Raw genomic sequence first — 57,472 nt, 5'->3', positions numbered from 1 at the left:
GGGCGCGCCAGGTGCCCTCCACCGGCAGCCCGTCGACCTCGCGCGGGCCCGTCCAGCCCTTCGGCGTGCGCAGCACGATCATCGGCAGCCTGCGGTCCGCGCCCTCCCGGTAGGCGGCGATCTCCTCGAACGCCTCGTCCAGGGTGGCCGCCATCTCGCCGTGGTCCGGGCCCACGACGTGCGGGCGGTACCCGTACCCCTCCAGGAGTTTGAGCAGATCGGCCTCCGGGATGCGGGCCAGCAGCGTCGGGTTGGCGATCTTGTAGCCGTTCAGGTGGAGGATCGGCAGCACGACGCCGTCACGCTCGTGGTCCAGCAGCTTGTTGGAGTGCCAGCTCGCGGCGAGAGGGCCCGTCTCGGCCTCGCCGTCGCCGATGACGCACGCCACCACCAGGTCCGGGTTGTCGAACGCGGCCCCGTAGGCGTGCGCCAGCGCGTAGCCGAGCTCGCCGCCCTCGTGGATGGACCCCGGCGTCTCCGGCGCCACGTGGCTGGGCACCCCGCCGGGGAAGGAGAACTGCCGGAACAGCCGCCGCATCCCCTCCGCGTCCCGCGTGACGTCCGGGTAGCGCTCGGTGTAGGAGCCCTCCAGCCACGCGTGCGCCACCGCCGCCGGGCCGCCGTGGCCGGGACCGGCGATGTAGATCATGTCCTGGTCCCGCTCCCGGATCACCCGGTTCAGGTGGGCGAAGCAGAAGTTCAGGCCCGGCGTCGTGCCCCAGTGGCCGAGCAGGCGCGGCTTGATGTGCTCGGGCCGCAGCGGCTCGCTCAGCAGCGGGTTGTCCAGCAGGTAGATCTGGCCGACCGACAGGTAGTTGGCCGCGCGCCAGTATGCGTCGACATGGTCCATGCCGTGGCCCCTGCCCCGGCGGGCCGGGGCGTAAGCGGCGGGCCGCGAGCGGGTACGGGACCGGAGCCGGACGCTCGGCTACAGTGCCGGCATGGCGCTGAGAAGCTCACGGTGGTATTCGGGCGACGACAGGAACTCCTACATCCACCGGGCCTGGATGCGCAGAGGCTTACCGCGCGAGGCCTTCGACGGCGAGCGGCCGCACATCGCCATCGCCAACACCGCCTCCGACCTGACCCCCTGCAACTCCCACCTCGGCGAGGTGGCCCGCAGCGTCTCCGACGGCGTCTGGGCCGCCGGCGGCGTCCCGCTCAACCTGCCGGTGATGTCGCTCGGCGAGACGAACGTCCGCCCCACCGCCATGCTCTGGCGCAACCTGGCCGCCATGTCCGTCGAGGAAATGCTGCGCGCCAACCCGATCGACGGCGTCGTGCTCCTCGGCGGCTGCGACAAGACGATCCCGTCGCTGCTCATGGCCGCCTCCTCGGTCGACCTGCCGGCCGTCGTCATGCCCGGCGGGCCGATGCTCACCGGCCACTTCCGCGGCGTCCCGCTCGGCTGCGGCACCGACGTGTGGCGGCTCAGCGAGGAGGTGCGCGCCGGCACGCTGTCGCGCGAGGCGTTCCTCGACTCCGAATCCTCCATGATCCGCAGCCGGGGCCACTGCAACACGATGGGCACCGCCTCCACCATGGCCTGCATGGCCGAGGCGCTCGGCATGACGATCCCCGGCACCGCCGGCATCCCCGCCGCCGACAGCCGCCTGCTCGAACGCTCCCACGAGACCGGCCGCCTGGCCGTCAGCCTGGTCCGCGAGGGACGCCGGCCGAGCGACGTCATGACGCGCGGCGCGTTCCTCAACGCGATCGTCACGCTCGCCGCCATCGGCGGCTCCACCAACGCCGTCATCCACCTGCTGGCCATCGCCGGCCGCCTCGGCGTCGAGCTCGACCTCGACGACTTCGACCGCACCGGGTCGGGCGTGCCTCTGCTGGCCGACCTGCAGCCCGCCGGACGCCACCTCATGGACGACCTCTACCGGGCGGGCGGGCTGCGCGCCCTCCTCAAGGAGGTCGCCGACCTGCTCCACGACGAGCCCACCGTCACCGGCGCGCCGCTGTCCGCCTGCCTGGACGACGCCCGCATCTGGGACGAGACCGTCATCAGGCGGCGCGCCGACCCGCTCCTGCCCGACGCCGGCATCGCCGTGCTGCGCGGCAACCTGGCGCCGTCGGGCGCCGTCATCAAGCCCGCCGCCGCCTCGCCCGAGCTGCTGCGCCACCGCGGCCGCGCCGTCGTCTTCGACAGCGTCGAGGACGTCCACGCCCGGCTCGACTCGCCCGACCTGGACGTGGACGAGACCTCCGTGCTGGTGCTGCGCGGCTGCGGCCCCAAGGGCTACCCCGGCATGCCCGAGGTCGGCAACCTGCCGCTGCCCGCCAAGCTGCTGGCCAAGGGCGTGCGCGACATGGTCCGCGTCAGCGACGCCCGGATGAGCGGCACCGCCTACGGCACCGTCGTGCTGCACGCCTCGCCCGAGGCCGCAGCCGGCGGGCCGCTGGCCCGGGTCCGCACCGGCGACCCGATCGTGCTCGACGTGGCCGCCCGGCGGCTCGACGTCGACATCCCCGACGCCGAGCTGAACTCCAGGCCGCCCGTCGCCGACGGCCACGCCAGGCCCGCCCGCGGCTGGGAACGCCTCTACATCGACCACGTGAACCAGGCCCACCAGGGCGCCGACCTGGACTTCCTGCGCGGGTCGAGCGGCGACGCCGTGGGCCGCGATTCCCACTGACCGGCAAACCGGCCGGCAAAGAGTCCGCTCCGCCATGCGCGGAATGAGGACCGGGGGGTACGGGGTTGCGGGACGATGTGACCGGCCGGCGGTGATCGGCCGGATGAGATCGGATTGACGGTGCCAGGAGGAAACGTGAGCGGCGACATCACCCGGAGCCAGGAGTGGGCGGCCCTGGAGAAGCATCATGAGGAGCTGGCGGGCAGGCATCTGCGCGAGCTGTTCGCGGACGATCCCGGCCGGGCCGCCCGCATGACGGTGACCGCCGGCGACCTCTACCTCGACTACGCCAAGCACCGCGCCACCGAGGAGACCATCGGCCTGCTGGTGCGCCTGGCCGAGCGGGCCGGGCTGCGTGAGCGCGTCGAGGCGATGTTCACCGGTGAGCACATCAACGTCAGCGAGGACCGCGCCGTGCTGCACACCGCGCTGCGCGCCCCCGCCGGGGACAAGCTGGTCGTGGACGGCCAGGACGTGACGGGCGACGTGCACGCGGTGCTCGACCGGATGAGCGAGTTCGCCGGCCGGGTCCGGTCCCAGGAATGGCGCGGCGCCACCGGGCAGCCCATCACCACCGTGGTCAACATCGGCATCGGCGGCTCCGACCTGGGCCCGGCGATGGCCTACGAGGCGCTGCGCGACTACGCCGACGCCGGCATCGAGGCCCGGTTCGTCTCCAACGTCGACCCGGCCGACATCTCGGGCAACCTGCGCGGCCTCGACCCGGCCACGACGCTGTTCGTGGTCAGCTCCAAGACCTTCACCACCCTGGAGACGCTCACCAACGCCAAGGTGGCCCGCGACTGGCTGGTGGGCGCGCTCGGCGAGGACGCCGTCTCCCGCCACTTCGTCGCCGTCTCCACCAACGCCGCCAAGGTCGCCGAGTTCGGCATCGACACCGGCAACATGTTCGGCTTCTGGGACTGGGTCGGCGGACGCTACTCCTACGACGGCGCCATCGGCCTGTCCCTCATGATCGCGATCGGGGCCGACCGGTTCCGCGAGATGCTGGCCGGCTTCCACGCCATCGACCGCCACTTCCGCACCGCCCCGTTCGAGGCCAACATGCCGGTGCTGCTCGGCCTCCTCGGGGTGTGGTACACCGACTTCTTCGGCGCCCAGACGCGCGCCGTGCTGCCCTACAGCCAGCGGCTGCACCGCTTCCCCGCCTACCTGCAGCAGCTCACGATGGAGTCCAACGGCAAGTCGGTGCGCGCCGACGGCACCCCCGTCACCGTCGACACCGGAGAGATCTTCTGGGGCGAGCCCGGCACCAACGGCCAGCACGCCTTCTACCAGCTCCTGCACCAGGGCACCCGGCTCGTCCCGGCCGACTTCATCGGCTTCGCCGAGCCGTACGAGGACCACGAGGGCATGCACGACCTGCTGACCGCCAACCTGCTGGCGCAGACCTCGGCGCTGGCGTTCGGCAAGACCGCCGAGGAGATCGCCGCCGAGGGCACCGCGCCCGAGGTCGTGCCGCACAAGGTGATGCCGGGCAACCGGCCCACCTCCACCATCCTGGCGCCCAAGCTGACGCCCTCCACGCTCGGCCAGCTCGTCGCCCTCTACGAGCACGCCGTGTTCGTCGAGGGCACGATCTGGGGCGTCGACTCCTTCGACCAGTGGGGCGTCGAGCTGGGCAAGAAGATGGCGCTCGACCTGGCTCCCGCGCTCACCTCCGCCGAGCCGCCCGCCGAGTTCCCCGACCCGTCGACCGAGCTGCTCGTGCGCCGCTACCGCGAGCTGCGCGGACGGCGCGTCTGACCCTGAGGGCGCTGGCGCCCGGGCCGTCGCGGGGAGAGCATGGCCGCATGGACATCATGCGACTGGTGGATCAGGCCAAGGACGCCGCGACGGTCGGGCGCGTGTTCGGCGAGCCCGTCGAGCGCGACGGCGTGACGATCATCCCGGTCGCCCGGGTCGCCCACGGCGGCGGGGGCGGCCAGGGCACCGGCGGGCAGGGTGAGCAGGGCAGCGGCTCCGGCTACGGCGTCGCCGCCGCCCCGGCCGGCGTCTTCGTCGTCAAGGACGGCGACGTCCGCTGGCAGCCCGCCGTCGACGTCAACCGCATCGTGCTCGGCGGCCAGGCCGTCGCCGTCGTGCTGCTGCTGACGCTGCGCGCGATCCTCAAACGCCGGGGCCGCCGCAAGCGGTGATCGCCTCTACGCTGGGGGCCATGACCTCTCTGACGCAGATCGTGGCCTTCGGCGGCGTGGTGATGCTCGGCGCGATGTCGCCCGGCCCGGACTTCGCGGTCGTGGTGCGCCGCTCGGCGCTGTCGGGGCGCGGCCACGGCATGGCCGCCGCCGCGGGCATCTCCCTCGGCGTGTTCGTGTGGGTCGTCGCCGCCGCGACCGGCGTGGCCGCGCTGCTGGCCGCCTCGGCGGTGGCGTTCACCGTGGTCAAGATCGTCGGCGCCGCCTACCTGCTCTACCTGGGCGCCAAGGCGCTGCGCGCGGCGGTCAAGGGCGGCGGCGGGCTCGCCCTCGACGCGCCCGCCACGGGTGGCAGGGGGCCGTGGGCGGCCTTCGCCGAAGGGCTGCTCACTAACGTGCTCAACCCCAAGGCGGCGCTGTTCTTCGTCGCGCTGGTGCCGCAGTTCCTCTCCGCGGGGGCCTCGCTCGCCGACACGCTGCTGCTGTCGCTGATCGCGCTCGCCGGGACCGTGCTGTGGTTCCTCACCGTGGCCAACGTCGTCAGCGCGCTGCGCCGCGCGTTCGCCCGGCCCGCCGTCCGCCGCACGCTCGACGGCCTCACGGGCGCCGCGCTCGTCGCCCTCGGCGTCAACCTCGCCACCGCCGCCCGCCCCTGACCCCCTTCCCGGTACGGGGCGCGTACCGGGAACGGGGGCGGGGCGCGTACCGGCTCGGGCGCGGGCCGGTCAGGCGATGGTCACGCCCAGCAGGTGGCCCAGCCCGAACGTGACCGTGGCCGCGCCCACGCCGAGCGCGAGCTGGCGCAGGCCGCCCAGCCACCACGGGCGGGCCGTCATCACCGCCACCACCGCCCCGAACCCGAACAGCCCCAGCACGCTCAGCACCACGGCCAGCGTCAGCCCCGACGCCCCGAACAGGAACGGCGCCAGCGGCACCAGCGCGCCCAGCGCGAACGCGCCGAACGACGCGGCGGCGGCCAGGCGCGGCGACGGCAGGTCGTCCGGGTCCACGCCCAGCTCCTCCCGCACGTGCACGCGCAGCGCCTGCTCCGGGTCGGCCGACAGGCCCGCCGCCACCCGGTCGGCCAGCTCGGCGTCCAGGCCCCGCGAACGGTAGAGCGCGGCCAGCTCGGCCCGCTCGCCCTCCGGGTTCCTGGCCAGCTCCTGGCGCTCCACGGCGATCTCGGCGCGCATCAGCTCGGTCTGCGACTTCACCGACGTGTACTCGCCCGCCGCCATCGAGCACGCCCCGGCCACCAGCCCGGCGAACCCCGCCAGCACGGCCCCCCGCCCGGCCCCGGCGGCTCCCACCACCCCGGCGATCAGCGCGAAGTTGGACACCAGGCCGTCCATGGCGCCGAACACCGCCGGCCGCAGCCAGCCGCCGGTCACGTCACGGTGGCTGTGGTGCTTCTCGGGCGAGTACGTCCGCTCCAGCTCAATAGTCATGACATTCCCTCCCATAAGACCAACTCGTCCGACATTTAGACATATGTCGGCATGATCCGCAACGAAGGGGAGGCTTGCCTGACCTGCGGTTCCGCCCTCGGGCGGAACCGCTTCCCGAACGTTTTGACGAGAAAAGGCGCAGGTCGGGGCGGAGGTCTCAGAGGCCCCAGAACGGGCCGTCCAGCCCGGCGGCGGCGAAGTGCGCGGCGGCCTCGGACGGCTCCCGGCGGGTGTAGCCGCGCTCCAGGCGGCCGTCGTACCAGCCCCGGGCCAGCCGCCACAGCGCCGGCACGTCCATCACGTAACCGCGCGGCAGCCCCGTACGCGCCAGCCACCCGTCCACGCAGCCCGCCGAGCAGAACAGCCGCTGGTTCGAGCACGTCCGCACCACGTCGTCCCACATGCGGGCCACCGGGACCAGGAAGTGCGCCACCTGCTCACCCGGGGGAGGCGCGGCGCGCCCCACCGACCAGGCGTGCGGCGTCCCGCACCCGGGGCACCGGGTGGCGACCAGCACCTCGGGCTCGTCCTTGAGCAGGTGCGGCACGGCGAACGCGTCCCACGCGCAGCCGCCCCACCACAGCGTCTCCCGGCCCATGACCGAGAACCCCAGCGGCACCGACGAGAACGGGTGCGCCATGACGATCGCGCCGCCCTGGCCCTGGCCCTCGCCTTTGCCCTCGTCGCTGTCGCTGTCGCTGTCGCTGTCGCTGTCGCCCAGCACCAGTGCCCGGGCCCCGTGCAGCCGCCGCAACGCCCGCCGCACCTCGCCGGGCCCGGCGCCGGTGGTCGCGGCCAGCTCCTCGACCCCGGGGGCCCGTCCCGTACGGGCGAACCCGGCGTACACGGCCACCCGCACGTCCTCGTCGTCCATCCCCACCCCCATCCAGAGGGTCAAGGGTACGGCCCGGTCCGCTCAGGACAGGGGGACCGGGAGAGGGTTCGTGACGGCCTGCCGGGTTTCTCCTGCCTGGATGAGGGCGGCGCAGTCGGCGATCGCCCCCGCCAGCAGGTCACGCAGCAGCGGGTCCGGGTCCGGGACGCACGCCTGGACGATGCCCACCACGGCGAGCTGGACCGCGTTGGGCGCGGCGTAGCGGCGGAAGCCCTTCTCGGTGATCCGCGCCGCCCGGCTGAACTTGCGCGCCTGCGCGGCGGCCTGCGGCACCTGCTCCATCGCCGCCCGGCTCCGCTCGCTCAGCCGCCCCGGCGGCCGGCCGTCGAGCCTGGCCAGCATCTCCTCGGCCGCCAGCACCGAAACCGCCAGCGCGAGCTGCCGCTCGGCCGCCGCTACGGGCAGCGCCGTCGTGGCGCAGCGCAGCGCGATGTGGGCGTCCACCCGCAGGTCGTCGGAGGTCAGGCCGATGATCGACGGGACGAGCTCCACGAGCCGGCCGCGCTGCGCGTCGCCGATGTTGTCGTTGACCAGCCGGGCGAGGGCCGCCAGCAGCGGATGGGTGCAGGCGGGGTGGTCGCTCCACCGCTCTCCGGCCAGGTAGGAGGCCAGCTCCATGAAGCAGGCGCCCCGCTTGGGGTTGCGATGCCTGCCTCGGGACAGAACCGGCATGTGATCAAGGTGGTTGTCCACGGGTGCTCCACTGTTTCGCGGGATCGCCGTCCTTCCAGTCTGCGCTCCCGGCCGCGGCAAAGCCAGTCTTCTCCAGCTCGGGGATCATATAACCCGTGTGGGGTTATAGTGGGGGCATAGTCGAAGGAGGAGGTCGCGTGCCGAAGATCAACGTTTATCTGCCCGACGAGCTCGCGGAGGCCGTCAAGGAGGCGGGGGTGCCCGTGTCGGCCATCTGCCAGCGGGCGCTGGAGCAGGCGGTGCGCCGGGTGACGGCGATCCGCGCCAGCGTCCCCGCCGACCTCGACCCGGACCGGCCGTCCGGGGCGCTCAGCCACCTCACCGCCCGCACCCGCACGGTCCTCAAACGCGCCGCCGACCTCGCCGCCGCCGGCCGCGCCCCCGCCGTGGGCACCGAGCACCTGCTCGCCGCCATGCTCGACGAGGGCACCAACCTCGCCCTGCACGTCCTGCGCGCCATGGACATCGACCCCGCCCACGCCCGCCCTCACCTCCCGCCCGCCCCAACCCCGGAAGGCGCCTCCCGCCTCCCGGGGGTTCCGCCCCCGGAGGGCGCCGCCAGGGCCGCTGCCGCCCCTGGCACGGAAGGCGCCCACGGCCTCCCCGGGGCCCCGGAGGGTGCCGACCGACGGCCCGGCGGGACGGACCCCGAGGGCGCCGGCGCGCTCGCCTCCGGCGGGTCGGCCGCCGAGGGGGTCGGTCTCCGGGCCTCCGGGGGGCCGGCCGCCCGGTCCGCCGATGCGCCGTCTCCCGAAGGCGCCGCGCCGGAAGGCGCTGCCTCTGCCGAACGGGCCGGTCCCCGAGCTGCTGGGGTGCCAGCCGCCGAGGGGGTCGGTCTCCGGGCCTCCGAGGGGCCGGCCGCCGGGGGTGCGGCCCCCCGGTCCGCCGATGCGCCGTCTCCCGAAGGTGCCGCCCCGGAAGGTGTCGCCCCCGAAGGCGCTGCCTCCGAAGGCGCTGCCTCCGGGGTGGCTTCCTCTGGGGAGCAGGGTGGGGGGCGGTTCAGTGGGGCGGCGGCCAATGCGCTGGAGTTCGCCGTGAACGAGGCCGCCTCGCTCGGGCACAACTACATCGGCTGCGAGCACCTCCTGCTCGGCCTGGTGAACGAGCCGGACGGGACGGCCGGGCAGGTGCTGCGCGGCCTGGGCGCGGAGCCGAGGCTGACCCGCCGGGCGGTGGTCGCCGCGCTCGCGGGCTACGTCCACCTGCGCGCCCAGGCCCAGCAGGCCCCGACGGCGAGCGCCCCCGCGGCGGGCGGGCCCGTGGCGGGCGCCCCCGCGGGCGGAACGCAGGACCCAGCGCAGATGCTGGCCGCCGTGATGCGGGACCAGTTGCAGCCCGTGATCCGGCGGCTGGAGCGCCTGGAGGAGCGGGCGGGCCTCACCCCGGACGCCTCGCCGTGACGATCGCCCGTGCCGTCGTGCTCACCGCGGCGGCCCTGATCGTCGCCGGGATCGTCGTGGCCGCCTTCCTGTGAGCCGCGCCCCGGGAGCCTGTGCCGCACCCGGTCCCGGGGCGTGAAAAGGATCACCTCCGCGGCTGCTCCCGTGCTAGGTTGCCTGCGTTCCATGACATGAGTGGCGCGGGGCGGCCCCGCCGCACTCCCTTCCTTCTCCGCATGGGGGCCAACGGTGAGGTGGGCGCTTTTCCTGCTGGTCGCTTCGACGCTGTGGTGGGCGGCGCCCGCCGTGGCGGCGACCGACGACGCCGCTCCCGGCCGGGTGGCCTTCATCGGCGTGCCGGGCCTGCACTGGGACGACGTCACCCCCGAGTCGGCCCCGAACCTGTGGCGGCTGGCCGGGCAGAGCGATCTCGGCTCGGTGTCGGTCAAGACCCTGGGCACCGTGGCGTGCCCGTACGACGGCTGGCTGACCGTCTCGGCGGGCGTGCGGTCGGCGTTCGGGCAGCGCTGCGGCCTGCCGCCGGAGCCGGAGCGGCGGGGCGAGGGCGCGGTGGTGCCGGGGTTCGCCGGCATCCTGGCCAAGCGTGACGGCGGTTACGTGGGCACGCTCGGCGCGGCCGTGCAGGCGGCGGGGGAGTGCACGACGGCGGTCGGCCGGGGCGCGGCGCTGGCGCTGGGCGACCGTGAGGGCCGCGTCGACGTGTACGCGCCCGACCCGGCCTCGCTGGCCGACTGGTCGCGCTGCAAGGTCGTCGCCGTGGACGTGGACGAGCTGATCAGGCCCTATCTCGGCGCCGACGGCAAGCTGTCGAGGGAGCCGGAGGCGATCACGCCGGAGGCGCGGCGCGCGGCGGTGCGGGCGGCGGACGCGGAGGTCGGCGCGGCGCTGGCCAAGCTGCCCGCCGGGACCCAGGTGGTGCTGGCCGGCAACGGCGACCACGGCTCGGTGCCGCACCTGCGCGTGGCCATGTGGAAGCACGACCAGGCGCGCGGGGCGATCCTCGGCACCAGCTCCACCCGGCGCGAGGACATCGTGATCCTCACCGACATCACGACGACGGTGCTGACCGCCGCCGGCATCCCGGTGCCGCCCACGGTCATCGGCATCGCCTGGACCCCCGGCGACGTCGCCGGCCGGGACGCGGGCGTGGAGCGGCTGCGGGAGGCCGACCTCAAGGCCACCACCGTACGGAGCGCGACCGGCGTGTTCTTCACCGTCTTCGCCACGATCACGGTGTTCTTCTACGCGATCGCCTACTTCGTGCTGTCGCGGCGCAGGCGGCCGGGGGCGATCGGCCCGGTGGCGCTCGGCCTGGCGGCGGTCCCCGTCTCGACGTACCTGGTCAACCTGGTGCCCTGGGTGCAGGGCACGTACCCGATCGTCCCGCTGGTCTGCGCGGTCGTGGCGATCGACCTGGCGATCGTGGGGCTGGCGGTGGGCGGGCCGTGGCGGCGCGACCCGCTGGGGCCGCCGGCGGTGGTGGCGACGTTCACCGGCCTGGTGCTCGTCGCCGACCTGCTGACCGGCACGTACCTGCAGTTCAACAGCCTCATGGGCTACACCGCCGTGGTCGGCGGGCGCTACTACGGGCTGGCCAACATCCCGTTCGCGCTGCTGGCGACGGGTGTGCTGATGACCACGGCGATGGCCGCGGACCGGCTGGTGCGGCGCGGGCACAGGCGGGCCGCGGTGTGGGTGGTGGCCGGGCTCGGCGTGGTCGCGATGCTGCTGGCGGGCTGGCCGGGCGTGGGCAGCGACTTCGGCGGCGTGATCGCGTTCGTGCCGGGCATCGCGGTGACCGCGCTGCTCGTGGCGGGCCGGAAGGTGTCGGTGGTGAAGCTCGGCGCGTTCTGCGTGCTGGGCGGCGTGGCCGTGTCGATCATCGCGGTGCTCGACCACCTGCGGCCCCCGGCCGCGCAGACGCACCTGGGCAGGTTCGTCGGGCAGGTGATCGACGGCACGTTCTGGCCGATGATCATGCGCAAGCTCGGCGCCATGCTCAACACCATGCTCTCGCCCAACCTCATGCCGATCGTCATCGCCGGGCTGGCGTTCCTGGTCTTCGCGATCCTGCGGCCGGAGAAGATCAGCGCGGGCATCGTGCCGAGGGCGTTCGCGCGCACCCCGATGCTGCGGGCGGGGCTCATCGGCGCCCTGGTCAGCGGGGTCGTCGGCATGCTGGTCAACGACTCGGGCACGGCCGTGCTGTCGATGGCGGTGGCCACGGCGGTGCCGCTGGTGCTCTACGCGGGCATCAGGTCGGCCCCGCAGGAGGCCGGAGCCGGTGACGGGGCGCCCGATGAGCGGGTCGTCGCCGGCAAGATCTGAAATTTTCTTTTAGTTCATCCCCAAGTCTTGAAAGTTATATCCATGGGCGATTGAGTTCGGTCGTGCAGACCCTCCGTTATCTGGCCGCCGCGGCTCTGGTGTTAACCGCGGCGTCCCCCGCTCACGCCGAGCCCACACCCCCCGCAGAGGACGCGCTCACCGCGTCGTCCTATCCGCCGCCCTCCACGCTGATCGCCGCCTCGGACGCCCCCGGCGGCAGGCTGGAGACGGACAAGAAGACCCGGCCCGTCGCGCCCGGCATCACCCTGACCTCCTTCGACACCTACGACGCGCTCGGCTGGCTGCGCGCCGACGCGCTCACCGCCGACCTCGGCGGCGGCGCGAAGGCCGGGTACGTGTACTCCGGCGAGGTGTCGAAGACCGAGCCGCTGTCCGGACCGGCCAAGCGCTCGCGCGCCGTCGCCGCCGTCAACGGCGACTTCTTCGACATCAACAACTCCGGCGCCGCCCAGGGCATCGGCGTCCAGAACGGCGAGCTCGTCCAGTCGCCGCGCGCCGGCCACGAGAACGCGGTCGCCGTCAGCGCCGACGGCGTCGGCCGGGTGCTCAAGATGTACTTCGAGGGCACCGCCACCCCCGAGGGCGGCGCGCCGGTCACGCTCACCCAGTTCAACCAGATCGTGCAGAACAACGGCGTCGGCCTGTTCACCCCGCTGTGGGGCTCCTACACCCGGGCCCGCGCCGTCGAGGGCGCCGCCTCGGTCACCGAGGTCGAGCTCAAGGACGGCGTGGTCGCGGCGGTGCGGCAGGAGGCCGGCAGCGGCCCCGTCACGGCCGGCACCACGATCCTGCTCGGCCGCGACGCCGGTGCGAGCGCCCTGGCCGCGCTCAAGCCGGGCGACCGGGTCGACGTGCGCTACCAGCCGAAGGCCTCCGACGGCGGCGCCGTCGAGTCCGCGGTCGGCGGCAACTACGTCCTGGTCAAGGACGGCGCCGTGCAGCACTCGTCCGACCAGTCGGCCCACCCGCGCACCGCGGTCGGCTTCTCCGCCGACGGCAGGAAGATGTACCTGCTCACGGTGGACGGCCGCCAGGCCGACAGCCGCGGCGTCACGCTCGACGAGCTGGCCGCCATGATGGCCGACCTCGGCGCCGCCGACGCGCTCAACCTCGACGGCGGCGGCTCCTCCACGCTGCTCGCCCGCGAGCCCGGCCAGGCCGACGTCCAGGTGGAGAACAGCCCCTCCGACGGCGGCGAGCGCCACGTGCCCAACGGCCTGGCCCTCTACGCGCCCGAGGGCAGCGGCAAGCTCAAGGGCTTCTGGCTGGAGACCGCCACCGACCCGGCCAGGGCGCCCGGCGCGGCCCCCGTCGCCGGTGGCCGCCCCGACCGCGTCTTCCCCGGGCTCACCCGGCGGCTGACCGCCGCCGGCTACGACGAGACGTACGGGCCCGCGTCCGGCACGCCCCTGTGGCGCTCCACCCCGGCCGTGCACGGCGTCGTGCGCGACGGCAGGTTCCACGCCCTGGTCCCCGGCCAGGCGAAGGTCACCGCCTCGCGCGGCAAGGCCAAGGGCACCCTGGAGCTGACCGTGCTGCAGCCGCTGCGGCGGCTCGGCGCCACCGCCGACCGGGTCGGCCTGCCCGGCCAGGACGGCACCGCCGCGTTCGGCGTCGTCGGCTACGACCGCAACGGCAACAGCGCGCCCATCGAGCCGGCCGACCTCACGCTCGACTATGACCGTGACCTGTTCGAGGTCACCGCGGCCGAGCAGGGCTACTTCACGGTCAAGGCCAAGCGGCCCACCGGGTCGGGGCTCATCACCGCCAAGGTTGGCAAGATCAGCACCGCGGTGCCGGTGACGGTCGGCTTCGAGGACCAGTCGGTGGCCGACTTCGAGAACGCCGCCTCGTGGAAGTTCGCCACCGCGCGCGCCACCGGCTCGCTGTCGGCCGCGCCCGGCCAGAGCGGCGGCGGGCTCAAGCTCGCCTACGACTTCACCCAGTCCACCGCCACCCGCGCCGCGTACGCCAGCCCGCCCGAGCAGATCGTGGTGAACGGCCAGCCGCAGGCGTTCGGCCTGTGGATCCACTCCACCGGCAAGGGCGAGTGGCCCAGCCTGGAGTTCTACGACGCGGCCGGGCAGTCGCAGATCCTGCGCGGCCCGTACCTGACGTGGACGGGCTGGAAGTTCGTCGAGTTCGCGGTGCCGCCGGGCGTCAACTACCCGCTCAAGCTGCGGCGCTTCTACGTGGCCGAGACCAAGGCCGCGGCCTCGTACACCAACGAGATCCTGATCGACGGGCTGGTGGCGAAGGTGCCGCCGTCGGTCGAGGCGCCCGAGGTCCCGGCCGTGGCCGATCCGGTGGTGCGGCCGGAGGTCGGCGACATGCCGTGGCGGTTCGCGGTCATGTCGGACGCCCAGTTCGTCGCGCGTGATCCGGACAGCGACATCGTCCGCAACGCCCGGCGCACGCTGCGCGAGATCAAGGCGGCCAAGCCCGACTTCCTGGTGATCAACGGTGACCTGGTGGACGAGGCGTCGCCGGAGGACTTCGCGCTGGCCAAGCGCATCCTCGACGAAGAACTCGGCGGTGAGCTGAAATATCACTACATCCCGGGCAACCATGAGGTGATGGGCGGCAAGATCGACAACTTCCGGGCCGTCTTCGGCGACACGTACCGGACCTTCGACCACAAGGGCACCCGGTTCATCACGCTCGACACCTCCCGCCTCAACCTGCGCGGCGGCGGCTTCGAGCAGGTCGCCCTGCTGCGCTCGGAGCTCGACGAGGCCGCTCGCGACTCCTCGGTCGGCTCGGTGGCGGTGCTGTTCCACGTGCCGCCGCGCGACCCGACGCCCGGCAAGGGCAGCCAGCTCGGCGACCGCAAGGAGGCCGCGCTGGTCGAAGGCTGGCTGGCCGGCTTCCAGCGTGACACCGGCAAGGGCGCCGCGTTCATCGGCGCGCACGTCGGGACCTTCCACGCCTCCCGCGTGGACGCGGTGCCGTACTTCATCAACGGCAACTCCGGCAAGAACCCGGCCACCGCGCCCGGCGACGGCGGCTTCACCGGCTGGTCCCTGTGGGGCGTCGACCCGGTGACGGGCAAGGAGGCCGAGCACGTCAGACGCAACTGGTTCGCCGACGCGCCCACGTGGATCGGCGCCCAGGTCAGGCCGCACGTCGACGAGTTCACGCTGACCGCTCCGGCCACCGTCGCGGTCGGCGCGCCGGCCCCGGTGTCGGCGACCGTCAAGCAGGACGAGCGCGCGGTCCCGGCCGCCTACCCGGTGTCGGCGCGCTGGTCGGGCTCGCCCAACCTGCACGTCGGACCCCGGCAGACGGCCAAGCCGTGGCACGTGGCCGTCCTCGACCCCGAGGCGGGCACGCTCACCGCGCTGCGGCCCGGGAACGTCACGGTCGCCGTGACGGTCAACGGCGTCACCCGGCAGTCAGGCGTCGCCCTGACCGCCAAGGCCGCCGCCTGACCGCCAAGGCCGCGGCTCTGACCTCTGAGCCGCGGCCTGATCGCCCCCGGGCGCCCCGCCCCTTCGCGGGCGGGGCGTTCGGGAGGCGATCTCGCGGGAACGGAGGGAGGATGCCGAAGTCCGACAACCGGGTAGGACCCTCCCAGTGACCGACCTGATCACCGCGCTGCGCGACCTGCCGCTGGTCGACCACCACGTGCACGGCGCCACCGGGCACGACCTGTCGCGCACCGCGTTCGAGGAGCTCATCACCGAGTCCGACCGGCCCGTGCCCTCCTGGATGACGCAGTTCGACTCCCAGCTCGGTCACGCGATCCTGCGCCACTGCGCGCCGCTGCTCGGGCTGGAGCCGCACACCGCGCCCGAGGCGTACCTGGCCAGGCGCGCCCGGCTCGGCGCGGACGAGGTCAACCGCCGCCTGCTCGGCGCCTCCGGCGTCGGCCACTACCTGGTGGAGACCGGCTACCGGCCCGGCGAGATTCTCGGCCCGTCCGGCATGGCCGAGGTCACCGGCGCCCCGGTGGACGAGGTGGTCCGGCTGGAGGCCGTCGCCGAACAGGTCGCGGCCACCGGCGTCGACGCCGCCGGTTACGCAGGGCGCTTCACCGAGACGCTGGCCGAGCGCACCCGCACCGCCCGGGCGGTCAAGACCGTCCTGGCCTACCGGCACGGCCTCGACGCCGACCCCGAGCCGCCTGCGGCCGCCGAGGTGACCGAGGCGGCCGGCCGCTGGCTGGCCGGGGGCGGCGCGCGGCTGGACGACCCGGTGCTGCTGCGCCACGCCGTCTGGGCCGGGATCGAGCGCGGCCTGCCGTTGCAGATCCACACCGGGCTCGGCGACCCCGACCTGGACCTGCGGCGTTCCGACCCGCTGCTGCTGCGCGGGCTGATCGAGCGGGCCGAGCCGTCCGGGGTGCCGCTGCTGCTCCTGCACTGCTACCCGTACCAGCGCCAGGCCGGCTACCTCGCGCACGCGTACCCGAACGTCTACTTCGATGTAGGCCTGGGCCTGCACTACAGCGGCGCCGCCTGCGCCGCGCTGGTGGCCGAGAGCCTGGAGGTGGCGCCGTTCGCCAAGCTGCTGTTCTCCTCCGACGCGTGGGGGCCGGCCGAGCTGCACTTCCTCGGCGCCGAGCTGTGGCGCCGGGCGATGGCCCGGGTGCTGGGCGGCTTCGTCGCCGAAGGGGAGTGGTCGGCGGCGCAGGCGGCTCGGGTGGCGGCGATGGTGGGCGCGGACAACGCCCGCCGCGTCTACGGTCTGGGGGCGCCGTGACCAGCCGCCGCGACGTCCTGCTGCGCGAGGTGCTCCGGCGCGAGCTGCACACGGCCGTGGAGCTGCGGCGCGAGCTGCACGCCGAGCCCCGGCTGTCCGGCAAGGAGGGCCCGACGCTCAAACGGGTGCTCGACGCGCTGCCCGGCGGCCAGGTGGAGCACGTCGCGGGCACCGGCGCGCTGCTGCGCGTGGGCGGCGCCGGACCGGCCGTCGGCGTGCGCGGCGAGCTGGACGGGCTGCCGATCGTCGAGCGGACCGGCGTGCCGTGGGCGTCGGTCAACGGCGCCATGCACGCCTGCGGCCACGACGTGCACCTGGCCGCCGTGGTCGCGCTCGCCCGCGCCGTCGACCGGGTGACGGACGTGCTCGGCCCCCGCGACGGCGGCGTCACGCCGCTCGTCGTCGTGCTCCAGCCGCGCGAGGAGAGCTACCCCTCCGGGGCCGCCGACATCGTCCGCTCCGGGGCGCTCGGCCGCCACCGGATCACCGCCATGATCGGCGCGCACGTGCAGCCGGTGCTGGACGACGGCGTCATCGCCTGCACGCCCGGCGCGGTCAACGCCTCCTCCGACGAGTTCCGGGTGACGGTCAGGGGCAAGGAGGGGCACGCCGCCTACCCGCACCTGGCCCGCGACCCCGTCGTGGCGATGGCGCAGGTCATCGTGGCCGCCCAGCAGCTCGTCAGCCGGGCCGCCGACCCGATGACGCCGACCGTGGTCACCTTCGGCACCGTGCACGCCGGCACCGCGCCCAACGCCATCCCCGGCGAGGCCGTCGCCCGGGGCACGCTCCGGTCGCTGTCGCAGCCCTGGCGCGAGACCCTGCACGAGCGCTTCGCCCAGATGGCCGCCGACGTGGCCAGGGCGCACGGCTGCGAGGCCGAGGTGACGGTCCTGCCCGGCGAGCCCGTGCTGGTCAACGACGCCTCCCTGGCCGTGCGGACCGGCGAGCTGCTGCGTGCGCAGGGCCGTACTGTCACCGCCGAGCTGCGCTCGTGCGGCGCGGACGACTTCGCCCAGTACGGGGCGCTGGTGCCGTCGCTGATGATGTTCGTCGGCGTCGACACCGAGACCGGCCTGCACACGCCTGAATTCCTGCCGGACGACGCCAGCGTGGGCGCCGTCGCGGAGAGCATGCTGGCCGGCTACCTCGCCGCTGACGAAAGCACCGCCAGCCTCTAGGCTCGGCGGCGATGGACATCGAGACATTCACCCCCGGTTCCGGCCGCCTGGCTCCCAGGGCGGCTCTCCGCTCCGACGCACCCTCCCTCGACCTCAACGGCCCCTGGCGCTTCCGGCTCTCGCCGCACGCCCGCGTCGCCGACGACTTCGCCGCCCCCGGCTACGACGACTCCGGCTGGGACGAGCTGCCCGTGCCGTCGCACTGGCCGCTGCACGGCCACGGCGCGCCCGCCTACACCAACGTGTCCTACCCGTTCCCGATCGACCCGCCGCACGTGCCGTCGGAGAACCCCACCGGCGACTACCGCCGGGTCTTCGACCTGCCCGAGGGCTGGACCGGCGGGCGGCTGCGGTTTGACGGCGTCGAGTCGTACGCCAAGGTGTGGCTCAACGGGCACGAGCTCGGCTTCACCACCGGCAGCCGCCTGCCCGCCGAGTTCGACGCCGGGCCCTGGCTGCGCCCCGGGCGCAACGTGCTCGCCGTCCGGGTCCACCAGTGGTCGGCCGCCAGCTACCTGGAGGACCAGGACATGTGGTGGCTGCCCGGCATCTTCCGCGACGTGACGCTCACCCGCTCGGCCGCCGACGTGTTCGTGCACGCCTCCTACGACGACGGGCGCGGCACGCTCAGCTTCGACGGGCCCGGCCTGCTCACCGTCGCCGAGCTCGGCGTCACCGGCCTGGCCCCCGGCACCCCCGTCACGCTCGACGTCGAGCCGTGGACCGCCGAGACGCCCCGCCTGTACGACGCCGAGGTGCGGCTCGACGACGAGACCGTGCGGCTGCGCATCGGCTTCCGGACGATCTCCATCGTCGACGGCGTGCTGCTGGCCAACGGGCGGCCGCTGCTGTTCAAGGGCGTCAACCGGCACGAGTTCCACCCCGACCACGGCCGCGCCGTCCCGTACGAGACCATGCGCGAGGACGTGCTGCTGATGAAGCGGCACAACGTCAACGCCGTCCGCACCAGCCACTACCCGCCCCACCCCGACTTCCTCGACCTGTGCGACGAGCTCGGGCTGTGGGTGATCGACGAGTGCGACCTGGAGACCCACGGCTTCGGCCAGGTCGGCTGGCGCGCCAACCCCATCGACGACCCGCGCTGGGAAGAAGCCCTGCTCGACCGCATGCGCCGCACGGTGGAACGCGACAAGAACCACCCCAGCGTCGTCATGTGGTCGCTCGGCAACGAGGCCGGCACCGGCCGCAACCTCGCCGTCATGGCCGCCTGGACCCGCGAGCGCGACCCGTCCAGGCCCATCCACTACGAGGGCGACCTGTCCTGCCCGGACGTGGACGTCTACTCCCGCATGTACGCCAGCCACGCCGAGGTCGAGGCCATCGGGCGGGGCGTGGAGGAGCCGCTGGACGACCCGGCGCTCGACGCCCGGCGGCGCGCGATGCCGTTCCTGCAGTGCGAGTACGCGCACGCGATGGGCAACGGGCCCGGCGGCCTGGCCGAATACCAGGAGTTGTTCGAACGCTACCCGAGGCTGGCCGGCGGGTTCGTCTGGGAGTGGATCGACCACGGGCTCACCCACCCGGTGCTCGGCCACGCCTACGGCGGCGACTACGGCGAGCCGGTCCACGACGGCAACTTCGTCATCGACGGCCTGCTGTTCCCCGACCGGACGCCGTCACCCGGGCTGCTGGACCTCAAGAAGGTGTACGAGCCCGTCCGGTTCGCCTTCTCGGCCGGGGCCGTGTCGATCACCTGCCTGTACGGGTTCCGCGACCTGACCGGGCTGGCCTTCTCCGCCCTGCTGGAGATCGACGGGGAGGAGGCCGCCGCGTTCGCCCTGGAGGTGCCCGCGGGCGGGGGCGAGGTGAAGCTGCCCGACCTGCCCGAGGGTGACGGTGAGCGGTGGCTGACCGTGCGCGCCGTGCTGGCCCGCGACGAGGCGTGGGCGCCGGCGGGCCACGAGGTGGCGTTCGGCCAGGTCCGCCTGGGCACGGGCGGAGCCCCCTACCACGACGGCGGAGCCCCGTACCACGACGCTGCCCGGCCGGTCGGCGCGGAGGGCGCGTCCGTGACCGCCGCGCCCGGCGGTGAGCTCGTGCTCGGCGGCGGCGTGTTCGACCCGGTCGGCGGTCGGCTCACCCGCCTGTTCGGGATCGACGTCGAGGGGCCGCGCCTGGAGCTGTGGCGGGCGCCGATCGACAACGACCGCTACAGCGACGCCGAACGGCGCTGGCGGCGGCTCGGGCTGCACCGGCTCACCCACCGGGTCGACGCCGTCGAGACCGGCGACGGCCTGGTCGTGCGCACCCGCGTCGCGCCCGCCGCCACCGACGTCGGCCTGCACGTCACCTACCGGTGGAGCGCCGGCGGCGACGTCCTCGGCCTCACCGTGGACGTCGAGCCCGACGGCGACTGGACCGAGCCGCTGCCCAGGCTCGGCGTGGCCCTGACCCTGCCGGCGGCCTTCGACCGCGTCACCTGGTTCGGCCGGGGGCCCGGCGAGGCGTACCCGGACACCGGGATGGCCACCCGGGTCGGCCGCTGGAGCGCCACCGTCGACGAGCTCCAGACCCCGTACGTCTACCCGCAGGAGAACGGGCAGCGCGCGGACGTGCGCTGGGCCGAGCTCACCGGGCCGGCGGCGGGCCTGCGGGTGGCGGGCGACCCCGTGTTCGGGCTGACCGCCCGCCGCTGGAGCACCGCCGACCTGGACCGCGCCACCCACCTGCCCGACCTCGTGCCGGGCGACCGGGTGCACGTCCACCTGGACGCGGCCCAGCACGGCATCGGCACCGCCGCCTGTGGCCCCGGCACCCTGCCCCGCTACGAACTGAGGCCCGCCCCCACCACCTTCACCTTCACTTTCGCCCCGATCTGACCCCACCGCCCCCGGCAACGACCGCCCGGCCCCGGCGCGCCGGGCGGTCCCCGCCGGGGGCGTCTCTGGCCCGGAGCCGCTGACGCCCCCTCCCGGGAGGGGAGGGGGCGTCCCGCGGTGACGGCGGGAGGGTCAGTCGTCCACCGTGAGGACGGTGCCGGCGCCGACCGTGAGGCCGCCCTCGCGGATGGCGAAGCCGAGCCCCGGGTCGAGCGCGACCGGCTTGCCGAGCTCGACCCTGACGTCCACCGTGTCGCCCGGCCGGACGGGCCCGGGCAGCAGCAGCTCGCCCGGCACGTCGGTCGTGCGCAGGTAGAACTGCGGCCGGTAGCCCGGCGCGACGGCCCTGCGCCGCCCGCCCTCGTCCGCCGTGAGCAGGTGGACGCGGGCGGTGAACGTGCGGTGCGCCCGCTGCTGGCCGGGGGCCGCCAGCACCATGCCGCGCCGCACCTGCTCGCGCCGGACGCCGCGCAGCAGCACGGCGGCGTTGTCGCCCGCCTCGCCCCGCTCCATCGTCCGCCCGAACGTCTCGACGCCGGTCACCACGGCCGTCAGCTCGCCGCCGAGCCCGACGGCCTCGACGGTGTCGCCGACGCGCACGGCGCCGCGCTCGATGGCGCCGGTGACGACCGTGCCCCGGCCGGTGATGGTCAGGACGTTCTCCACCGGCATGAGGAACGGCGCGTCCACGTAGCGCACCGGGACCGGCACGTGGTCGTCGACGGCCTGGAGCAGCGCCTCGACGGACGCCGTCCAGTACGGGTCGCCCTCCAGCGCGCGCAGCCCGGACACCCGCACCATCGGGGTGCCGCGGTAGCCGTGCTCGCCGAGCAGGTCCTGCAGCTCCAGCTCGACGAGGTCGGTGAGCTCCGGGTCGGCGCCGTCGGCCTTGTTGACCGCGACGACCAGGTGCTCGACGCCGACGCGCCGGGCGAGCAGCACGTGCTCCCTGGTCTGGGGCATGATGCCGTCACGCGCGGACACGACGAGGATGGCGCCGTCGAGCTGCGCCGCCCCCGTGATCATGTTCTTCACGTAGTCGGCGTGCCCGGGCATGTCCACGTGCGCGTAGTGCCGGGTCGCGGTCTCGTACTCGACGTGCGAGATGTTGATCGTGATGCCCCGGGAGTGCTCCTCCGGGGTCCGGTCGATCCGCTCGAACGGCGTGTACGTCGCCTGGCCCCGCTCGGCGAGCACCTTGGTGATCGCCGCCGTCAGCGTGGTCTTGCCGTGGTCGACGTGGCCCATCGTGCCGATGTTGAGGTGCGGCTTGGTGCGGGCGTAAGCCTGCTTCGCCATGATCCTTCCTTCTTGACGCCTGGAATCCGTGGTGACCCGTACGGGCCGCTACCTCCCCCCGCCGGGTCACACTCGGGACATACGGGAAGAGGTCAGCGCTCCAGGCCGTCGCAGGCAAGCCCGGACGCGCCCGCGGTGCGGGGCGTCGTCAGGAGGGCGTGCCGGATCATGGTGACCATAGTGAGGCAGTGAGCGTTCCCGGGCAACGGGATATTCCCTTTGGCCCGCCGTACAAGGTCGGAGCTCGCCTTCGTCGTGCAGACCGAAGAACGCGGGGCGGCGCTGGCCTAGCGTTCGCCTCATGCCCCGCCTCACGCTGGACGACCTGTTCCGCATCGCCGTACCGTCCGATCCCCAGACGCGGCCCGACGGCTCCGCGGTCGCGTACACCCTGACCACCTCCCGGCGCGAGCCGGACGAGAACCGTGCCGAGATCTGGCTCGCCGCGCCCGGCGCGGAGCCCCGGCGGCTGGCCGAGGGCTCGTGCCCGCGCTGGTCGCCGGACGGGCGCACGCTGGCGTACCTGCGCGCCGACGGCGGGCCGCCGCAGATCTGCCTGCTGCCGATGGACGGCGGCGAGCCGGTCGCGCTGACGTCCGCGCCGCTGGGCGCGGGCGCGCCGGTGTGGTCGCCCGACGGCACGAGGATCGCGTACGCCGGCCCGCACGGCGACGTCGACCCGCACGCCCCGGTGGTGGCCGACCGGCTGGACTACAAGGCCGACGGCGCCGGGCTGCTGCGCGGGGTCACCACGCACGTGTTCGTCGTGGCAGCGGGGCAGGCCGGCGGCGAGCCGGTGCGGCTGACCGAGGGCGGCTTCCACGCGGGCCAGCCGGCGTGGTCCCCGGACGGGGAGCGGCTCGCGTTCACCGCCGGGATGGAGCCGGACGGCGACCTCGACCTGTCGAGCTCCGTCTACACGGTCGAGGCGGCCGGCGGCGAGCCCAAGCGGCTCACCGGGCCCGAGATGATCGCCGTGGGCGTGTGGTGGCTCGGTGAGCGGCTGGTCGTGGCGGGGATGCGCGGGCCGGTCGCCCACACGCGGCTGTACACGGTCGGCGAGGGCGGGGCCGAGGAGCTGGAGACCGGGCTCGACCGCAACGTCATGGTGGGCGCCCCCGGCTACCCGGGCGCGGCGCCGCAGCTCGCGGGCGACCGGCTGCTGTTCGCGGCCCGCGACGCGGGCTGCACCCACCTGTACGCGCTGCCGGCGGGCGGGGGAGCGGCCGTGAAGGTCGCCGGCGGCGACGCGGTGGTGTCGGGCGCGAGCGTCGCCGGGGGCGTGATGGCGTACGTGGCGTCGACGCCGCGCAGCGCCGGGGACGTGTACCTGGCCGGCCTCCCCACGGACGAGCCGTGCCGGGAACTGCCCGGCAGGCCGCTCACCGCGTACGCCCTGGACGGGGTGGAGCTGTTCGAGCCGGTGCGGCGCACGTTCACCGCGGCCGACGGGACGCCGGTCGAGGGCTTCGTGCTGCGGGACGAGACGCGGGACGGGCCGGGCCCGGTGCTGCTCGACGTGCACGGCGGGCCGCACAACGCGTGGGCGCCCGTCTTCGACGGCGCGCACCTCTACCACCAGGTGCTCGCCGCGAACGGCTGGACGGTCCTCACCATGAACCCGCGCGCCAGCGACGGGTACGGCGAGGCGTTCTACACGGCGGCGGCCGGGGCCTGGGGGCTGGCCGACGAGCAGGACTTCCTCGGCCCGCTCGACGACCTGATCGCCGACGGGATCGCCGATCCGGAGCGGCAGGCCGTCACCGGCTACAGCTACGGCGGCTACATGACGTGCTGGCTGTCGGCGCGCACCGGCAGGTTCAGGGCCGCCATCCCCGGCGGAGCCGTGACCGATCTGGTCAGCATGGCAGGAACCTCCGATATGGGATATTTCCTGAAAACCTTTGAATGTGGAGGTGACGTCGTCGCCCAGTCCCCGTTCACCCACGTGAGCGACGTGACGGCCCCCACCCTGATCCTCCACGGAGACGCCGACGACCGATGCCCGGTGAGCCAGGCCGAGCAGTGGTTCGGCGCGCTGCGCGAGCGGAACGTCCCCGTACGCATGGTGCGCTACCCGAACGCCTCCCACCTGTTCATTCTCAACGGACGCCCCTCACACCGCCTGGACTACAACGAGAGGATCATCGCGTGGCTGGAGCAATGGGTCACCGGTTCGCCGAGCTGATCACCCAGTACGAGGTGCCCGGCGCGGCCCTCGCCTACCTGCACGACGGCCAGGTCCACGAGTTCGCCGCCGGCGTGCTCAACGCGGACACCGGCGTGGAGGCGACCCCCGACTCGCTCTTCCAGATCGGCTCGGTCACCAAGGTGTGGACCGCGACGATGCTCATGCAGCACGTCGAGGCGGGCACCTTCACCCTCGACACGCCCGTCGCCGAGGTGCTGCCCGAGTTCCGCGTCGCCGACGCCGAGGTGACCAAGACGGTCACGATCCGCCACCTGCTGTCGCACACCAGCGGCATCGACGGCGACCTGTTCCTCGACACCGGCCGGGGCGACGACTGCGTGGAACGCTACGTCGAGGCCTGCGCCGACCTGGTGCAGAACCACCCGCTCGGCGTCACCCAGTCCTACTGCAACTCCGGGTTCACCGTCGCCGGGCGCATCCTGGAGAAGCTCGACGGCAAGGTGTGGGACGCCGTGCTGCGCGAGCGGATCATCGAGCCGCTCGGCCTCACCCACACCTGCACGCTCCCCGAGGACGTGCTGCGCCACCGGGCCGCCATCGGCCACATCGAGGGCGGCAAGGTCGCCCCGGTGTGGGGGCTGATGCGCTCCGCCGGACCGGCCGGGCTCATCTGCGCCCGCGCCGCCGACGTCGTCGCCTTCGGCCGCGCGCACCTGGAGGGCGGCCTGCTGGACGACCCGCAGGCCATGTGGGAGCCGCAGATCGACATCCCCAACCCGCACACGCTCGGCAAGCAGTGGGGCATCGGCTGGATCCTGGACGAGTGGGACGGCCACCGCGTCATCTCGCACGGCGGCAACACCATCGGCCAGCACGCGATGCTGTGGGTGGTGCCCAGCACCGGCACGGTCGTCGCGGTCGTGGCGAACGGCGGCCACAGCGGCGCGTTCACCCACGCCGTCGCCACCGAGCTGTTCGCCGAGCTCGACGGCATCACCGTGCCGCCGACGCTCGGCCCGCCCGCGACGCCGGTCGAGGTCGACGCGTCCCGCTACGCGGGCGTCTACGAGCGCGCCGGCGCCCGGATGACGATCAGCGAGCGGGAGGGCGGCCTCCAGCTGCGCATCGAGGCCACCGGCCCGCTCGCCGAGCTGCAGGAGCCGGTCGAGCTCGGCCTGGTCCCCGTCGACGCGACCACGTTCGTCGGCCGCCGCGACGGCGACCCCGACTGGATGTCCGCGGTGTTCTACGAACTCCCCGACGGATCCCCGTACGTGCACCTGGGGGCCAGGGCGACCCCCAAGGTGAGCTGAGCGGTGCGGGAGATGCTCGCGGGCGCGCGCGGTTTCGTGCACGCCCGCGACATCGACGGCGACGCCGAGTTCGGTCTCGACCCGGACGAGCCGGTGGTCCTCGCCTCCGTGTTCAAGATCGCGGTGGCGCTGGAGTACGCCCGCCAGGCCGCGGCGGGCGAGCTGTCGCGCACCGAGCGGCTGACCGTCACCGCCGCCGACAAGGACGGCGGCATCGGCACCTCCGGCTGCGCCGACGACGTCTCGCTCACGCTGCGCGACCTGGCCCACTTCATGCTGACGATGAGCGACAACGCCGCCACCGACGTGCTGCTGCGCCGGGTCGGCCTGGACCGGGTGCACGCCACGCTCGCCGGTCTCGGCCTGCGCCGGACCCGGCTGATCGGCGGCTGCGCCGAGCTGTTCGCCCAGGTGGTGGCCGAGCTGGGCACGATCGACACCGACGGCATGCCGCGCGAGCGGATCGAGCCACTGGCCGTGCGCGACCCGGAGCGCACCACGTCCAGCACGCCCCGCGAGACGACCGCGCTGCTGGCGGCCATCTGGCGGGACGAGGCCGGCCCGCCCGAGGCGTGCGCCGAGGTGCGCACGATCATGGGCAACCAGATCTGGCCGCACCGCCTGGCCGCCGGGTTCGGCGACGAGGTGCGCGTCTCCGGCAAGACGGGCACCCTGTGGGGCATCCGCAACGAGGCGGGCGTCGTGGAGTACCCCGACGGGGGCCGCTACGCCGTCGCCGTCTTCCTGCGCACCACCAGTCTCGGCGGCCGCGACCCGGAGGCCGACGCCGCCATCGGCCGCGCCGCCCGCCACGCGGTGGACCGGTTGCGCGGGCGATGACGAACGCCGCCTATGGTGTGTGGATGACCACCCGCCCACGTGCCAGCCTGCGGCGGATCCTGGACGACCTCGGCAGCACCGTGCTCGACGTCGCCGCCGCGCCCGGCGACCTCGACGCCGAGGTCACCGGCGTGCACATCCACGACCCGCTCGACGAGCCGCACGTGCCGCCGGGCGGGATCGTGCTGGCCGTCGGCATCCACGGCGCGGCCGGCATCCGCGCGCTGCTGGAGTCCGTGCCGGCCGCGGCCGGCGTGGTGGTCAAGCTGCCCGTCGACGTGGACGACGGCGTCCGGGCGGCGGTCGCCGAGACCGGGGTCGCCGTCCTCGGGCTCACCCGGGCCGCCTCCTGGGCGCAGGTCGCCGCGCTGCTGCGCTCGCTGCTGGCCGAGGGCGACCTGGCCGAGGCGGGGGAGGAGGCGCAGGGCGACCTGTTCTCGCTGGCCAACGCCGTGTGCGCGCTCCTCGACGCACCCGTCACGATCGAGGACCGCTCCTCGCGGGTGCTGGCCTACTCCGGCCGTCAGGACGAGGCCGACCCCGGCCGCGTGGAGACCGTGCTCGGCCGCCAGGTGCCCGAGCGCTACCAGCGCATGCTCGACGAGCGCGGCCTGATCAAGCAGCTCTACCAGAGCCGCGACCCCATCTACATGGAGCTGCCCGGCGACAGCATCAACCGGGCCGCCGTCGCCGTCCGGTCCGGGGACGAGATCCTCGGCTCGATCTGGGCGGCCGTGCACGAGCCGCTGACCGAGCAGCGCCAGCGGGCGCTCGCCGACGCCGCCAAGATCGTCGCGCTGCGGCTGCTGCGCGAGCGGGCCGGCGCCGACACCCAGCGCCGGCTGCGCGCCGACCTGCTGTCCACCGTGCTCGCCGGCGGCGCCGACGCCGCCGAGGCCGCGGGCCGGCTCGGCGTCGCCACCCAGCGGCTGTGCGTGCTGGCCGCCCAGCTCACCGGCGAGCCCGAGGGCGACCCGGCACGCGGCGAGAGCGACCGGCAGCGCTTCTGCGACGCGCTCGCCCTGCACGTGGCCACCATCCACCCCAAGGCCGCCGCCGCGCTCGTCGGCTCCGTCGCCTACGCCGTCCTGCCGCTCAACCCCGGCGGCGAGGAGGAGGCCCGCGCCGTCCGCATCGCGCGCAGCTTCCTGGCCAGGGTCGGCCCCCGCCACCCCGCCAACGTCGGCGTCGGCCGCCTGGCCGGCACGCTCGCCCAGGTGGCCAGGTCCCGCGCCGACGCCGACCGGGCGCTGCGCGTGCTGCGCTCGCGCGGCGCCTCCGGCGAGGCCGCCGGCTACGCCGACGTCCACTTCGAGTCGCTGCTGCTCCAGGTCGCCGACGTGGTCAACGCCGAGGAGCAGACCCCCACCGGCCCCTACCAGCGGCTGCTCGCCCACGACCGCGAGCACGGCAGCGAGCTCGTCGCCACCCTGCGCGCCTACCTCGACGCCTTCGGCGACGTCAACGCCGCCTCCGCCCGGGTGCACGTGCACACCAACACCTTCCGCTACCGGCTCAAGCGGCTCGTCGAGATCAGCGGCCTCGACCTGACCGACCCCGACGCCCGGCTCACCGTCATGCTGCAGATGCGGATCTTCGGCCCCTAGCACGACGCCGCCCGTACATTTCGTCGCAGGGAACGAAGAACGCGCGCCGGTGAGCGGACAGGGTGAGGCATCACCCCCAGACTCCCGGAGTCACCATGAGAAAAGCAGCAGCGGCCGCCGCACTGGCCCTGTTCGCCACCGCCTGCGGCGGCGCCCCCGAGACCACGCCCGCCGGGGGCGGCGGCACCTTCACCTTCGCCATCCCCGCCGACCCCGGGGTGCTCGACCCCGCCACCGCCGTGCTGTCGGCGACGAACTCGTTGCTCGTCTTCGCCTACGACACGCTCGTCAACGTCGGCGAGAAGGGGGAGATCATCCCCGGGCTGGCCGAGAAGTGGGAGGTGAAGCCCGACTCCGTCACCTTCACCCTGCGCAAGGACGTCACCTGCTCCGACGGCTCCAAGCTCACCCCGGCCCAGGTCGCCGCGAACGTCAACCACATCGCCGACCCCGCCACCAAGTCGCCCGTCTACGGCGTCCTGCTGCCCACCGGGATGAAGGCCGAGGCCGACGACGCCGCGGGCACCGTGACGCTGTCCATGCCCGAGCCGTACGGGTTCATCCTGGAGACCACCCGCAACCTGTTCATCGTCTGCGGCAAGGGCGTCGAGGACCGGTCCGTGCTGGCCCGCGGCACCTCCGGCTCCGGCCCGTTCGTGCTCACCGAGGCCGCGCCCGGCGACCACTACACCTTCGAGCCGCGCCGCGAGTACGCCTGGGGGCCCGGCGGCGCCACCGGCAAGGATCTGCCCGACAAGGTCGTCCTCAAGGTCGTGCCGAACGAGCAGACCGCCGCCAACCTGCTCGTCGCCGGCAGCATCAACGGCGCCACGTTCTTCGGCCCCGACCGCGCCCGCATGGAGTCCACGCCCGGCCTCGGCAAGCTCACGCCGCCCGGCGGCAACGGCCAGTTCCTCTTCCACCAGGGCGACGGCCGGCCCACCGAGGACGTGGCCGTGCGCAAGGCACTCACCCAGGCGCTCAACCTCCAGGAGCTGGCCGGCATCGCCTCCAGCGGCACCGGCAGGCCCGTCACCGGGCTCGTCATCGACCCGCGCCCCTGCCCCGGCGACAGCGTCACCGGCCACCTGCCCGCCTTCGACGCCGCCGCGGCCGCCGCCGCGCTCGACGCCGCAGGCTGGAAGGCCGGCCCCGACGGCACCCGCGCCAAGGACGGCGAGAAGCTGAGCCTGCGTGTCCTGTACGCGACCACCCGCGGGCCCGGCGTGCAGGCCGCCGTCGAGTACATGGCCGCCGCCTGGAAGAAGATCGGCGTCGACGTCAAGCTCAACGGCGTCCTGGACACCAAGCTGTCGGAGTCGCTCAACGCCACCCAGGACTGGGACGTGGTCTGGCTGCCGATCACCGTCACCCTGCCCTCCCAGCTCATCGGGTTCCTGTCCGGCCCCGCCGCGCCCAAGGGCGCCAACTTCGCGCACCTGTCCAACGACCGCTACGAGGAGCTCGTCGCCAAGGCCATGCCGGTGCCCGGCGCCGAGGGCTGCAAGTCGTGGCTGGAGGCGGAGTCCGCGCTGTTCGACAACGCCGACCTGGTGCCCGTCGTGGAGAACACGCTGCTCGTCGCCACCAAGGGCGCCACGTTCGCCTTCGATGCCGGGGCGCTGGTGCCCACGTCGATCCGCGTCACGGGGACCTGAGTGTCACGCCTTGTGCTGAGGAGGCTCGTCCGGTTCGCCGTGTCGCTCGCGGTGCTCGTCGTGGCCGCGTTCGCGATGATCCACCTGATCCCCGGCGACCCCGTGCGGGCCTCGCTCGGCCCGGCCGCCCCGGTCGAGCTGATCGAGGCCCGCCGGGCCGCGCTCGGCCTCGACCAGCCGCTGCCCGCCCAGTTCGCCGCCTACGTCGCCGGGCTGTTCTCCGGCGACCTCGGCACCTCGTTCCTCACCGGCGAGCCCGTCGCCGAGGTGATCGCCACCCGCCTGCCGAACACGGTGGGCCTGGCGCTGATCGCCACCGCGGTCGCGCTGCTGGCCGCGGTGCCGCTCGGCATGTGGGCGGCCGTCCGCACCGAGAACGGCCGCAACCGCGGCACCGAGGCCGCGTTCGGCTCGGTGACCGGCACCGCCGTCGCCGTCCCCGAGTTCCTGTACGCGATCGCCCTCGTCACCGTCTTCGCCATCGGCCTCGGCGTGCTGCCGCCCGCCGGTAAGGAGGGCGCCGTCTCGTACGTGCTGCCCGTGCTCGCGCTGGCCATCGGCCCCACCGCCACGATCGCGCGCATCGCCAGGGTCGAGACGCTGCGCGCGCTCGGCACCGACTACGTCCGCCTGGCCCGGGCCAAACGGCTGCCGGCCGCCCGGCTGCACCTGCGGCACGTGCTGCCCAACACGCTCACCGCCACCCTCACGCTCGGCGGCCTGTTGCTGAGCGCGCTCATCGCCGGCAGCGTGCTCGTCGAGTACGTCTTCGCCTGGCCCGGCCTCGGCATGAAGATCGTCGAGTCGATCACGCAGAAGGACTACCCGGTCGCCCAGGGCGTCATCCTCGTCTACGGCGCGATCGTGCTGCTCGTCAACCTCCTCGTCGACCTGGCGCTCGGCGTCCTCGACCCGACCTCTTCGATCAAGGAGTCGTGATGTTCCGCACCCCCGCGGCCGTCGCGGGCGCCGTCCTGGTCGCCGCCATGGTGGTGCTGGCCGTCATCGGGCCGCCCATCTGGGGGGAGGCCGCCGAGCACATCGACGCCGGCGCCATCCTCCAGGGCTCCTCGGCCGCCCACCCGCTCGGCACCGACAACCTCGGCCGCGACCTGCTCGCCCGGGTGCTCGTCGCCGGCCGCTACTCGCTGCTGCTCGCGCTGGCCGCCGCCCTCATCGGCGCCACCGCCGGGATCGTGCTCGGCGCGCTGCCGTCGGTGCTGCCCGCCCGCCCCGCCCGCCTGGTCACCGGCGCCGTCAACGCGCTCGTCGCCTTCCCCGGGCTGCTGCTGGCCATGTTCACCGCGGTCGTCGCCGGGCTCGGCGCGCGCGGCGCGGTCCTCGGCATCGGCGCCGCCATCGCGCCCGGCTTCGCCCGGCTCACCCAGACGCTCGCCGCCTCCGTCGCCGGGGCCGACTACGTCTCGGCCGCCCGCATGCTCGGCGTGCCGCGCCGCCGCATCCTGGCCAGGCACGTGCTGCCCAACATCGCCGAACCGCTCATCCTCCACCTCACCCAGGCGCTCGGCGGCGCGCTGCTCGGCCTGGCCGGCATGTCGTTCCTCGGTCTCGGCGTGCAGCCGCCCTCGTTCGACTGGGGACGGCTGCTGTTCGACGGGTTCGGCCGCATCTACGTCACGCCGGAGGTCGCGCTCGGGCCCGTGCTGGCCGTCGCGCTGGCCGGCATCGGCTTCAACCTGCTCGGCGACGCCCTGGCCAGAGGCGCCGCGCGCACCTCCGCGCCCCGGACGAAGGCCGTGGCGCCCGAGAGCGCCGACCCCGGCGAGCCCGAGCCGGGCGCCGTGCTCGACGTCCGGGACCTGACCGTCACCTTCCCCGGCGGCGTCACGCCCGTGCGCGGCGTGTCGCTGAGCGCCGCCCCCGGCGAGATCGTCGGCCTGGTCGGCGAGTCCGGCAGCGGCAAGTCGCTCACCGCCGCAGCCATCGGCGGCCTCGTCCCCTACCCCGGCGTCGTCGGCCACGCCCGGCTGCGGCTGGACGGCCGCGACGTCGCCGGCCTCAGCCGCAAGGAGCTCGGCACCTCGCTCGCCATGGTCTTCCAGGACCCGATGGCCTCGCTCAACCCCGCGCTCAAGGTCGGCGGCCAGCTCGCCGAGGTCGCCGTCGTCCACCAGGGCGCCACCCGCGCCGAGGCCCGCGCCCGCGCCGTCGACCGGCTCGGCCACGTGCACCTGCCCGAGCCCGGACGCCAGGCCCGCAGGCACCCGCACCAGCTGTCCGGCGGCATGCGCCAGCGCGCCGTCATCGCCATGGGCCTCATGGGCACGCCCCGCCTGATCATCGCCGACGAGCCCACGACCGCGCTCGACGTCACCGTGCAGCGGCAGATCCTGCGGCTGCTGCGCGAGGTCACCGAGGAGACCGGCTCGGCCGTGCTGTTCATCTCCCACGACATCGCCGTCGTCGGCGAGCTGTGCGACCGCGTCGTCGTCATGTACGCCGGCCGCGTCGTCGAGGAACTGCCCGCCGACCGGCTCACCGACGGCGCCCACCCCTACACGCGGGCGCTCATCGCCTCGCTGCCCGACATGGACACCGACCGGTCGCTGCCGCTGGCCAGCATCCCCGGCCGCCAGCCCGCCCCCGCCGAGGTCGGCGACGGGTGCGCGTTCGCCCCCCGCTGCCCGCTCGCCACCGGCGCGTGCGCGGCCGGGCGCCCCCCGCTCGTCGAGCACGGCCCCGCCCACCGGGTCGCCTGCTGGGAGGTCACATGCACATCGACGGCCTGACCGTGCGCTTCGGCGCGTTCACCGCGGTCGACTCCGTCACCCTGGAGGTGCCGCCCGGCCGCATCGTCGGCCTCGTCGGCGAGTCGGGCAGCGGCAAGTCGTCGCTGGCCAAGGCCGTGTGCGGGCTCGTCCCGCACACCGGCAGCGTCACCGGCGCCTCCCGCGTCCAGATGGTGTTCCAGGACCCGTACGCCTCCCTCGACCCGCGCATGCGCGTGGGCGAGTCGGTCGCCGAGGCGCTGCTGCGGATGCCCAGGCAGGCCAGGGCCGCCGAGGTGGAACGGCTGCTCGGCCTGGTGTCGCTGCCCGCCGAGGCGGCCGGCCGCTACCCGCGCGAGCTGTCGGGCGGCCAGCGGCAGCGCGTCGCCATCGCCCGCGCCCTCGGTGCCGAGCCCGACCTGCTGGTGGCCGACGAGATCACCAGCGCCCTGGACGTCTCCGTGCAGGGCGCGGTGCTCAACCTGGTCCGCTCGCTGCGCGACCGGCTCGGCCTGCCGATCCTGTTCATCTCGCACAACCTGGCCGTGGTCCGGTACGTGTGCGACGAGGTCGCCGTCATGCACCGGGGCCGGCTCGTCGAGCACGGCCCCACCGAGGACGTCGTCGGCTCGCCCGGCCAGGACTACACCCGCACCCTCCTGGAGGCGGTGCCCCGCCTGCGCCGCTGAGCCCGCGAAACGGGCAGGGCCGCCTTCGCACCGGAAGGCGGCCCTGCCGCCGTACTACTGCCGTCTCGCTACAGCGGGATCCACTCCGTGGCCGTGGTGACCTCGTCCAGGATCGCCGGGACCGGCTCCACGCCCAGGCCGGGGCCGGTCGGCACGTCCAGGTGGCCGTCACGCAGCTCGAACGGCTCGGTGACGTCCGTGGCGTAGTAGCGGCGCGAGCCGGAGGTGTCGCCCGGCAGCGTGAAGCCCGGCAGCGCGGCCAGCGCCACGTTCGCGGCCCGGCCCAGCCCGGTCTCCAGCATGCCGCCGCACCACACGGCGACGCCGTTGGCCCGGCACAGGTCGTGGATGCGGCGCGCCTCCAGGTAGCCGCCGATCCGGCCCGGCTTGACGTTGATGATCGAGCAGGAGCCGAGCGCGATCGCCGCCGCCGCGTGCTCGGCCGACTCGATCGACTCGTCCAGGCAGATCGGCGTGCGCAGCTGCCTGGCGAGCTTGGCGTGCTGGACGAAGTCGTCGTTGGCCAGCGGCTGCTCGATCAGCAGCAGCCCGAAGTCGTCCAGCCTGGCGAGCTGGCGGGCGTCGACGAGCGTGTAGGCGGCGTTCGCGTCGACCTGGAGCAGCAGGTCGTCGCCGAAGCGCTCGCGCACCGCGCGGACCGGCTCCACGTCCCAGCCGGGCTCGATCTTGAGCTTGATCCGCACGTAGCCCTCGTCCAGGTAGCCCTCGACCGCGTCGAGGAGCTGCGGCACCGAGTCCATGATGCCGACCGACACCCCGCACGGCACCCGGTCGCGGGCCGCGCCGAGATACTGGCCGAACGACTCGCCCGACGCCCGGAGCTGCGCGTCCAGCACCGCGGTCTCGACGGCCGCCTTGGCCATCCGGTGCCCCTTGACGTGCTCCATCGCCCGGCCGGCCGACTGGGCGTCCAGCGTCGCGGGCAGTGCCGGCAGCAGGAAGCGGCGGATCACCTCGGCCGCGCCGTCGACGTACTCGGAGGAGTAGAGCGGCTCCGACATGGCCACGCACTCGCCCCAGCCCTCGGCCTCCGGCGTCACCACCCGGACCAGCAGCACGTCCCGGGCCGTCTCGGTGCCGAACGAGGTGCGGAACGGCGCCACCAGGGGCATCGCGATCCGGCGCAGCTCTACTCCTGTGATCTTCACGCTCTCTCCACTACATAGAACGATTTATCGTGAAATCCCGTGACCTTGCGGCCCTCGGACAGCATCTCGCCCAGCGTGTCCCGTACGGCGTGCCGCCACGCCTTGGCCGTTCCCGGGTCGGCGCCCCGCAACCGCTCGACGTCCTCCGGCACCGCCACCAGCACCGTCGCCGCGTCGGCCCGGCCGGGCACCGGCCGGCCGCCCTCGTCCGCCAGCGCCACCACCGCGTCCGCCGGCACCCGCGCCGGCGCCACCCGGCCGCCCTCCAGCGCGCGCACGTGCGGCGCGGTCAGCGGCCACGCCGCCAGCACCCGGTCCGACTCGTCGCCCTGGTTGATGGCGTCGCCCATCACCCCGTAGAAGGCCGGCAGGTACTCCTGCGGCATGGCGCCCAGCTTGGCCAGGTTGAAGTGCGCGTTGCGGCGCACCAGCGGGTCGAACGTCCAGGTGATGCGCTCCACGCCGCGCTCCAGGGCCCAGCGCCGCTGGTGCAGCTTCAGCGCGAAACCCGTGCCCGGGGCCCGGGACACTCCGGTGATGTGCGAGTGCAGCGTCGCGCCCGCGCCGAAGAACGCGACCGACGCGCCCGCCAGCCGCTCGCCGTCGAAGGCGCCCGCCACGTAGTTGCCCGCGTGCGCCAGCGCCCGCATCAGCTCGACGGTGATCGGCCGGCCGGCCGGCTCGAACTGCCAGATGTCCTCGAACAGCGCCATGACCTGCTTGAACTCCGCGATGTCGTGGAGCTCCCTGATGGCGATCAAGCTGTCGGCCCTCTCCCTGGATCGGATGTCACCGCGACCGTACTTCGCGGCGGGGCCGAACGGATTCGTGCCAGAGCACCAAGACCGCGCCGACCTTCGTCCAGCCGTCCTATGGGAGCCGGGAACCTCGCCGGGGGTCAGCGGTCGAGGACGAGCAGGGGCTGCGGGCCGGCCGTCAGGAGCGCCGCGCCCTGCGCCGTGCAGGCCGCCACGTCCGCCACCCGGGCGCCGAACAGGTCCGGCACGTAGATGGCCGGCTCGACGCAGAGCACCATCCCCGGCTCCAGCGCGGTGTCCTCGCCCGGCCGCAGCCGGGGTCCCTCGTCGTGGCCCAGGCCGAGCCCCCGCCCGGCCGACGGGGCGGCGAAGTGGCCGTAGCCGCTGCCCTCGATCACCGCCCGGGCGGCGGCGGCCACCGACCCGGCCGGGGCGGCGGGCCGCACCGCGGCCAGGGCCGCGCGGTGCGCGGCGAGCACCACCGAGTACATGGCCTCGAAGTCCTCGGGCGGCTCGGCGACGGCGAACACCCGCGCGGCCTCCGCGCACCAGCCGTCCCAGCGCCCGCACACCGACACCAGCAGCGCGTCCCCCGGATTGATCACCCGCTCGCCCGGCAGGTGCGCGGCCCTGGCGGTGTGCTCGCCCGCCGACACCCGCACCGACAGCGCCTCCTCGCAGCCGCCCTCCAGCAGCAGCAGCCGCAGCCGGGCGGCCATCTCCCGCTCGGTCGCGCCGAACCAGGCCAGCTCCCGCGCCTGCGCCAGCACCGCCTCGGCCGCTCCGGCCGCCGCCGCGACCGCCTCCACCTCGGCCGGGTGCTTGCGCAGCCGCAGCGGCGCCAGCACGGCCGCCGCCGGGACCAGTTCGGCCTCGATCGCCAGCCCGAACAGCTCCCGCACCCGCATCTCCGGGTCCACACCCACCCGCCGCGCCCCCGCGGGCACGTGCGGCGCGGGGTCGGCGGTCTCGACGGCCGCGTCCGCCGTCACCACGAGGAACGCCCCGCCGCGCCCGCCCAGGAACCGGAAGTCCGGCGACGGCCGCAGCACCAGGGCGTCGATCTCGGATCCGGTCATGGCGGCCCGTACCTGGGCCAGCCGCGCCGCGTCTTCGGGAATGCCCGTCACCACGGCCTCCGTATCACGCCTTCTCGGGCCGCCCGGCCGCCGCCGGGGCCGGTGGGCCGTCGTCGGCGTGCAGCCAGCAGGCCACCGGGCCGAACGTGGGGTCCTTGACCCGGCACACGTCCATCACGTGCGGGCAGCGCGGATGGAAGCGGCAGCCGGCCGGCGGGTCCGCCGGGTCCGGCACGTCGCCCGGCAGCTCGGCGGGCAGCACGCCCAGGCCGTCGGGCGCGGGGATCGCCTCCAGCAGCGCCCGCGTGTAGGGATGGCGGGGGTTCGCCCACACCTCGGCGGTGTCGCCGGACTCGACGATCCGGCCCAGGTACATGACCGCGATCCGGTCGGCGATCAGCCGCACCACCGACAGGTCGTGGCTGATGAACAGCAGCCCCGCCCCCGACTCCACCGCCAGGTCGCGCATGAGGGTGGCGACCTGCGCCTGGGCCGAGGCGTCCAGCGCGGAGATCGGCTCGTCGCCGATGAGCAGCCTCGGCCGGGCGGCCAGCGCCCGGGCGATCGCGATGCGCTGCCGCTGCCCGCCGGAGAACTCGTGCGGGTGCCGCCGCTCGAAGTCGCGCGGCAGCCCGACGCGTTCCAGCAGGTCGGCGGGCCGGGTGGTGGTGTCGCCCGAGGTGCGCAGCCCGTCGGCGATCTGGTCGCCGACCCGGCGGCGCGGGTTCAGCGACGCGTACGGGTCCTGGAACACCATCTGGATGCCGGTCAGCGTGCGCCGCCGCAGCCCGAGCGGGGTGACGGCCTCGCCCTCGAAGGAGATGCCGCCCGAGGTGATCGGGTTCAGCCCGCACACGGCCCTGGCCAGCGTGGACTTGCCGCAGCCGGACTCGCCGACGAGGCCGACGACCTCGCCCGCGCGCACCTCCAGGCTGGCCCCGGCCACGGCGCGGACCACCGGCCGGCCGGGGGAGCGGTGCTCGACGACCAGGTCGTCGATGGTCAGCAGGCTCATCGGCCCCCCTCGTCGATCTGCGCGTCCGGCAGCGAATCCAGCAGGGATCGGGTGTACGGGTGCGACGGCTCGCGCAGCACCCGCCCCCGCGGCCCGGTCTCGACGACCAGGCCGTCCTTCATCACGCTCACCTCGTCGGCGACCGCCGACATCACGCCCAGGTCGTGCGTGACCAGCAGCACCGCCAGGCCCAGCTCGTCGCAGAGCCCGCGCAGCAGCCGCAGCACGCCCGCCTGCACGGTCACGTCCAGCGCGGTCGTCGGCTCGTCGGCGATGAGCACCCGGGGCGAGCAGGCCAGCGCCACCGCGATCGCGATGCGCTGCCGCATCCCGCCGGAGAACTGGTGCGGGTAGCGCCCGACGGCCTCCTCCGCGCCCGGGATGCGTACCTTGCCGAGCAGCTCGACGGCCCTGGCCCGCGCCTCCCGTTTGCCGAGGCCCAGGTGGTGGCGCATGTGCTCGGTGAGCTGCCTGCCGATCGTGAGCATCGGGTGCAGGCTCGTCGCGGGGTCCTGGAAGACCATCGCGACCTCGCCGCCGCGCACCTTGTTCAGCTCGGCGGGCGGCATCGTGAGCAGTTCCCGGCCGCCGAGCGTGATGCTTCCCGAGGTACGCGAGCCGTGCGGCAGCAGGCCGAGCACGGCCAGCCCGGTCATCGTCTTGCCCGAGCCGCTCTCCCCGGCCAGGCCGTGCACCCGGCCCTCCTGGAGCGTGAGGTCGACGCCGCGCAGCACCTCCTTGCCGCCGATCGACACCTTCAGGCCGGTGATGTCCAGCGTCACAGGGCACGCTCCTTGATGGCGCGGGCGGTGCGGGGGTCGAGGGCGTCGCGCAGCGTGTCGCCGAGGAAGTTGAACGCCAGCACCACGGTCAGGATGGCCAGGCCCGGGAAGGCCGCCACCCACCAGCTGTCGAACACCTCCATGCCGGAGGCCACCATCGAGCCCCACTCGGGCGACGGCGGCTTGGCGCCCAGCCCCAGGAACGACAGGCCCGACAGCAGCAGCAGCGCGGTGCCGATGTCCAGCGTGGCCAGCACCAGGATGGGGCCGGTCACGTTCGGGAGCACGTCCACGCGCAGCGAGCGCCACGCGGAGAAGCCGAGCAGCCGCCCGCTGAGCACGAACTCGCGCTCGCGCACGCCGAGCACCAGGCCGCGGGTGACGCGGGCGTAGGCGGGCCAGGCGACGACGAGCACGGCCAGCACCGCGTTGGTGAGGCTCGCGCCGAGCGCCGCCGCGACCACCATGGCCAGGATGACCGTCGGGAACGCGAACACCAGGTCCGCGACCCGCATGATCGTCTCGTCCACCCATTTGCCGAAATATCCGGCGCAGGCGCCGAGGAGACCGCCGACCAGCACCGACAGCGCCACCAGCAGCAGCGTCAGCGGGATCGACACCCGCGCCCCGTACAGCACCCGGCTCAGGATGTCGCGCCCGAGCTGGTCGGTCCCGAACCAGTGGTCCGGGCCGGGCGGGGCCAGCCGGGGGAGCTCCTGGGCGAGCGGGTCGTGCGGCGCCAGCAGCGGCGCCGCCACGGCGATCACCACCCAGGCGAGCGCGATCACCACGCCCACGACGGCCAGCGGCTGCCGCCAGGCCTCGGGCAGGCGCCGCAGCAGCCCCTTGCGGGCCAGCGGGTCCCGTCTCATTGCAGCCTCACTCGGGGGTCGATCACGCCGTACAGCACGTCCACGATCAGGTTGATGACGAGGTAGACCACGCCCACCACGAACCCGACGCCCATGACGGCGGGCAGGTCGAGCGTGGTGGCGCTCTTGTAGGCGTACTGGCCGATGCCCGGCCAGGCGAAGATCGCCTCCACCAGCACGGTCCCCGACAGCAGGCTGCCGAACGCCAGCCCCGCCACCGTGATGACCGGCACCAGCGCCGAGCGGAGCACGTACCGGAACAGGACCGTGCGGCCCGGCAGGCCCTTGGCCCGGGCGGCGCGCACGTAGTCCTGGCCCAGCACCTCCAGCACCGCCGAGCGGGTGAAGCGGGTCAGCAGCCCGATCGTGTAGAGCGCCAGCACCAGCGCCGGCGTGACCAGGTGGCCGACGGCGGAGACGAACACGTCCCACCGGCCGGCGATCAGCGCGTCCACCGTCTGCAGCCCGGTCACGCCGGGCGCCAGGCCGAGCGCCGGGTCGACCCGGCCGCTGCCCGGCGTGATCTGCAGCCGGTAGAAGAACACGTAGAACGCCACCAGCGCCAGCCAGAACGTCGGCACCGAGATGCCGATCAGGCTCAGCACGCGCAGCACGTGATCCGGCAGCCGGTCGCGGCGCAGCGCGGCCACCACGCCGAACGCCACGCCGAGCACCAGCGACACCAGGATGGCCGCACCGGCCAGCTCCAGCGTCGCCGGCACGAACTCGGCCAGGTCCTGGGCGACCGGCCGGTGACTCTGCTGGCTGGTGCCCAGGTCGCCCTGGAGCATGCCCTGGAGGTGCAGCCAGTACTGCTCCCACAGCGGCTTGTCCAGGCCGTGCTCGGCCCGCCACTGCGCGACGATGGCCGGGTCGTTCATGGCCCGCTGGCCCAGGTTGGCCGCCACCGGGTCGCCGGGCACCAGGTTCGTCAGCACGAACGTCACCACCGTGATGCCCCAGGCCAGCAGGATCGCGGTGAGCACCCGCCGGATGAGGAACCGCGCCAGCGGCGGCATGGTCCAGGCCATCGGCTTACTTCGCGCCCAGGTCGGCCAGGTCGACCGTCCACACCGGGTGGTACTCCACGCCGGTCACCGAGGCGGCCGTCACGATGTTCTGACCCGGCTGGATGAGCGGCACGAACGGGCCGGAGGCGTTCAGCTTCTCCTGGACCTCGTGGTAGGCGGCGGTGCGGGCCTCGTCGCCGATCGCCTTGGCGGCCTTCTCGCCCGCCTCCTCGATGTCCTTGGCCGAGCCGGTCTTCCACCCGGCCCGCGCGCCGACCGTCTGGCCGGGCAGGAACGCCAGGTAGTCGTTGGGGTCGGGGTAGTCAGGGCCCCAGTACCACAGGCCCATCTCCTCCTTGCCGTTGCGGTAGTTGTCCAGCGCCACCGTCACCGGCGCGGGCTGGAGGTCCACCGTGATGCCGACCTCCTTGAGGTTGGCCTGGATGCGCTCGGCCAGCGGCTGGAACGACAGCCCGTTCACGGTCAGCTCGCTGGGGAACTCCAGCTTGACGCTCGGGTTGGACAGGCCGCTCTCGGCGAGGGCCTTCTTGGCGCCCTCGACGTCGCGCGCCGGCGCCCGGTCGGCCGGCAGCGCGCCGAGGAGCTGCGACGGGATGACGCCCGGCGCCCGCGTCGAGCCCTCGCCGGCCAGCTCCAGCAGGCCCGCGTAGTCGACGCCCTTGCGCACGGCCTCGACGAACTTGGCGTTCGTGGTGGTCTTGCTGATCGCCGGGTCCTGGTTGGCCAGCAGGAAGATGACGTTGGCCGAGGCGGTCTTCTTGACCTGCAGCGTCGCCGGCATGTTCGTCACCTGGTCGCCGGACAGGTTGAGGGCGATCTGGCTGTCGCCGCGCTGGACGTTCAGCTTCTGCGTGGCCGCCTCGACGTTGCGGATGACGACCTTGTCGTAGGCGGGCTTGGCGCCGTAGTACTTGGGGTTCGCCTTGAGCACGACCTGGCTGCTGACGTTGAACGACTCGATCTGGTACGGGCCCGAGCCCGCCGAGTTGCCGTTCAGGTACTGCTCGGCCTTGTCCTGGGCGTCGGCCGTGCCGCCCTGGGCCTTGACGACCTTGCTGTTGAGGATGCCGAGCGCCGGGTTCGGCAGGATGTACGGCAGCGCCGCGTTGGCCTTCTCCGACGTGAGCGTGATCGTCGAGTCGTCGGTCTTGGCGATCTCGACGCCGTCGAGCAGGAACGACGGGGTGCCCTTCATGTCGCGCACCCGGGTCAGCGAGAAGACCACGTCGTCGGCCGTGACGGGGGCGCCGTCGGCGAAGGTCGCGCCCTGCTTGAGCTTGAGCGTGACGACCTTGCCGTCCTCCGACAGCTCGTACGACTCCGCCAGCGCTGGGACCGGCTTGGTCACGTCGCCGCCGTCGAAGGTGAGCAATGTCTCGTACGTGGCCTTGCCCACGATGAGGCCGGTCGGCTCGTAGGTGCGGCCGGGGTCGGCCGTCTTGAGGTCGAAGGACGTGTCGATGACGAGCGTCTTGCCGCCGCTCTGCGCGGCAGGGGCCTGTGAGCCGCCGCTTCCGCAGGCGGCGAGGGCGAGTGCACCGGCGAGCAGCACAGCCGCCGTCTGCGAGCGGGTCGCCATGGTGAGTCCTCCAGATGGACGTTCGGAACGAGGATGCCGAGGATTGTCCGGCAGAATGTCCAGGCCCCGTGCGGTCACCAAGACGGATATAAAGGGGCGAGAGGTAACAATGAGTGAAATTTCCAGAAATGGTGGCATGGGCGGCGCTCAGCCTGGACGGATCGGCATCGGTCTCGAGCTGGACGACATCCATATGAAGATCCTTGAGGTCCTGCGGGAGAACGGCAGGATCTCCGTCGCCGCGCTCGCCGAGCGGGTCGGCATCTCCCGCGCGAACGCCTACACCCGATTCGAGGCGCTGCGTGCCGACGGCGCGATCAAGCGTTTCACCGCCGAGATCGACCACGTCAGGACCGGTCTCGGCATCACCGCGCTCATCTTCGTGACCGTGCGGCAGCAGATGTGGCGCCAGTTCAGGGCCGAGCTGGCCAGGATGCCGGAGGTCGAGTACTGCGCGATCACCACCGGTCAGCACGACGCGATGATCCAGGTCCGCGTGGCCGACGTCGCCGAGGTGCACGCCATGGTGACCGACCGGCTGGCCAACATCCCGGCCGTCAAGGCGACCGAGACCGTGTTCATCCTCGACGAGGTGCTCAGACGGCCCTACGTGCTGCCCGGCGACGGCGACAGGAGCCGCCCCGCCCGGCGGCCCGCGCCCGAGGCCCCGGGCGACGTGCCGCTCGGCAAGATGCGCTTCGTCGGCGCCGCCGAGGGCCGGGCCGCCCTCCGGAAGGACGGCTGACAGCCCGGCTGGACGGATCTTCCCCGTGGACGGCGCGCTCCGGCGATCCGTCCAGTGACCGGCATGACTTCCTTTGCATTGCGCAATGTGATAGCCAGATAACGGTCAGTAGTCGACGGGCAGAGGGAGATCCACATGATGGCGTACATGCTGTCGGTCATGGCGGCGGTCGGGGTGGTCGCGACCGCCGCCGTGGTGTTCCGGGTGGCGCGCAAGGGCACCGACGACCGGCACGCCGACGGCCCGTCGGCGGGCCACGCGGGCGCGATGCTGTCGGCGCTGTTCCTGCTGGTGTTCGCCATTGCCATCATCGTGCCGTGGACCACCGCCGACTCCGCCCGGCAGAACACCCACACCGAGAGCCGGGCCGCCGTCGACGCCTACTGGGCCGCCGCCGACCTGCCCGCCGACTCCCTCGCCCAGGTGCGCGGCGGGTTGCAGGAGTACGTCGCGTTCGTGGTCGAGGACGAGTGGCCGGTCATGGCGCAGGGCAGGCTCGACCCGTCCGGGTCCGCCCGCCTCGACACGCTGCGCGCCCAGGTCTCCGCGCTGAAGCCCGCCACCGAGAACGAGCAGGAGGCCAAGGGCGCGGTCCTCGACCACCTCGCCGCCGTCTCCGCCGCCCGCGCGCAGCGCGCCGCCGACGCCGCCGCCACCCCGCCCGACGGGCTGCTGCTGCTGACCGTCCTCACCGGGCTGATCGTCGTGGTCTTCCCGTTCCTGGCCGGGGCCAGGCCGCGCGGGGCGTCGCTGCTGCCGCTCGGCGCGATGGCCGCGATGCTCGGCTTCGGCGTCTACCTGACCGCCGACATCTCCCACGCCTTCGCCGGGCCGCTGGCCGTGGGGCCGGAGGCGTTCGGCGGGGCGCTGCAGGAGTTCGCCCGCATCGCCGGCGGGGTGTGACATGGCCGCCAGGCACGCGCCCCTGCTCGTCGCCGCCGCGCTCCTCGCCATCTGCGCGAGCGGCCCCGCCACCGCCGAGCACCCGCGCCGCACCGCGACCGAGGGCGGCCTGTACGGCGTCCGCGACGCCGACGTCACCCCGGTCCGCCTCCCCGCCGCCCCCGCCGCCGTCCCGGCCGCCGCGTCCGGAGCGGGCGCGCGGCGCGGGTCCCCGCCCGGCGAGCTGCCCGTGGACGTGGACCGGCTGGTCAAGGCGCCACGCACGGCACCGCGCACGGCACCGCGTACGGGGCCGCGCACAGCACCGCGCACGGTGCCGTCCCGGCAGCGGGACGTGCCCGGCGTCACCATCCGCAGCACGCCGCGCACCCGCAAGGCCACCCCCAGGCCGCGCGTCTCCGTGCCGGGCGTCTCGGTCTACGACGACGCGGTCTGCGTGGACGTGCCCGGCTCCAGCGTGCACGTGGGCGCGTGCCGCTCGCCGCGCGCCCGCGCCACCGCCCGCCCCCGGGCCACCCTGCGGGTCCCGGCCCCCGCCGCCACCCGCGCGGCCGCCGCCCCGTCGCCCACCGCGACCCCCACGCCCACGCCGACCCCGACGCCCAGCGCGTCGGAGCTGCGGGCCAGGGCGGCGCGCCCGGCGCCCCCGCCCCGGCGCGAGAACCCCCTCGGCACCGTGCTCCTCATGGTCGTGCTCACCACCGTGATCGCCTCGACCACCGCCGTGGCGTTCGGGGCCATCCGGTAATCCCGTTGCCGCCGGCCGCCCCGGTTCGCCACGCTGATCGGCATGAACGTCCCCTACCGGCAGATCCGCGCCGCCCACACCGAGGAGTCCGTCACCGTCTACCAGGCCTACGACCCGGCCGTCGCCGCTCCCGCCGTCGCTGCCCAGCGGTTCGTCCCGCCGTTCAAGCGGGAGCGGATGACCTGGATCAAGCCGTCGTTCCTGTGGATGATGTACCGCTGCGGCTGGGCCGCCAAGCCCGGCCAGACCCGCGTGCTGGCGATCGAGGTGACCCGCGACGGCCTCGCCTGGGCGCTCGCGCACTCCTGCCTGAGCCATGACGACGGGCGCGGCGACTGGCCGGAGCGGCTGCGGCGCAGCCCCGTGCGCGTCCAGTGGGACCCGGAACGCGACCCGCACCACAACGCGCTGCCGTACCGCTCGATCCAGATCGGGCTGTCCGGCGAGGCCGTCGCCCGCTACGCCGACGAGTGGACGCTGTCGATCACCGACATCACCGCCCGGGTCCACGACCTGCGCGCGGCCCTGCGTGCCGGCCAGGACATCTCCGCCCGGCTGCCCGCCGAGCGCCCGTACCCGCTCCCCGCCGACCTGGCCGGCAGGATCGGCGCCACGCCCGCCTGACGGGCCTGTTCGCCGGCCCTGCTGGTCGGCCCTGCTCGCCGGGTGCTATTCGCCGGGGCGCTGGCGGGCGCGCCGCCCCGACAGCTCCAGCGTCTGCCCCCGCCGCAGGTAGGCGACCCGGTCGCCGAGCCCGGCCTGCTCGACGTGGTCGCGGAAGTCCGACAGCGGCGACTTGAAGACCGTGTAGTCGTCGAAGTGCACCGGCACCACCGTGTCCGGATCCATGAGGTCCACCCAGCTCGCGCCCTGCTCCCCGTCCATCGTCACCGTCATCAGCCCGAGCAGCCTGGTGCCGCCCAGGTGCACGACGCCCACGTCGATGTCGGGGAACCGGATCGGGATCGACTCCAGCCGCCGGTCCATCAGCGTGTCGCCGCTGATGTGCATGCGCAGGTCCATCAGCCCGTCCCGGTCGCAGAACTCCAGCACGCTGCCCATGACCGGCGGCAGCAGCGCCTGCGCGGGCCCCGGCGCGTGCCGTCCCGGCGTGGCGGTGATCGTCAGCGTCCCCCCGGCGCCGCGCAGCTCGTACTGCCCCCAGGTGTCCAGCCCGGTCGCCTGCCGGAACCCGCGCCGCCGCAGCCGGCGCGCGGCCTGGCCGGTGGTCACGATCGGCGTGTCGCGGTCGAGGCCGCGCCGGGCGACCCGGTCGAAGTGGTCGCCGTGCAGGTGCGACAGCACCACGGCGTCCAGCGTCGGCAGGTCCTCGAGCTCCAGCGCCGGGTCCGTCCTGCGCCGCGACGCGAGCCCGTACCCGAGATAGGCCGCCTGCCCCCGGTGCAGGAAGTTCGGATCGGTGAGCAGCGTGAACCCGTTGTACCGGATGAGCATGGTGGCGTTCCCGATGAACGTCAGGCCGTTGTCGCGCATGGCGGTCCTCCCAGGAGCCGGTCAGGCCGGATGCGGCGGCCGCTGCTCGGGAGGCACGCCGCCGCCCTTGCCGCCGCCCTTCTTGCCCTTGTCCGTCCCGTGCGGCTGGGCGGTCCCCCGGGTGCCGCGCCGCTTCTCGGGGATGGCCTGCGCGGAGCTGTCGTCCGTGGCGCCCTTGCCGGACCTGCGGAGCTCCTGCTGCTGTGGCTTCGTCATGGTTTAGCCCCCTTTCATGCCTTTCGTCCCCCTGCCACGGGAGGCATGGAGCAAACCACGCGCGGACGCCGGACAGGCGCCCCCGGCTGCCCGCCCGGCGTCCGCGCTCCACGCTCAGAGCGTGAAGCAGGTCCGGCCCTTCGCCCGCCAGCCCGCGCCGACCTTCTCCCAGCCCTGCGCGCAGATCCGCATGCCGGGCGCGTAGTCGTCGACGCCGCTCCAGATCGCCGCCTGTGGCGGCCGGGAGTCACCCCGCTGGATCGTCGCCCTGCCCTCGCGGTGCAGGTCGATGTGGCCCTCCCAGGCCCCGGTGCGGCCGTCGTGGTACGCCTCGGCGTACGTGACGCGGGTGCCCTCGTTGACGACCTTCAGGCACACCCCGGGGACGTCGCTCCGGTTGCTGCAGGACTGGTGGTCGGCGTGGGCCGACGGAGCCAGGGCGACCACGCCGCAGGCGAGCACCGCCGCCGCGAAGAGACCCTTGACCGTGCGGATGTCGTTCATCGCTGTTCCTCATCCCTGTCGGGGAGCGGCGCCTGTCGCCGCTGCCGAGAACCAGCGAACCCGCAGGTCAGGGCTGTCCAACAGAGGCCCGGACGGACTCGTCCGCAATCGGGCCACTCCCGGCCGCCCCCGGACGGCCGCCGCCTCAGCCCTCGCGGCCGGGCGCGCTCATGTCCCCCGTCGCGGGCGTGCCCTCGGCCAGCCCGTAACGCAGCAGGACCGTGCCCTTCGGGCTCGCCGCCGGCGGTTCGAGCAGCGTGAGGTTCGTCGGCACCGCGCCGCCGTCGAACACCTTCTTCCCGCTGCCGAGCACGATCGGGTGCACCCACAGGTCGAGCCGGTCGAACAGCTTCTCGCGCAGCAGCGTCTGCACCAGGTTGAGGCTGCCGACCACCTTGACGTGCTCGTGCCGCTCCCGGATCTCCCGCACCGCCCCGGCCAGGTCCGGCCCGAGCTGCGTCGAACCGGCCCAGGACAGGTCCGGACGGCCGCGCGAGGCCACGTACTTGGGGACGCGGTTGAACAGCACCGCGAACTCGTGGTCCTCGCCGCCCTCCTGGTGCGGCCAGAAGGCGGCGAAGATGTCGTACGTCCGCCGCCCGAGCAGCAGTGCGTCGGTCCCCTCGTACGCGGCGGCGACCTGCGCCCCGGCCACCTCGTCCAGCAGGGGCGCCTGCCAGCCGCCGAACGAGAACCCCAGCGGGTCCTCCTCGGGGCCGCCGGGCGCCTGCCCGACGAGGTCGAGGGTCGTGAACAGCTCGATGTGGATGAGGCCCATGACGTGTTCTCCCGGTGGATCGGCCGTCCTGTCGTGAGATGGACCCGCGGGCGCGGCCGGAATCATCGCCGACACGCCCCGGAACTCTCCGATCACGATAGGTCACGGACCGTGCGGCCCGATGCCGTGGAGGCAGGTGGCGACGATCCGGGCGGCGAAGCCGGGCGGGACGTCGACGGCGGCCGCCGGGGCGCCGGCGAACAGATGGGGGAGGACCAGCTCGTGGCAGGCGCCGACGATCATGGTGGCGGCGGCGTCCGGGTCCGCCGACGGGGAGAGGCGGCCCAGGGCCAGCTCCTCGCGCAGGTAGCCGGCCAGCGTCTCCTTGAGGTCCGGGCCGCCGCCGAGGGCGGCGAACCGGGTCAGGATGCCGGGCTGGGCCGGCAGGCCGGCGAACGCGGGGAGGATCGCCCGGTGGAACTCCACGCCGTAGGTCACGTACGCCAGCAGGTTCGCCTCCAGGTCGGCCGTCCCGGGCTCCGGCAGCGGGGGGAGGGCGCGGGCGACCGTGCGGACGTGCGCGTGCAGGGCCTGGGCGAGCAGTTCGTCCTTGTCGGCGAAGTGGTTGTACAGGACGCCGTCGGCCACCCCGGCCTCGCGGGCGACGGCCCGTACGGTGAGCCCGGCCGCGCCCTGGCGGGCGATCAGGCGTCCGGCGGCGGCGACCAGGTGCTCGGGCAGCGTCACGTCCCCGCCCACCGCCCCCGCCTTGCGCGGGCTCACGGGCGGCCGCCCGCGGGACGGGTGGCGGTGTCCTGGGTGGCGGTGTCCAGGGTGGCGGTGTCCAGGGTGGCGGTGATCAGGGTGGCGGTGACGCGCAGCCGTACGGCGCCGTCGCGTTCGAAGGGGCGCAGCGCGGGCTCCAGGGCGGCGAGGGCGCGGCGGGCGGAGCCGGCGTCGGAGTGGCGGAGGTGGTGGCGGAGCGGGCCGCCTGCGGCCAGGAAGTCGGCGGCGTCGCGCGCGTCGCGGCCCAGCACCTGCTCGGCCTCGACCGCCTCGGCCCGGACGCCGGTGAAGCCGGCGGCGGTGAACACCTCGGCGGCGCGGCCGGGGTCGGCGAGCGAGAGCGGCGAGGTGCCGTCGGGGGACGGCGGCGCCTCCGGCAGGTGTGCGGTCACGGCGGCGAGCACCGTGCCGAGGTCCACCGGGTCGCGCAGGCCCAGGAACGCCACCCGCCCGCCGGGCCGCAGCGCCCGCCCGATGTTGGCGAACGCGGCCACCGGATCGGCGAAGAACATGATCCCGAACCGGCTCGTCGCCACGTCGTACGCGCCCGCCTCGAACGGGTGAACCTGCGCGTCGCCCCGCTCGAACGTGACGTTGCCGAGCCCCTCGGCGGCGGCCAGCCTGCGGGCGGTCTCCAGCATGGGGGCCGACAGGTCGACGCCGGTGACGTGGCGGGCGCGGCGCGCGGCCAGGCGGCTGATCTGGCCGGTGCCGCAGCCGACGTCGAGCACCCGGTCGCCGTCGGCGACGTGGCGGAGCAGGTGGTCGTTGAAGCCGCTGTTGACGGCGTCGTAGCGGTCGGGGTGGCCGGCCCAGTGGGCGCCCTCGTAGCCGTTCCACGCCTCGGACTGGTGCTCGTTGACGATCATCGCGCCTCCTTGTGAACGTGCGTTCATGAGCGATCGTTCATACCATGCGGGGTTGTCAAGGAAGACGGCGGGCGCCCGCGTGGTTGGGACAGGACATGGAGGAGATCGACGTCGTGGTCATCGGCGCCGGGCAGGCGGGCCTGTCCAGCGCGTACTTCCTGCGCAGGTTCGGCTTCGAGCCGCTGGTGCTCGACGCGGCCGACGGGCCTGGCGGCGCGTGGCGGCACCGGTCGCCGACGCTGACCATGGACAAGGTGCACGGCATCTTCGACCTGCCGGGAGTGCGCCGCGAGCCCGACGTCGACGGCGCGCGGCCCGCCGCCGAGGTGGTGCCCGCCTACTACGCCGGCTACGAGGCGAGCGCCGGGCTGCGCGTGCTGCGGCCGGTCCGGGTGACCGCCGTGCTGCCGGGCGACCGGCTCACCGTCGTGTCCGGCGCGGGGGAGTGGGCGGCCCGGGCGGTGGTCAACGCCACCGGCACCTGGACGCGCCCGTACTGGCCCTACTATCCGGGCGCCCGCGCGTTCGGCGGCCGGCAGCTCCACTACGCCTCCTACCGGGGGCCGGCGGAGTTCGCCGGGCGGCGCGTCGTCGTGGTCGGCGGCGGGCACTCGGCCGCGCATGTGCTGTCGGAGCTGGGCGGGGTGGCCGCGAGCACGCTCTGGGTCACCCGCAGCGAGCCCGACTTCCGCGACGGCGAGTTCGGCGAGCAGGCCCGCCGGGAGGCCGTCGCGCTGGTCGAGGAGCGGGTGCGGGCCGGGCTGCCGCCGCGCAGCGTCGTCAGCGTCACCGGGCTCGGCCACACCGCCGTCGTCCGCGACGCGCTGGCCAAGGGCGTGCTGGAGCGGGTGCCGATGTTCGAGCGGATCACCGCCGGCGGGGTCGCCTGGGCCGGCGGGCGGCACCACGAGGCGGACGTGATCGTGTGGGCGACCGGGTTCCGCTCGGCGCTCGACCACCTGGCCCCGCTGCGGCTGCGCGAGCCCGGCGGCGGCGTCAAGGTCGACGGCACCCGGGCGGTGCGCGAGCCCCGGCTGCAGCTCGTCGGCTACGGCCCCTCGGCGAGCACCATCGGCGCGAACCGGGCCGGCCGCACCGCCGCCGCGGAGGTGCGCCGGCTGCTGTCGGGGGCGTCCGAAAACCGGCCCGGACTGATCGGCGGCTCAGCCGGCGTGCCCGCTGCCTGAGCGTTCGCCGGACCGCATCGGCGAGGGGAAAAATGCCGACTCAGCGGTTCATGGTTACAAATTCGGAACCTCTCGACACAGGCTGTGACGATAGGCTAGCGTCCCCCGCAGAAGGATCTTTCCCCCCCTCGAACGCGGAGGTTCCGTCATGGAAGTTCCCGGCTACACCGAGATCCGGGAACTCGGGCGCGGCGGCACCGGGCACGTGACGCTGGCCGTGCGCGACTCCGACGGGACGGCCGTCGCCGTCAAGCACCTGTCGGACCGGTTACGCGAGGACCCCGTCTTCGCCGCGCGCTTCCGCGCCGAGGCGCGGGTGATCGCCGAGCTCGACAGCCCGCACATCGCCCGCCTGCTCGACTACGTGGAGGACGAGGCCGGCGCCGCCATCGTGATGGAGCTCGTCGACGGCGTCCCGCTGCGCCGCCTGCTCGGGCAGGAAGGCGGCACCGGCCCGGAGGCCGCGCTCGCCGTGCTCAAGGGCGCGCTGCTCGGCCTGGCCGAGGCGCACCGCCACGGCATCGTGCACCGCGACTTCAAGCCCGAGAACGTCATCGTCACCGACGACGGCGGCAGCAGGCTGGTCGACTTCGGCGTGGCCGCCCGCGCCGGCGAGGCGGGCCCGCCGGCCGGCACCCCGCCCTACATGGCGCCCGAGCGGTGGGACGACGCCCCGGCCGGCCCGCGCTCCGACGTGTACGCGGCGGCGGCGGTGTTCTACGAGTGCCTCACCGGCCGCCGCCCGTTCACCGGCGACAACGTCGCCGCCCTCGCCCACCAGCACCGGCACGCCGTCCCCGACCTGGGCGCGGTCGACGAGCCGGTCCGCGGCCTGGTCCTGTACGGGCTGGCCAAGGACCCGGCCGAGCGGCCCGGCTCGGCCGAGGCGTTCCTGGCCGAGCTGGAACGCGTCGCGTCGGTCGCCTACGGCTCGCGGTGGGAGGCGCGGGGCCGCTCCCGGCTGGGGGCGCTCACCGTGCCGTTCCTCACCCTGCGCACCCCGCAGCCGGCCCCCGGCGCGGGCGCCCTCCCGTTCCCGGCCGGGCTCGCTCCCGCCTCCCGCCTCGCCGTGACCGGCGGGCTCGTGCTGGCGACCGCGGTGGCGGTGGTCTCCGTCTTCCTCATCTGGAACGAGACACCCGGCCCCCGGTACGCGTCCCCGCCCGCCACGTCGCAGCCCGCGCCCGTACCCGGCTCGGGCAGCCCGGAGCCCACGGCGTCCGGCTGGATGACGCCCCCGGTGCGCTTCACCGCCCCGCCCGGCACGCCACCGGCCCGCGACCCGGCCCGCGACCCTGCCCGCGCGGCGACGTTCGGCCCCACGGCCCCGCCCGCCCGCACGCCCGATGCGCACCGCCCCACCCGCGACGCCGGCCCCGGCGACCCGGCGCCCACCGACGCGCACACCGACGCGCACACCGGCGCGCCCACCAAGGCCCCCGCCACGGCCCCCGCTCCGACCGGCACGGCGGGCCCCGACGAGCCCGACGAGCACGAGCGGCCCGAGCCCGAACCCGGGCCCGGCACCGAGCGCCCGGACCCGCCCGCCACCAGCGCCCCGCCGCCCCCTCCCAGCACCCGGCCGCCCGCCAAGAGCAAGGAGCCGCTGGTCTCGGTGTCGGTCAAGGTGTCGGTGGACGTGCCCGTCCTCGGCGGCAAGGGCGACGGGCTGCTCGACGCCGACGTCGGCCTGGGGCTCGGCACCAGCCTGTTCGGCGTCGTCCTCGTCCCCGGCTCGGTGCTCCTCGGCCGGCATCTCGCCGTCCGCAGAACCCGCCGGAACAGGCCGCCGGACGCCTGACGACCCCCTCGCACAGGGTCGCCGGGAGCCGCGGTGGTCAGGACGGGGCGGCGGTGAGCCGCCAGCCCCGCCCGCCGCGCTGCGCCTGCCAGAGCCTGCTGTAGGGCCCGCCGGCGGCCACGAGGGAGTCGTGCGTCCCGGTCTCGGTCACGCGCCCGTCCTCGACGACGGCGATCTGGTCGGCCTCGACGACGTTGCCCAGCCGGTGCGCGACGAGCAGCACCGTGCTGTGCCGGGCCAGCTCGCGGACCGAACGCCGCAGGAAGCGCTCGTTCTCGGCGTCGAGCGCGGCCGTGGCCTCGTCCAGCAGCACGATCGGCGCCCGCTTGAGCAGCGCCCGCGCGATCGAGACGCGCTGGCGCTCGCCTCCGGACAGCGACACGCCGCCCTCTCCGACCCGGGTACGCCAGCCGTCCGGGAGCCGGGCGACGATCTCGTCCACGCCCGCGAGCCGGGCCGCCTCGGCCAGCTCCTCGCCGGTGGCCTCCGGCCGGCCGAGCCGGATGTTGGCCTCCAGCGTGTCGTCGAACAGGTAGACGTCCTGGAAGACGAGGGCGAGCTGCCCCATCAGGTCCTCGGTGCGCAGCTCGCGCACGTCGGCGCCGCCGACGCGGACCGTGCCCTGCCCGGCGTCCCAGAACCGGCTGATGAGCCGGATGACGGTCGTCTTGCCGGACCCGGACGGCCCGACCAGCGCGGTCACCGAGCCGGCCGGCACGGTGAGCGAGAAGTCGCGCAGCACCGGCGTCCCCGGCCGGTAGCCGAACGTGACGCGGTCGAGCTCGATCCGCCCGGGCCGCGGCAGCGGCGCCGAGACGGCCGGCTCCGGCACGGCAGGCTCGCGCAGCACGTCGGTGAGGCGGCGCAGGTCGTTCCCGGCGATCCGGATCGCGCCCGCGTACTCGACGGCGTCGGCGAGCGGGCCGGCGAAGCGGAACGCGAGCGCGATGAGCGCGACCGCGGCGGCGGGCGTGACGGCCCCGTCGAGCGCGAGCCACACGCACACCAGCAGCAGCGCCGTCACGGCGAGCTGCACCGCGAGCCCGCCCACGGTCAGCCCCGCCACGCCCTGGGCGAGGGTGCGGCGGCGGGTGCGCCGCTGCTCCTCGATCGCCTCCTCCAGCGGACGGTAGCCGTGCGCGCCGCGGCCGAAGGCGCGCAGCACCCGCTGGTCCCTGCCGAACTCGATGACCCGGGTGGCCGCCTCGACGTCGGCGGCGTGGTTGCGCGCCTCCCCGCGCGACAGGCTCGCGGCGCCGAAGCGGAACGCCAGTGCCAGGACCGGGACGGACAGCGCGGCGGCGAGCCCGAGCCGCCAGTCGTACCAGAACAGGGCGACGGTCACGGCGGCGGGCGAGGCGACGGCGATGACCAGGGGCGCCAGCAGGTGCGCGAAGATCCCGGTGATCATCATGGTGCCGTCGGTGGCCACGCGGGTCAGCCGCCCGGTGCGCCCGGCGTCGAACCAGCCGAGCGGCAGGCTCACCAGGTGGTCGCCGAGCCGCCGGTGCATGGCCGACATGGTGTGCAGCGCGGCGGCCGACCCCCGTACGGTCTGCGCGTACCGGACGGCGGCGGCCACGGCGGTGACGGCCGCGAGCGCCAGCAGGTGCGGGCCGAGCGCGTCGCGGTCGCCGGCGGCGACGTCCTCGACCACCGGCACGAGCAGCGCCGCGGCGACGCCGCTGAGCAGGCCGTAGACGACGGTCCAGGCCAGGTAGCCGGTCAGGATGCGGGCCCGGTCCGGGCCGAGCAGCAGCCTCAGATCGGCGATCATGCCGCGACCTCCTCGTGCGCCGCCCACATGCGGCTGTAGGGCCCGCCCGAGGCGAGCAGTTCGGCGTGGGTGCCCGTCTCGGCGACGCGGCCCCGGTCCAGGACGACGATCCGGCCGGCGCCGGCGACGGTGGCGAGCCGGTGCGCGATCACCAGCACCGTCCGGCCGCCGGCCAGGCGGGACAGCGCGTCCTGGATCGCCGCCTCCGACTCGGGGTCGGCGAACGCGGTGGCCTCGTCGAGCACCAGCACGGGCGTGTCGGCCAGCAGCGCGCGGGCGATGCCGACCCGCTGCGCCTCGCCGCCGGACAGGTGGGCGTCGTGGCCGGCGACGGAGTCGTAGCCGCGGGGGAGCGCGAGGATCCGGTCGTGGATCTGCGCCGCCCGGCAGGCGTCGTGGATCTCGGCGTCCGTCGCCTCGGGCCGGCCGAGCGCGACGTTGTCGCGGATCGAGCCGCCCAGCAGCCGCACGTCCTGCAGCACGAAGCCGATGTGACGGTAGAGCTCGGCCGGGTCGATCTCCCGTACGTCCGCGCCGCCGATGCGGACCGCGCCGCCGGTGACGTCGTGGAAGCGGGGCAGCAGCGTGGCCAGGGTGGACTTCCCGGAGCCGGACGGGCCGACGAGCGCCGTGACCGTGCCCGGCTCGCAGGTGAAGCTCACCCCGTCCAGGACGTCGTGCTCGTCGTAGGCGAACCGCACGTCGTCGTACTCGACCCGGTGGCCGGCCGGGCGGCGCGGCGACGCGGGCGCCGGCAGCGGCGCGACCTCCAGCAGCCGCTGGATGCGCAGCGCGGCGGCAGCGGCGGAGCGGCGGCTCAGCGAGGCGAAGCCGAGCGGTTCGATCGCGATCGGGATCACGAACGCCAGCAGCACGCAGGCCAGCGCCTCGCCCGGCGTCACCCAGCCCGCGCCGGTGAACCACGCGCTCCCGGCGACGGCGACCAGGCCGACCACCGGCGCGGACACCGCGAGCCCCGCCAGCGCCTCGATCCGGTCCATCGGCCGGACCCAGGCGGCGAAGAAGTCCGTGTACTCCTCGGCGGCCCGCCGGTAGGCGGCGTGCGCCCGCCCGGCCCGGCCGAACGCCTTGACCACCGCGATGCCCGAGACGAACTCGACCACGGCGGAGCCCAGCTTCGCGTTGCTCTCGTCGATCCTGCGCATGACGTCGTTGGAACCGCGTTCCATGTACGCGTACGCGCCGGCGAACAGCGGCACCGTCGCCACCGCGAGCAGGGCCAGCCGCCAGTCCAGGACCAGCAGGTAGGCGAGCGCGCCGAGCGGCGTGACGATCGCGGCGGTGGTCTCGACCGCCTGGTGGGCGACGAGCTGGTGCAGCGCGTCGACGTCGCTCATCGCGGTCTTGCGCAGCGTCCCGGAGGAGTTGCGGGAGAACCAGCCGAGCGGCACCCGGCCGAGGTGGGCGATCATCCGGCGGCGCAGGACCGCCTGCAGCCGCACGTCGGCCACGTGCGTGATCGTCAGCGCCGCGCTCATGAACGCGCCCCGCAGCAGCAGCCCGAGGACGATCAGCGCCGCCACCAGGACCACCCGGTCCCGGTCCGGCGGCGTGGCCAGCAGCGCGCCCGCCAGCTCGGCCAGACCCGCGTACGGGGCCAGCCCGGCCAGCGCGCCCAGCCCGGCGAGCACGCACGCCAGCCGGACGCGCCCGGCGACGGGACGGCGCAGCTCCCGCAGCGCCCGCACGGCCTCCCGGTGCTCGGCGTCGTCGGCCTGCCCGCTCATGACGCCGCCCGCGGGTGCTCTCGCATGTGTTCGTGAGGGTGTTCGTGAACCATGTCCACGACCCTGGCGCGGCCTACCCGGCGGCGTCTTGAACGAATGTTCCCCCAGGCGCCGCCTGATCCCCGGCCCAGGCGCGATAAAGCGACGCGGGCGTGTAGCCGGCCAGCTCGCGCAGGTCGCGGGTGAGGTGGGGCTGGTCGGCGTAGCCGTACCGGGCGGCGACCTCGGCGGGCGCGGTCCCCGCCATGATCGCGTCGATCGCGGGGGACAGCCGCACGATCATCGCCGCCCGCTTGGGCGTCACCCCGATCTGGGCCTTGAACCGCGACCACAGCCGCTTGCGGCTCCACCCCGTCTCGGCCGCCAGATCGCTCGTGCGGCGCCGCCCGCCGCTGGCCACCAGCCCATGCCAGACGAAGGCCACCTCCGGGTCGACGGACCGGCCCGCGTGCATCCGCCCGGCGAGCGCCGCGCGCAGCTCGGCGAACCGCTCCTCCCACCGCCCCGCGCCCGCGAGCGCCCCGCGGAGCCGCCGCGCCTCGGCGCCCCACAGGTCCTCGAACCCGGCGACGGTGCCGGCCAGCTCGGCGACCGCCCCGTCCAGCACGGAGTACGCGGCCAGCGGGGACAGGTGGACGTCCACGCAGGCCACGTCCCGGCCGTGGACCCGTACCGAGTTGACCCCCACCCCGCTGACGATCCCGGCCGTCACCGGGCCGGACCGCTCGATCCGCAGCTCCCCGTCGAGCACGAGCACGATCGTCAGCCCCGGCTGCGGCAGCACCGGCATGTCCAGGCCCCGCCCGGCGCGGTCGCGATAGCCGACGAGCTCCACGCCGCCGGGACCGGGCCCCCGGACGACCTCCCAGCCGCCGCCCTGCTCAGCGCGCACGACCACGGCGGGGACCGGATGATCTAGCAGGACGATTTCCGTACATACCCCGACAGTATCTTCGGGCACCCGTTATCGAGCAGGCGCCCTCGACCCCTGCCGAATCCGTCAATTGCCGGGCACGCAGGAGGATCCCCTACTATCTTGCCTCGATAGAGGGCACCCCCGGCCTGATTTACGTCCTGACCGGATTCCGCCCTGCGGATCGGGCAAAGGAGAAGCGTGGCGGTTGCGTCCCCCGCCGGACGGCGGCGCGGCTCGCTCGGTTCCCGTACGGCGGTCCTCGCCGTCGTGGCGGCCCTGCTCATCGTCCCCGGCACCGCGGGCGCCGACCCGAAGCCGACGGTCAAGGGCCTGGAGAAGGAGCTCGCCGCGCTGCGCAAGGACTCCGACCGGATGATCGAGGACTACTACCACGGCCGCCGCGAGCTGCAACGGGTGGAGAAGGCCGAGAAGGCCGCCCGCGAGAAGCTGGAGGCCGCCCAGGAGATCCTCGACCGCGAGTCCACCTACCTGCGGACGATGGCCGTCGCCGAGTTCATGAGCGGCAGGCGCAACGAGCTCACGATGGTCGCCGAGGAGGAGGACCCGGCCGACCTGCTGAACCGGCTGGCGCTGCGCGACCACCTGATCGCCCAGCAGCAGGCCAGGCTGAGCGGCTACACCCAGGTGCGCGACCGGCACCTGAACGCCCAGAAGGAGGCCGAGGCCCGCGCCGAGGAGCTGTCGGCCACCGTCGGCGACCTCGCCGGGAAGCAGGAGAAGGCCGAGAAGCAGATCGAGCGCATCCGGGACAAGATCGACCAGCTCCACAAGGCGCCCGGCCGCCGCGGCGACGGCACCTGGCTCCCGCAGCTTCCCGGCGGGCCGGACAACATCACCCCCCGGATGCGGCTGGTCAAGACGCTCATCGCCAAGCGCTTCGTGGTGCCGTTCGGGATCGGCTGCTACCGGGCGATCCAGGACGGCGGCGAGCACCCGCTGGGCCGGGCCTGCGACTTCATGCTCAGCCGGGGCGGCGCCATGCCCTCGGCCGCCGAGATCCAGCGCGGCCACGACATCTCCGCCTGGGCGATCAAGAACGCCAAGCGGCTCGGCATCATGTACATCATCTACCGCCAGCGCATCTGGCACGTCCGCACCGGGGCGTGGCGCTACATGTCCGACCGGGGCGGCGCCACCGCCAACCACTACGACCACCCGCACATCTCGGTCTACTGACGCGCACGGCCGCCCTATCAGGCGAATCTTCCCCTACGTAAGGGCTTGTTCCGGTCCTGTTCCGGTTCCTCGGCCCACCGGACCGAGAGCAGCGCGCCTGTTGTCCTCCGCGTGGGCCGGTCCTCGGCCATGACGCCCGGAAGTCACCTGCGAGGGGCGCGGGTTCGCAGGCTCGCCGAACGCGTGAGCGCTCGCGTGGAGCGCGCTGACCAGCGGCTGGGGCGGGAGGCGGTGACGATCCGGCAGAGGGCGCGCCGGTATGGCGTGCAGGTGCTGGGGACGGGCCGGCCGTGAGGTCGTGTACGACTTCGCCGGCCTGGTTGCGGAGCGGGCGCGCCTCGCCGGGGCGGAACTTCCGGTTTCCGGCGGTGCGCGCCGAGGGCGTCGAGCAGTGCCGGCTCGTGCCGACGTTTCAGTAGGGATTCGTGCAGGCGATGGACATGTCGTCGAAGCGCACCCATGTCTTGACGCCGTTGCTGTTACCGAAGATCACCTGTAGGTAGATGGTGCCCGAGTAGCCTTGCAGGTTCAATCCGGACATGGATATCTGCTTGTAGCCTCCGCCCGTTACCCAGGGATAGGTTTCGGCGATGATATGCCATCCGTTCGGATTCCAGACCTGCAGGCCGACGAACGCGCCAGAATACAGAACGTTGACCCATACTCCTACCGCGCAGTTGTATCGATCGACGAAGCCGCCGTCGAGGGTTATCGGAATACGGTTGGCGGCCCAGCCATTGCCGACGTAGAGCCAGCCGTTATTCACCCCCGAACGCGCAACGGGCTGGTTGATGTCATAGCCGGCGATCCCGTCGCCGTCGCCCCCGCCTTGCCATCTGGTCTGCGGAACGCCCTCTAGATCGTCGGTGCGCGACGTGATGCCGGCTAGGGGCTGTTTCTTAGATCTGATGACCGTTCGTGGTTGAGACGTCACGATGGGCATATGGGTCGTGGTGACTTAACGAACGCGGAGTGGG

At 74.2% G+C, this 57,472-nt stretch carries 48 protein-coding genes (1 of these 48 cut by a window edge); 25 read left to right on the top strand and 23 right to left on the bottom strand.

Features of this window, described 5'->3' with window-relative positions; genetic code table 11:
- Positions 1-850 carry the 5' portion of a phosphoketolase family protein gene (locus AB0J53_RS32985; RefSeq protein WP_364179614.1) on the bottom strand. It extends 1,454 nt beyond the left edge of the window, so the window shows 850 of its 2,304 coding nt (coding positions 1-850); the start codon lies at positions 848-850; its stop codon lies beyond the left edge, outside the window.
- Positions 851-941: 91 nt separating this feature from the next.
- Between AB0J53_RS32985 and AB0J53_RS32980 the strand changes: the two genes are divergently transcribed.
- The 4 genes from AB0J53_RS32980 (at position 942) to AB0J53_RS32965 (ending at position 5,460) form a co-directional block, all read left to right on the top strand.
- Positions 942-2,645 carry an IlvD/Edd family dehydratase gene (locus AB0J53_RS32980; RefSeq protein WP_364179612.1) on the top strand — a complete coding sequence of 568 codons (1,704 nt, stop codon included), beginning with the start codon at positions 942-944 and terminating at the stop codon, positions 2,643-2,645.
- Between the two features lie 135 nt (positions 2,646-2,780).
- The gene (pgi, locus tag AB0J53_RS32975) at positions 2,781-4,412 is read left to right on the top strand and encodes a glucose-6-phosphate isomerase (RefSeq protein ID WP_364179610.1); all 1,632 of its coding nucleotides are present in this window, start codon (positions 2,781-2,783) and stop codon (positions 4,410-4,412) included.
- Positions 4,413-4,459: 47 nt separating this feature from the next.
- Positions 4,460-4,804 (top strand): spore germination protein GerW family protein, encoded by a 345-nt coding sequence (locus AB0J53_RS32970; RefSeq protein WP_219518865.1) that lies wholly within the window; start codon positions 4,460-4,462, stop codon positions 4,802-4,804.
- 20 nt (positions 4,805-4,824) lie between these two features.
- Positions 4,825-5,460, top strand: coding sequence for a LysE family translocator (locus AB0J53_RS32965; protein WP_364179607.1), 636 nt, complete (start codon positions 4,825-4,827; stop codon positions 5,458-5,460).
- 69 nt (positions 5,461-5,529) lie between these two features.
- Here AB0J53_RS32965 and AB0J53_RS32960 read toward each other — a convergent pair whose 3' ends face one another.
- The 3 genes from AB0J53_RS32960 to AB0J53_RS32950 form a co-directional block, all read right to left on the bottom strand.
- Positions 5,530-6,252 carry a VIT1/CCC1 transporter family protein gene (locus tag AB0J53_RS32960; RefSeq protein ID WP_219518870.1) on the bottom strand — a complete coding sequence of 241 codons (723 nt, stop codon included), beginning with the start codon at positions 6,250-6,252 and terminating at the stop codon, positions 5,530-5,532.
- A 157-nt stretch (positions 6,253-6,409) separates the two neighbouring features.
- The gene (gene merB, locus AB0J53_RS32955) at positions 6,410-7,126 is read right to left on the bottom strand and encodes an organomercurial lyase (RefSeq protein WP_364179605.1); all 717 of its coding nucleotides are present in this window, start codon (positions 7,124-7,126) and stop codon (positions 6,410-6,412) included.
- A gap of 42 nt (positions 7,127-7,168) precedes the next feature.
- On the bottom strand, positions 7,169-7,819 hold the full coding sequence (locus AB0J53_RS32950; protein WP_364179603.1) for a hypothetical protein: 651 nt from the start codon (positions 7,817-7,819) through the stop codon (positions 7,169-7,171).
- A 158-nt stretch (positions 7,820-7,977) separates the two neighbouring features.
- Here AB0J53_RS32950 and AB0J53_RS32945 point away from each other — a divergent pair, with 158 nt between their 5' ends.
- The 6 genes from AB0J53_RS32945 to AB0J53_RS32920 all read left to right on the top strand — a co-directional run bounded on the left by AB0J53_RS32945 (position 7,978) and on the right by AB0J53_RS32920 (position 20,314).
- Positions 7,978-9,240 (top strand): Clp protease N-terminal domain-containing protein, encoded by a 1,263-nt coding sequence (locus AB0J53_RS32945; RefSeq protein ID WP_364179601.1) that lies wholly within the window; start codon positions 7,978-7,980, stop codon positions 9,238-9,240.
- Positions 9,241-9,468: 228 nt separating this feature from the next.
- The gene (locus tag AB0J53_RS32940) at positions 9,469-11,568 is read left to right on the top strand and encodes a hypothetical protein (RefSeq protein WP_219518982.1); all 2,100 of its coding nucleotides are present in this window, start codon (positions 9,469-9,471) and stop codon (positions 11,566-11,568) included.
- Positions 11,569-11,630: 62 nt separating this feature from the next.
- Positions 11,631-15,020: a phosphodiester glycosidase family protein gene (locus tag AB0J53_RS32935; protein ID WP_364179599.1), complete on the top strand. Its 3,390-nt coding sequence runs from the start codon at positions 11,631-11,633 to the stop codon at positions 15,018-15,020.
- Positions 15,021-15,165: 145 nt separating this feature from the next.
- Positions 15,166-16,293, top strand: a complete 1,128-nt coding sequence (locus AB0J53_RS32930; RefSeq protein ID WP_364179597.1) for an amidohydrolase family protein — start codon at positions 15,166-15,168, stop codon at positions 16,291-16,293.
- The gene (locus AB0J53_RS32925; RefSeq protein ID WP_364179595.1) at positions 16,290-17,474 is read left to right on the top strand and encodes a M20 family metallopeptidase; all 1,185 of its coding nucleotides are present in this window, start codon (positions 16,290-16,292) and stop codon (positions 17,472-17,474) included. Before AB0J53_RS32930 ends, AB0J53_RS32925 begins: the two co-directional genes overlap by 4 nt.
- 11 nt (positions 17,475-17,485) lie before the next feature.
- Entirely contained in the window at positions 17,486-20,314 is a 2,829-nt protein-coding gene (locus AB0J53_RS32920; RefSeq protein WP_364179593.1) for a glycoside hydrolase family 2 TIM barrel-domain containing protein, read from the top strand.
- A gap of 132 nt (positions 20,315-20,446) precedes the next feature.
- Here the strand turns inward: AB0J53_RS32920 and tuf are convergent, their stop codons facing one another.
- Positions 20,447-21,613, bottom strand: coding sequence for an elongation factor Tu (gene tuf, locus AB0J53_RS32915; protein ID WP_364179591.1), 1,167 nt, complete (start codon positions 21,611-21,613; stop codon positions 20,447-20,449).
- A 301-nt stretch (positions 21,614-21,914) separates the two neighbouring features.
- Here tuf and AB0J53_RS32910 point away from each other — a divergent pair, with 301 nt between their 5' ends.
- The 8 genes from AB0J53_RS32910 (at position 21,915) to AB0J53_RS32875 (ending at position 32,601) form a co-directional block, all read left to right on the top strand.
- Complete coding sequence (locus tag AB0J53_RS32910; protein WP_364179589.1) at positions 21,915-23,801, top strand: S9 family peptidase; 1,887 nt, start codon at positions 21,915-21,917, stop codon at positions 23,799-23,801.
- Positions 23,765-25,078 (top strand): serine hydrolase, encoded by a 1,314-nt coding sequence (locus AB0J53_RS32905; RefSeq protein ID WP_364179587.1) that lies wholly within the window; start codon positions 23,765-23,767, stop codon positions 25,076-25,078. The genes AB0J53_RS32910 and AB0J53_RS32905 overlap by 37 nt, the downstream gene beginning before the upstream one ends.
- Positions 25,079-25,090: 12 nt before the next feature.
- On the top strand, positions 25,091-25,918 hold the full coding sequence (locus AB0J53_RS32900; protein ID WP_219517738.1) for a serine hydrolase: 828 nt from the start codon (positions 25,091-25,093) through the stop codon (positions 25,916-25,918).
- A 23-nt stretch (positions 25,919-25,941) separates the two neighbouring features.
- Entirely contained in the window at positions 25,942-27,525 is a 1,584-nt protein-coding gene (locus tag AB0J53_RS32895) for a helix-turn-helix domain-containing protein (protein WP_246646769.1), read from the top strand.
- A gap of 95 nt (positions 27,526-27,620) precedes the next feature.
- Entirely contained in the window at positions 27,621-29,183 is a 1,563-nt protein-coding gene (locus AB0J53_RS32890; RefSeq protein ID WP_364179585.1) for an ABC transporter substrate-binding protein, read from the top strand.
- Positions 29,184-30,122, top strand: coding sequence for an ABC transporter permease (locus AB0J53_RS32885; RefSeq protein WP_364179583.1), 939 nt, complete (start codon positions 29,184-29,186; stop codon positions 30,120-30,122). It begins immediately after the preceding gene.
- Entirely contained in the window at positions 30,122-31,933 is a 1,812-nt protein-coding gene (locus AB0J53_RS32880) for a dipeptide/oligopeptide/nickel ABC transporter permease/ATP-binding protein (RefSeq protein ID WP_364179581.1), read from the top strand. Before AB0J53_RS32885 ends, AB0J53_RS32880 begins: the two co-directional genes overlap by 1 nt.
- Positions 31,915-32,601 (top strand): ATP-binding cassette domain-containing protein, encoded by a 687-nt coding sequence (locus AB0J53_RS32875; RefSeq protein ID WP_357588398.1) that lies wholly within the window; start codon positions 31,915-31,917, stop codon positions 32,599-32,601. The genes AB0J53_RS32880 and AB0J53_RS32875 overlap by 19 nt, the downstream gene beginning before the upstream one ends.
- A 68-nt stretch (positions 32,602-32,669) precedes the next feature.
- Here AB0J53_RS32875 and menC read toward each other — a convergent pair whose 3' ends face one another.
- From menC to AB0J53_RS32835, 8 genes are all read right to left on the bottom strand, one after another.
- Positions 32,670-33,770 carry an o-succinylbenzoate synthase gene (gene menC / locus AB0J53_RS32870; RefSeq protein ID WP_357588396.1) on the bottom strand — a complete coding sequence of 367 codons (1,101 nt, stop codon included), beginning with the start codon at positions 33,768-33,770 and terminating at the stop codon, positions 32,670-32,672.
- Positions 33,767-34,531 carry a GNAT family N-acetyltransferase gene (locus AB0J53_RS32865; RefSeq protein WP_364179578.1) on the bottom strand — a complete coding sequence of 255 codons (765 nt, stop codon included), beginning with the start codon at positions 34,529-34,531 and terminating at the stop codon, positions 33,767-33,769. Before AB0J53_RS32865 ends, menC begins: the two co-directional genes overlap by 4 nt.
- A gap of 137 nt (positions 34,532-34,668) precedes the next feature.
- Positions 34,669-35,658, bottom strand: coding sequence for a M24 family metallopeptidase (locus tag AB0J53_RS32860; protein WP_364179576.1), 990 nt, complete (start codon positions 35,656-35,658; stop codon positions 34,669-34,671).
- 13 nt (positions 35,659-35,671) lie between these two features.
- Positions 35,672-36,622 carry an ABC transporter ATP-binding protein gene (locus tag AB0J53_RS32855; RefSeq protein ID WP_364179574.1) on the bottom strand — a complete coding sequence of 317 codons (951 nt, stop codon included), beginning with the start codon at positions 36,620-36,622 and terminating at the stop codon, positions 35,672-35,674.
- Positions 36,619-37,404: an ABC transporter ATP-binding protein gene (locus AB0J53_RS32850; protein ID WP_219517722.1), complete on the bottom strand. Its 786-nt coding sequence runs from the start codon at positions 37,402-37,404 to the stop codon at positions 36,619-36,621. Before AB0J53_RS32850 ends, AB0J53_RS32855 begins: the two co-directional genes overlap by 4 nt.
- Positions 37,401-38,276, bottom strand: a complete 876-nt coding sequence (locus AB0J53_RS32845; protein WP_364179572.1) for an ABC transporter permease — start codon at positions 38,274-38,276, stop codon at positions 37,401-37,403. The genes AB0J53_RS32850 and AB0J53_RS32845 overlap by 4 nt, the downstream gene beginning before the upstream one ends.
- The gene (locus AB0J53_RS32840; RefSeq protein WP_219517720.1) at positions 38,273-39,307 is read right to left on the bottom strand and encodes an ABC transporter permease; all 1,035 of its coding nucleotides are present in this window, start codon (positions 39,305-39,307) and stop codon (positions 38,273-38,275) included. Before AB0J53_RS32840 ends, AB0J53_RS32845 begins: the two co-directional genes overlap by 4 nt.
- Positions 39,308-39,311: 4 nt before the next feature.
- A complete protein-coding gene (locus tag AB0J53_RS32835; RefSeq protein ID WP_364179569.1) occupies positions 39,312-40,886 on the bottom strand; it encodes an ABC transporter substrate-binding protein in 1,575 nt (524 codons plus the stop codon).
- Positions 40,887-40,941: 55 nt separating this feature from the next.
- On the opposite strand from AB0J53_RS32835, the gene AB0J53_RS32830 reads away from it, so the two are divergent.
- From AB0J53_RS32830 to AB0J53_RS32815, 4 genes are all read left to right on the top strand, one after another.
- The gene (locus AB0J53_RS32830; protein WP_357588391.1) at positions 40,942-41,631 is read left to right on the top strand and encodes an Lrp/AsnC family transcriptional regulator; all 690 of its coding nucleotides are present in this window, start codon (positions 40,942-40,944) and stop codon (positions 41,629-41,631) included.
- Between the two features lie 135 nt (positions 41,632-41,766).
- Entirely contained in the window at positions 41,767-42,534 is a 768-nt protein-coding gene (locus tag AB0J53_RS32825) for a DUF4239 domain-containing protein (protein WP_219519861.1), read from the top strand.
- A 1-nt stretch (position 42,535) separates the two neighbouring features.
- Entirely contained in the window at positions 42,536-43,282 is a 747-nt protein-coding gene (locus AB0J53_RS32820) for a hypothetical protein (RefSeq protein ID WP_364179567.1), read from the top strand.
- Between the two features lie 42 nt (positions 43,283-43,324).
- Positions 43,325-43,906: a DUF4291 domain-containing protein gene (locus tag AB0J53_RS32815; RefSeq protein ID WP_364179565.1), complete on the top strand. Its 582-nt coding sequence runs from the start codon at positions 43,325-43,327 to the stop codon at positions 43,904-43,906.
- Positions 43,907-43,951: 45 nt separating this feature from the next.
- Here AB0J53_RS32815 and AB0J53_RS32810 read toward each other — a convergent pair whose 3' ends face one another.
- The 6 genes from AB0J53_RS32810 to AB0J53_RS32785 all read right to left on the bottom strand — a co-directional run bounded on the left by AB0J53_RS32810 (position 43,952) and on the right by AB0J53_RS32785 (position 47,869).
- Positions 43,952-44,776: an MBL fold metallo-hydrolase gene (locus AB0J53_RS32810; RefSeq protein ID WP_364179563.1), complete on the bottom strand. Its 825-nt coding sequence runs from the start codon at positions 44,774-44,776 to the stop codon at positions 43,952-43,954.
- A gap of 21 nt (positions 44,777-44,797) precedes the next feature.
- Positions 44,798-44,992, bottom strand: a complete 195-nt coding sequence (locus AB0J53_RS32805; protein WP_219519873.1) for a hypothetical protein — start codon at positions 44,990-44,992, stop codon at positions 44,798-44,800.
- A gap of 114 nt (positions 44,993-45,106) precedes the next feature.
- Positions 45,107-45,496, bottom strand: a complete 390-nt coding sequence (locus AB0J53_RS32800) for a hypothetical protein (protein ID WP_219519876.1) — start codon at positions 45,494-45,496, stop codon at positions 45,107-45,109.
- 145 nt (positions 45,497-45,641) lie between these two features.
- Positions 45,642-46,274 (bottom strand): dihydrofolate reductase family protein, encoded by a 633-nt coding sequence (locus AB0J53_RS32795; protein ID WP_219519879.1) that lies wholly within the window; start codon positions 46,272-46,274, stop codon positions 45,642-45,644.
- Positions 46,275-46,376: 102 nt separating this feature from the next.
- Entirely contained in the window at positions 46,377-46,997 is a 621-nt protein-coding gene (locus tag AB0J53_RS32790) for a TetR/AcrR family transcriptional regulator (RefSeq protein ID WP_364179560.1), read from the bottom strand.
- Complete coding sequence (locus AB0J53_RS32785; protein WP_364179558.1) at positions 46,994-47,869, bottom strand: class I SAM-dependent methyltransferase; 876 nt, start codon at positions 47,867-47,869, stop codon at positions 46,994-46,996. Before AB0J53_RS32785 ends, AB0J53_RS32790 begins: the two co-directional genes overlap by 4 nt.
- 95 nt (positions 47,870-47,964) lie before the next feature.
- Here AB0J53_RS32785 and AB0J53_RS32780 point away from each other — a divergent pair, with 95 nt between their 5' ends.
- The gene (locus AB0J53_RS32780) at positions 47,965-49,056 is read left to right on the top strand and encodes an FAD-dependent oxidoreductase (RefSeq protein ID WP_364179556.1); all 1,092 of its coding nucleotides are present in this window, start codon (positions 47,965-47,967) and stop codon (positions 49,054-49,056) included.
- 148 nt (positions 49,057-49,204) lie between these two features.
- The gene (locus AB0J53_RS32775) at positions 49,205-50,857 is read left to right on the top strand and encodes a protein kinase (protein WP_364179554.1); all 1,653 of its coding nucleotides are present in this window, start codon (positions 49,205-49,207) and stop codon (positions 50,855-50,857) included.
- 37 nt (positions 50,858-50,894) lie between these two features.
- On the opposite strand, the gene AB0J53_RS32770 is transcribed toward AB0J53_RS32775, so the two are convergent.
- The 3 genes from AB0J53_RS32770 to AB0J53_RS32760 form a co-directional block, all read right to left on the bottom strand.
- A complete protein-coding gene (locus tag AB0J53_RS32770; protein ID WP_364179552.1) occupies positions 50,895-52,634 on the bottom strand; it encodes an ABC transporter ATP-binding protein in 1,740 nt (579 codons plus the stop codon).
- Complete coding sequence (locus tag AB0J53_RS32765) at positions 52,631-54,382, bottom strand: ABC transporter ATP-binding protein (RefSeq protein ID WP_364179550.1); 1,752 nt, start codon at positions 54,380-54,382, stop codon at positions 52,631-52,633. The genes AB0J53_RS32770 and AB0J53_RS32765 overlap by 4 nt, the downstream gene beginning before the upstream one ends.
- A gap of 73 nt (positions 54,383-54,455) precedes the next feature.
- On the bottom strand, positions 54,456-55,280 hold the full coding sequence (locus AB0J53_RS32760) for a helix-turn-helix domain-containing protein (RefSeq protein WP_364179548.1): 825 nt from the start codon (positions 55,278-55,280) through the stop codon (positions 54,456-54,458).
- 216 nt (positions 55,281-55,496) lie between these two features.
- On the opposite strand from AB0J53_RS32760, the gene AB0J53_RS32755 reads away from it, so the two are divergent.
- The gene (locus tag AB0J53_RS32755) at positions 55,497-56,495 is read left to right on the top strand and encodes a hypothetical protein (RefSeq protein ID WP_364179546.1); all 999 of its coding nucleotides are present in this window, start codon (positions 55,497-55,499) and stop codon (positions 56,493-56,495) included.
- Between the two features lie 412 nt (positions 56,496-56,907).
- On the opposite strand, the gene AB0J53_RS32750 is transcribed toward AB0J53_RS32755, so the two are convergent.
- Complete coding sequence (locus AB0J53_RS32750; RefSeq protein ID WP_364179544.1) at positions 56,908-57,438, bottom strand: hypothetical protein; 531 nt, start codon at positions 57,436-57,438, stop codon at positions 56,908-56,910.
- Positions 57,439-57,472 lie beyond the last annotated feature (34 nt).

It is taken from the genome of Nonomuraea sp. NPDC049725 (genome assembly GCF_040674795.1).
GTDB classification, from domain to species: Bacteria; Actinomycetota; Actinomycetes; order Streptosporangiales; family Streptosporangiaceae; genus Nonomuraea; species Nonomuraea ceibae.
The sequence above is the reverse complement of the archived record's forward strand: the minus strand, read 5'-3'. Positions and strand labels throughout refer to the sequence as shown.

What these genes read in the sequence shown, in the direction of transcription:
- AB0J53_RS32890 (WP_364179585.1), top strand. Translation starts at nt 27,621, where the DNA reads ATGAGAAAAGCAGCAGCGGCCGCCGCACTGGCCCTGTTCGCCACCGCC.
- AB0J53_RS32855 (WP_364179574.1), bottom strand. Translation starts at nt 36,622, where the DNA reads ATGAGCCTGCTGACCATCGACGACCTGGTCGTCGAGCACCGCTCCCCC.
- AB0J53_RS32840 (WP_219517720.1), bottom strand. Translation starts at nt 39,307, where the DNA reads ATGGCCTGGACCATGCCGCCGCTGGCGCGGTTCCTCATCCGGCGGGTG.
- AB0J53_RS32775 (WP_364179554.1), top strand. Translation starts at nt 49,205, where the DNA reads ATGGAAGTTCCCGGCTACACCGAGATCCGGGAACTCGGGCGCGGCGGC.
- AB0J53_RS32900 (WP_219517738.1), top strand. Translation starts at nt 25,091, where the DNA reads ATGCTCGCGGGCGCGCGCGGTTTCGTGCACGCCCGCGACATCGACGGC.
- AB0J53_RS32910 (WP_364179589.1), top strand. Translation starts at nt 21,915, where the DNA reads ATGCCCCGCCTCACGCTGGACGACCTGTTCCGCATCGCCGTACCGTCC.
- AB0J53_RS32785 (WP_364179558.1), bottom strand. Translation starts at nt 47,869, where the DNA reads ATGATCGTCAACGAGCACCAGTCCGAGGCGTGGAACGGCTACGAGGGC.
- tuf (WP_364179591.1), bottom strand. Translation starts at nt 21,613, where the DNA reads ATGGCGAAGCAGGCTTACGCCCGCACCAAGCCGCACCTCAACATCGGC.
- AB0J53_RS32780 (WP_364179556.1), top strand. Translation starts at nt 47,965, where the DNA reads ATGGAGGAGATCGACGTCGTGGTCATCGGCGCCGGGCAGGCGGGCCTG.
- AB0J53_RS32845 (WP_364179572.1), bottom strand. Translation starts at nt 38,276, where the DNA reads ATGAGACGGGACCCGCTGGCCCGCAAGGGGCTGCTGCGGCGCCTGCCC.
- AB0J53_RS32765 (WP_364179550.1), bottom strand. Translation starts at nt 54,382, where the DNA reads ATGAGCGGGCAGGCCGACGACGCCGAGCACCGGGAGGCCGTGCGGGCG.
- AB0J53_RS32795 (WP_219519879.1), bottom strand. Translation starts at nt 46,274, where the DNA reads ATGGGCCTCATCCACATCGAGCTGTTCACGACCCTCGACCTCGTCGGG.
- AB0J53_RS32815 (WP_364179565.1), top strand. Translation starts at nt 43,325, where the DNA reads ATGAACGTCCCCTACCGGCAGATCCGCGCCGCCCACACCGAGGAGTCC.
- AB0J53_RS32805 (WP_219519873.1), bottom strand. Translation starts at nt 44,992, where the DNA reads ATGACGAAGCCACAGCAGCAGGAGCTCCGCAGGTCCGGCAAGGGCGCC.
- AB0J53_RS32750 (WP_364179544.1), bottom strand. Translation starts at nt 57,438, where the DNA reads ATGCCCATCGTGACGTCTCAACCACGAACGGTCATCAGATCTAAGAAA.
- merB (WP_364179605.1), bottom strand. Translation starts at nt 7,126, where the DNA reads ATGGACGACGAGGACGTGCGGGTGGCCGTGTACGCCGGGTTCGCCCGT.
- AB0J53_RS32800 (WP_219519876.1), bottom strand. Translation starts at nt 45,496, where the DNA reads ATGAACGACATCCGCACGGTCAAGGGTCTCTTCGCGGCGGCGGTGCTC.
- AB0J53_RS32835 (WP_364179569.1), bottom strand. Translation starts at nt 40,886, where the DNA reads ATGGCGACCCGCTCGCAGACGGCGGCTGTGCTGCTCGCCGGTGCACTC.
- AB0J53_RS32770 (WP_364179552.1), bottom strand. Translation starts at nt 52,634, where the DNA reads ATGATCGCCGATCTGAGGCTGCTGCTCGGCCCGGACCGGGCCCGCATC.
- AB0J53_RS32875 (WP_357588398.1), top strand. Translation starts at nt 31,915, where the DNA reads ATGCACATCGACGGCCTGACCGTGCGCTTCGGCGCGTTCACCGCGGTC.
- AB0J53_RS32825 (WP_219519861.1), top strand. Translation starts at nt 41,767, where the DNA reads ATGATGGCGTACATGCTGTCGGTCATGGCGGCGGTCGGGGTGGTCGCG.
- AB0J53_RS32970 (WP_219518865.1), top strand. Translation starts at nt 4,460, where the DNA reads ATGGACATCATGCGACTGGTGGATCAGGCCAAGGACGCCGCGACGGTC.
- AB0J53_RS32810 (WP_364179563.1), bottom strand. Translation starts at nt 44,776, where the DNA reads ATGCGCGACAACGGCCTGACGTTCATCGGGAACGCCACCATGCTCATC.
- AB0J53_RS32980 (WP_364179612.1), top strand. Translation starts at nt 942, where the DNA reads ATGGCGCTGAGAAGCTCACGGTGGTATTCGGGCGACGACAGGAACTCC.
- AB0J53_RS32830 (WP_357588391.1), top strand. Translation starts at nt 40,942, where the DNA reads ATGTCCAGGCCCCGTGCGGTCACCAAGACGGATATAAAGGGGCGAGAG.
- AB0J53_RS32920 (WP_364179593.1), top strand. Translation starts at nt 17,486, where the DNA reads ATGGACATCGAGACATTCACCCCCGGTTCCGGCCGCCTGGCTCCCAGG.
- AB0J53_RS32820 (WP_364179567.1), top strand. Translation starts at nt 42,536, where the DNA reads ATGGCCGCCAGGCACGCGCCCCTGCTCGTCGCCGCCGCGCTCCTCGCC.
- AB0J53_RS32880 (WP_364179581.1), top strand. Translation starts at nt 30,122, where the DNA reads ATGTTCCGCACCCCCGCGGCCGTCGCGGGCGCCGTCCTGGTCGCCGCC.
- AB0J53_RS32895 (WP_246646769.1), top strand. Translation starts at nt 25,942, where the DNA reads ATGACCACCCGCCCACGTGCCAGCCTGCGGCGGATCCTGGACGACCTC.
- AB0J53_RS32965 (WP_364179607.1), top strand. Translation starts at nt 4,825, where the DNA reads ATGACCTCTCTGACGCAGATCGTGGCCTTCGGCGGCGTGGTGATGCTC.
- AB0J53_RS32960 (WP_219518870.1), bottom strand. Translation starts at nt 6,252, where the DNA reads ATGACTATTGAGCTGGAGCGGACGTACTCGCCCGAGAAGCACCACAGC.
- AB0J53_RS32950 (WP_364179603.1), bottom strand. Translation starts at nt 7,819, where the DNA reads ATGCCGGTTCTGTCCCGAGGCAGGCATCGCAACCCCAAGCGGGGCGCC.